This is a genomic window from Ottowia sp. (assembly GCF_046348305.1).
GTDB lineage: Bacteria > Pseudomonadota > Gammaproteobacteria > Burkholderiales > Burkholderiaceae_C > Ottowia.
In genome coordinates this window covers 1-55,268 of the sequence record NZ_JAXMEM010000007.1, presented here as the reverse complement: position 1 = coordinate 55,268, position 55,268 = coordinate 1, and the positions used below count along the sequence as shown (strand labels likewise).

Genomic DNA, 55,268 nt, shown 5'->3' with positions numbered 1-55,268 from the left:
GATATTCCATCGCCGTCAACGCATGAAAATTCTTGCGATCGAATCAGCGCGCTGCTAGATTTCACCTCCGGTCGAGCCCGGCCACCCGCAGTGCCGGGCAGGAGGCAAAGCCATGCAGCTCGATGTCAATGGACACGCGGTCACACGGGTCAATGCCAGTGCCATCCGGCGCGCGCTCGGCGACCGACCCGCGTCGAGCGACTGGTCGGTAACGCTGGAGCAACCCGGCGGCGACTTCCTGCAGGCCTTCGCGCGCTCGGGCGAACATTTCAGCCTTACCGCCCGCGTCGGGCAGCAGTTCTACGATGGCCTGGAGCCGCTGCGCGCCGACGACGCCGAGGCCGTGCTGACCGCCTACCTGCAGGAAGACGAGCGCTGGCGCGACGCCATCGCTTGGCGCGCGCCAACTTCCGGTGCCGGCAACGTGGGCGATCTGACCACGGCGGCGCTGGAACAGTGGCGGCTGGACCGGCAGGGGAAGGCACTTTCACTGGCACCGGGCGAAATCTCGCCGATGGCCCTGCTGGCGGTGATGGGCGTGCTGTTGGCGGTGGGCTACGCCCTGTTTCACCTGGATGGACTGACGCGTTCGCTGCGCTTTTTGCCTTGGCCCTTTGATACCGATTTCGGGCGCGTCGTCGCGATCGTGACCGCGGCGCTCGAATTGCTGTTCCTGCTGGGCTACTTGGGCAAGAGACGGGCCTTGCAGCGGGCGGCGGCGTGGCGCGCGGTGCCCGGCCGGATCGTGCACTCCGAGTTGGGAGCCTCGGCCTCCGCATCCGACATCGACAATCCCCTGTATGACCAGTTGCCCCGCATAAGCTATGAATTCGAATGGGAGGGCCGCATGCTGCGCGGCAGCCGTATTGGTTTTGACCCGGCCGACAGCGGCGGTGCCAATGCGACACGAACGATTGATCGCTATCCGATGGGTCGGGCCGTAACGGTATACGTCAACCCGCATAACACGGCCGACACGGTACTCGAACGCGCAGCTCCCGAAGGCGTGGCCAGCGAAGTCGGCAAGCTGGCGCTCGGTTTGCTGGTGTTGGCCACTGCCTTGGCCGCCGCCGTGCGCGGGCTGGGCGGCTGGGTCGAGACCCACCCGCACTGGCTGGCCAACGCGCGCGAGCCGCGCTTGGCAGCGCTGGCCGGCTTCATGGGGTTTGGGGCGCTGCTCATCGTGCTTGTGGCATCGATCCGCGCGCGGCGCGCGGCGGCGTGGCCGCAGGCGGCTGGCGAAATCACCTTCAGCGGCGTGCGCCAGCGTGGCGCCTTGATGCCAACGACCAACAGCGGTCGGTCGAACCAGGTCACGATGTACGAGCCGCATGTCGAATACGCTTACACGGTGGGTGGCCACCGCTACCTTGGGCAACAACTGGCCTTGGGTGGCGAGAAGTGGGCCGGCAACCGCGCATCGGCCGAAGCCAGGGCGGCCGCCTATCCCAAGGGCCGGGCCGTTGCCGTGCGTTACAACCCGGCGAACCCGGGCGAGGCTTTCATCGCGCCGGGCTCCAAACTGATCGCCGCCGGGATCACGACCTTTGGCTTGGCGGCCATCGCCTTTGCCGGCTACCAAGCCGGCCTTTGGTGATCCTGCGCGGCAGCAAACGTGGCGGTCAACTCGCTGTGCTGTCGCTGGATTGGGTCACTTGATGAACGCGTCGTAGCCGGTCTTCAGGATCAGCGCCCCCACCACCACGATGAACACCCAGCGCACGAAGCCCGCGCCGTGCCTGAGCGCCAGGCGCGTGCCGATCAGGCTGCCCACCACGTTCGCCACGGCCAGCACGGCGCCCACCTGCCACCAGATGTGGCCCTTGGCCGCAAACAGGACGATGGCGGAGACGTTGGTGGCCACGTTCAGCAGCTTGGCCGAGGCCGACGCGTTGAGAAAGTCGTAGCCCAGCAGGCGCACGAACAAAAAGATGAAGAAGCTGCCGGTGCCGGGGCCGAAAAAGCCGTCGTACCAACCGATGACCCCGCCGATGCCGCAGGCCAGCCACATCTCGCGTCGGCCATCGTGGCGCGGCGCGTGCACACGGCCCAGGTCTTTCTTGGTCAGGGTGTAGAGCAGGACGGCCAGCAAAATCACCGGCAGCAGCTTGCGCAGAAAGCCGGGGTCGATCACCGTGACCACCCAGGCGCCAAAGAACGAGCCGACGAAGGCCGCCGCCGCGGCCGGCCCCATCACCGGCCAGCGCAGTTGCACGCGCCGCGCGTATTGCACGGTGGCGATGGTGGTGCCCCAGACCGAAGCACTCTTGTTGGTGCCGAACAGCGTGGCAGGCGCGGCCGCAGGGTAGGTGGCGAACAGGGCCGGAATCAGGATCAGGCCGCCGCCGCCGACGATCGAATCCACAAGCCCGGCCAGCAAGGAAGCCGCAGCAACGATCAGCAAGTCCATGGAAATACGCCGTGGGAGAAGAGCACGCTATCAGAGCAATAGCGCGCTGCGCAAGGCGCATCGGCGCCATCCACCCAATTGTCCCTGAAAAAGAAAGGCGCCCGCTGGGGGCGCCCTGGAATGGATGCGGACCTCGGTTGTGGTGGTGCTTGGGCGGTCCGTGTGTCGCTTTGCTGTTGTTGCCGGTCGGTTTGTCTCCTCGGCCCCTCGTGACGCCGCGCACAGGGCAGCAGCGTCGATGGCCGTGAATTTATCCGCAGTTGGGCCGGATTTCCATCGGGGATTGCCCGAACGCGAAACCTCCGCACTCGACAGGGCAAGCGCAAAACCCCGCAGAACGAATATTTTTTTCTAATTTTTGGTGGTCTCGTGCCCGATCTGCGGCAGCATCGAGCCCGAGCCCAGTTCCAGCAAGCCGCTCTTGGCGTACACCGCCAGCTTGCCGCGCGTATCGGTGATGTCGAGGTTGCGCATGGTGAGCTGGCCGATGCGGTCCAGCGGCGAAAACGGCGCGTCTTCCACCTTTTCCATCGACAGGCGCTCGGGCGCGTAGGTCAGGTTGGGCGATTCGGTGTTGAGCAGGCTGTAATCGTTGCCGCGGCGCAGCTCCAGCGTGACCTCGCCCGTCACGGCACGCGCCACCCAGCGCTGGGCGGATTCGCGCAGCATGATGGCCTGCGGGTCGAACCAGCGCCCCTGATACAGCAGACGGCCGAGCTTGAGGCCGTTGATGCGGTACTGCTCGATGGTGTCCTCATTGTGAATGCCGCTGACCAGCCGCTCGTAGGCAATGTGCAGCAGCGCCATGCCCGGCGCCTCGTAGATGCCGCGGCTCTTGGCCTCGATGATGCGGTTTTCGATCTGGTCGCACATGCCCAGGCCGTGGCGCCCGCCGATGCGGTTGGCCTCCAGCAGCAGCTCGACCGGATCCTGGATCTCGCGGCCGTTCAGCGCCACCGGCTGGCCCTCGGCAAAGCGCACGCGCACTTCCTCGGGCTTGACCTCGACCTCGCTCTTCCAGAACGCCACGCCCATGATGGGGTTGACGATGCGGATGCCGCTGTTCAAGAACTCCAGGTCTTTGGCTTCATGCGTGGCACCCAGCATGTTGGAATCGGTCGAATAGGCCTTTTCTGCCGACATCTTGTAGTCAAAGCCCGACTTCTGCATGAATTCGGACATTTCCTTCCGTCCACCCAGCTCGTCGATGAAGCGCTGGTCCAGCCAGGGCTTGTAAATCTTCAGCGCCGGGTTGGCCAGCAGGCCGTAACGGTAAAAGCGCTCGATGTCATTGCCCTTGAACGTGCTGCCATCACCCCAGATGTTGACGTCATCATCCTTCATCGCGTTGACCAGCATGGTGCCGGTCACCGCCCGGCCCAGCGGCGTCGTGTTGAAGTAGGTGGCGCCGGCGGTCTGCACGTGAAAGGCGCCGCATTGCAAGGCGGCGATCCCCTCGTGCGCCAGTTGCGCGCGGCAGTCCACCAGGCGGGCCTTTTCGGCACCATAGGCCATGGCCTTGCGCGGGATGGCGTCGTAGTCGTCCTCGTCGGGCTGGCCCAGGTTGGCGGTGTAGGCGTAGGGCACGGCGCCCTTCTGGCGCATCCACAGCAGGGCGGCGCTGGTGTCCAGGCCGCCGGAAAACGCAATGCCGACCTTCTGGCCGGCGGGGAGGGATTGGAGGATGGTGTTGGACATGTCGGTAGGGCCGGCCGGGCACCGGAGCGGCAAAGGCTTGGAGATCGATAAACCTCCTATTGTCCGACGTTTTATGGCCCGCCCATTCAACCCACGCCGGCATGCCCGCACCTCGCGCGCGGCCCGTTCAGCGGCGCGCCGCCGTCAGCAGCAGCTCGTTGGGCCCGACCCAGCCGTCGGCGGTGTCAAAGCGCGCCAGCTTGACCGCCATCTCGTCCCACGCGGCCTGCGCGGCGGCCGCGTCGAGCCGGGCCAGGATTTGCTGGATCGGACTGGCCGAGGAGCGAACGAAGTCCAGGTAATGCGCGACCGATGGCAAGCAAAACGGCGCGGCGACCGCGGTGGTCGCCACGTCGCGAAAGCCGGCCTGGCGAAACAACTCGTCCAGTTGACCGGGCCGGCCAAGGCTCATCAGCGTCCCGGGCTGATACGGGTCGCGCGCGGGCAGGCCGGCGTGCGCCAGCGCCGTAGTCATCAGAATGCCCAGGCAGGGATTGTTCTCGGGCCGTGAAAAGACCACGGTGCAGGCACCGGCGCCGGGCCGCAGCACGCGATGCAACTCGCGCAGGCCGGCCAGCGGATCGGGGAAGAACATCAGGCCGAGGCGGCACACCGCGGCATCGAAAGTGGCCGCATCCAGCGGCAGGCTCTCGCCGTCGGCCACCCGGGTTTCGACGTTGTCCACGCCGGCCTGGCAGGCGTTTTGCCGTGCCAGCGCCAGGATGGCGGGCGAAAGGTCGGTGGCCAGCACGCGGCCGGCCGGACCCACGCGCCGCGCGATGTCCAGCGTCTGGTCGCCGGCGCCGGCGGCGAGATCGAGCACCGCCATGCCCGGTGCGATGCGCGCCATCTCCATCATGGCGTCCGTGGCCTGGCGCAGCCAGGCGCGGATCTGCGGCGTGTGCGCGTTCCAGCTGGCGGCGGACTGGTCCCACTGCGTGCGCTGGGCGGCCTTGAAGGCTTGGGGATCGGGGATGAGAAGCATGGCCATGACGGACTCCGTGCGACCACACCCATGCGTGGTCTGGCACCCAGTCTAGAAATGCCCAGCACGCGCCACAAGCCGAGAATTCGCATAATGGGGCCGCAAGAGCGCGCCCCCTGCGCAGCCACCCACACGCCGCAAAGCAAGCCGATCGTGTACGACTGGAACGACCTGAAGGTGCTGCTGGCCGTGGCGCGCCACGGCAGCACCACGGCGGCAGCCAAGGCGCTGGGCGTGAACCAATCCACGGTGCAGCGCCGCCTGCTCGCGCTGGAGCGCTGCTTCAAGCGCCCGCTGGTACAGCGCCATCCCACGGGCTCCCGCCTGACAACCCTGGGCGAGCAGCTGGTGCCGCTGGCCGAGGGGGTCGAGCAGGCCGCCCTGGCCTTGGCGCATGAAGTCGAGCGGCAGGCGCGCGACGTGCGAGGCGTGGTGCGCGTGACCTGCCCCGAGCCCATCGTCCACAAGCTCGCGGCCTCCAGCGTGCTCGAGCGCTTTCACGCGCGTTACCCCCATCTGAAGATTGAGTTCGTCATGAGCGACCGCTACCTCGACCTGAACCAGGGCGAGGTCGACGTGGCGCTGCGCTCGGGCGACACCGAAGACGCGGCGCTGGTGGGCCGCAAGATCGGCGATTCGCTGTGGGCGATCTACGCCAGCGCTGCGTATCTGGCACGCAGGGGCTGGCCCGAGCGCGCGGAGGACTTCAGCCAGCACGACTGGGTGGGGCTGGACGAGAGCCTGGGCCAGCACCGTGCCGCCCTGTGGCTCAAGCAGGTGGCGCCTGGCGCGCACATCGTCGCGCGCAACAACAGCGTGCTGGGCCTGGCGTATTCGGCCAAGGCGGGCTTGGGCCTGGCACCGTTGCCCACACCGCTGGGTGACGCCGAACCCGAGTTGGTGCGCGTGCTGGGCCCGATCCCCGAATTGACGCGCATCTGGCGCGTGCTGACCACGCCCGAGCTGCGTCGCACGCCGCGCGTGGCGGCGTTCTTCGACTTCATGGTGGAGGAGATGCAGGCGCTGCGGCCGATCATTACCGGCTGACGCCGCGGACAGCTGCGCCGCTTGCCAATTGCAATCAAGCCCATGGGCTGATCACGGGCACGGTGCGCCGGCCGTGGCGGCGGTAGATCTGGAAGTCGCGATCGAGCGTGAAGACCTTGCAGGGTTCGTGCAATTCGCTCATGCGCAGCAGGCACGCGTCAGCCAAGGATGCCGGCACGTTGTCATAACGTTCGAACAGGGCGCGAACGGATGCCGTGTGCTCCTGCAAATCAAAAGCCAGTCGCACCACGCCACGCTCCAGCATCTTGAGTGCGGCGACCGGATCGAAGCCATGGCGCGCCAGAAGAAAACAGGTCTCGGCAGCGACCGCCTCGCAGGTGAGTACGGGCTCGTTCAGCATGGCCCACTGCGCGCGGGCCCAGACATGGTGGTTGTCGTCTCGGCACAGCAGAGCCACCCACGGGCCCGTGTCCAGCAGCACATGCATGGCGTGCCCGGTCAGCGCGAGCCGAAATCAGCCAAGTGCGCCGGATTGCTGGACAAGTCGCGCGGCCCGCCACCAAAACACCCGACCAGGTCGGGCATGACGCCAAGCAGCGAGGCGGCCGGCACGGCCGCCTGCTGCTGCACCAGCGCGTGCAAGGCCTGACGCACCACGTCCGAGCGCGTTTGATGCGCGCGCGCGGCCAGCGCGTCGAGCGCAGCCAGCAAATCGGGAGAGAGCTTGATGGTCAGTGTGCTCATGCCGTGGATAATACGCGTTGCCGGCACGTATTACAAGCGTCAAGTGCCTTGCCCAGCCGCAATCCAGCGCGCCGCCTTCTCGGCCATCATCAACGTGGGGCTGTTGGTGTTGCCGCTGGTGATGGTGGGCATGGCCCCGGCGTCCACCACGCGCAGACCGGCGATCAAGCCGCCTGTGCCGTCGCGCAGGTTGAAGCGCGCATCCAGCACCGCCATCGGGTCGTCGGCCCGGCCCATCTTAGTCGTGCCCACGGGGTGAAAGATGGTGCTGGCGATGTCGCCGGCCAGGCGGGCCAGGTCTTCGTCGCTTTGGTATTGGGGGCCGGGCTTGAACTCCTGGGGCGCAAAGCGCGCCATGGCCGGCTGCGCCATGATGCGGCGCGTGACGCGCAGGCTGTCGGCGGCAATTTTTTGATCCGCCTCGGTGGCCAGGTAGTTGGGGGCGATGGCCGGCGCGTCCTGAAAGCGCGCGCTCTTGATCTGCACGCTGCCGCGGCTGGTGGGGTTGAGGTTGCACACGCTGGCGGTGATGGCGGGAAAGGCGTGCAGGGGTTCGCCAAAGGCGTCCAGGCTGAGCGGCTGCACGTGGTATTCGAGATTGGGCCAGGCCAGGTCGGGCGAGGAGCGGGTGAAGGCCCCCAGCTGGCTGGGCGCCATGCTCATGGGGCCGGTGCGGCGCAGCAGGTATTCGAGCCCGATGGCGACCTTGCCCCACGGGGTGGCGGCCAGGGTGTTGAGCGTCTTGGCGCCCTTGACCTTGTAGACGCTGCGAATCTGCAAATGGTCTTGCAGGTTGGCGCCCACGCCGGGCAGGTCGGCCAGCACCTGGATGCCGTGCTGGCGCAGCAAATCAGCCGGGCCGATGCCCGAGAGTTGCAGGATTTGCGGCGAGCCGATGCTGCCCGCGCAGAGGATCAGTTGCCCACCCGGCGCCAGGCGCGCGTCGGTCATCTCGCGGCCCGTCCACACCTGCGCGCCGCGGCAGCGCAGACCCGCCTCGCCGCGCTCGATGTGCAGTCGGGCCACCTGGGCGTTGGTCCACAACTCGAAATTGGGGCGCCCTAGGCAAGCGGGGCGCAGAAAGGCCTTGGCCGCATTCCAGCGCCAGCCGTTCTTCTGGTTGACCTGGAAGTAGCCCACGCCTTCGTTGTTGCCCTGGTTGAAGTCGTCCGTGGCGGGAATGCCGGCCTGCACCGCAGCCTCGGCAAAGGCGTCCAGCACGTCCCAGCGCAGGCGCTGGCGGTCCACGCGCCACTCGCCCCCGTGGCTGTGCAGGCGCGCGTATTCGGGCGAAATTGGGCTGTGGCCGGCACCGGATGGGCGCTGGGCGCTATCCAATCGATAGTTGTCCTCGTGCGCCATGAAGTCGGGCAGGCAGCGCTCCCAGCGCCATTCGTCCTCGCCCGTCAAGGCCGCCCACTGGTCATAGTCGCGCGACTGGCCGCGCAGGTACAGCATGCCGTTGATGCTGCTGCTGCCGCCCAGCACCTTGCCGCGCGGGTAGCGCAGCGTGCGACCATTGAGCCCCGCTGCCGGCTCGGTCTGGTAGAGCCAGTCGGTACGCGGGTTGCCGATGCAGTACAGATAGCCGACGGGGATGTGGATCCAGTGATAGTCGTCCTTGCCGCCGGCTTCGATCAGCAGTACGCGCTTGCCCGCGTCGCGCGAGAGGCGGTTGGCCAGCAGACTGCCGGCGGTGCCGGCGCCGATGATGATGTGGTCGAAAGTGGAGTCGCTCATGGATGGGGGTGCGATGGGGCGCCCCCAAAGCATACGCCGGCATACCGCGCCGGCGCAGTCGATTCAGCGGCGGCCGATGTTGTTCTTCATGTGGGCCAGCGCAATGGCCAACGCACCGGCGCCCAGGGTCTTGATCAGGTCGGGGTGCTCGGCATAGAAGCCGCCAATTCGGTCGAGCAGGCCCGGCTCCTGCTTTTGCGCCGAGACCACCACGTCGCGCACCTGGTCGGGCGTGACCGTGCCGGCCTTGGCCACCGAAACCTGCGGCGTGTCGGCGCCCTCGTGGCCCGCCAGCACGCCGCCGGCCACGCCGGCCAGCGCGCCGGGGCCCAGCTTTTCGGTGATGGTGTTGAGGATGGCGGCCTGCTGCTCGGGGCTGGCCTGACCAAACATCTGCGAGACGATCTGCGACAGATCGGGCGTCTGCTCCGAGCGCAGCGCGGCGCTCACGCCGCCTTGCAGGTCGGCCTTGCTGGCGTTTTGCGTGACCTGGTCGAGTTGGCTGGCGCTGGGCTGGCTGGCACCGCCGACGATTTGTTGCAACAGGTCTGCGAGGGACATGGGGCTCTCCGGAAGGGTTCAAGAGCGGGCAATATAGCCCCAAGCGGGTGTCATGGCGCCGCCTGCGGCGCGCGCGCCGCAGCGAACGCGTGGCGGGCGGGCAAATTTCACGTCGCCGTCACAACCCCAGATTGGGCGCCAGCGCCCGCTTGACGCTGCCCAGGTCCGCCCCGCTGCGCTCGGCCATGTCGGCAGCCTGGCTTTCGTCGATGGGGCCGACGTTGAAGTAGGTGCTGTCCGGGTGGCTGAAATAAAAGCCGCTGACGCTGGCGCCGGGCTGCATGGCAAAGCTGTCGGTGATGTGCATGCCGATGTCGGGCGCGCCCAGCAGCGCAAACAGCGGCTGCTTGACGCGGTGGTCGGGGCAGGCGGGGTAGCCGGGGGCGGGACGGATGCCCTGGTACTTCTCGTCGATCATCTCCTCCTTGGAGAAGTGCTCGTCGGGCACGAAGCCCCACAGGTCGGTGCGCACGCGGTGGTGCAGCCATTCGGCGCAGGCCTCGGCCAGGCGGTCGGCCAGGGCCTCGAAGGTGATGGCGCTGTAGTCGTCATGCGCGGCAATGAACTCGGCGATCTTCTCGCGCGCGCCGATGCCGGCGGTACAGGCGAAGGCGCCGAGGTAGTCCCTGCCGATGGATGCGCCGCCACCCTCACCCCGGCCCTCTCCCGCAAGCGGGAGAGGGAGCAGGGAGCGCGGGGCGATGAAGTCGGCCAGGCACCGGCTGGGGCGCATGTGGCCGTCGGCGTCTTCCTGCTTTTCGGTCTGCTGGCGCAGGCCGTACCAGGTCAGCACCACCTGGCTGCGCGACTCGTCGGCGTACAGCTCGATGTCGTCGTCGCGCACGCTGTTGGCGGGCCACAGGCCGATCACGGCGTTGGCCGTCAGCCAGCGGTGCTCGATGATGTTTTTCAGCATGGCCTGCGCGTCGTTGTAGACGCGCGTGGCCTCGGCGCCCACCACCTCGTCCGTCAGGATGGCCGGAAAGTGGCCCGCCAGATCCCAGGTTTGAAAGAACGGCGTCCAGTCCATGAAGCGCACCAGCTCGGCCAGGTCGATGTTCTTGAACTGGCGCACGCCGATGAACTTGGGCACGGGCGGCGCGTAGTGCGCCCAGTCGATGGCGGCCTTGTTGGCGCGCGCCTTGGCCAGCGGCCACATGGGCTGCTTTTTCTTGCGGGCATGCAGATCGCGCACGTGTTCGTAGTCGGCACGGGTGTCGGCAATGAATTTTTCGGCGCCGTCGCCCAGCAGGTTCTGTGCCACGCCCACGCTGCGCGAGGCGTCGGGCACATAGACCACGGGGCCGTCGTAGTGCGGCGCGATCTTGACGGCGGTGTGCACGCGGCTGGTGGTGGCGCCGCCGATCAGCAAGGGGATGTTGCGGCTGCGGAAGTACTCGTCCTTCTGCATCTCGGCGGCCACGTACTGCATCTCCTCCAGGCTGGGGGTGATCAGGCCGCTCACGCCCACCATGTCGGCGCCCACCTCCTTGGCCTTGGCCAGCAGCTCGTGGCAGGGCACCATCACGCCCATGTTGGTGACCTCGAAGTTGTTGCACTGCAGGACCACGGTGACGATGTTCTTGCCGATGTCGTGGACGTCGCCCTTGACGGTGGCCACCACCAGCTTGCCCTTGCTGCGCACGTCGCCGCCGGCGGCCTGCAGCTCGGCCTTCTCGGCCTCGATGTAGGGCAGCAGGTGGGCCACGGCCTGCTTCATCACGCGCGCACTCTTGACCACCTGGGGCAGAAACATCTTGCCGGCGCCGAACAGGTCGCCCACCACGTTCATGCCGTCCATCAGCGGGCCTTCGATGACGCCCAGCGGGCGCCCGCCGGCGGCGATGATTTTTTGATAGCACTCCTCGGTGTCCTCGACCACGAAATCGGTGATGCCGTGCACCAGCGCGTGCGACAGGCGCGCCTCCACGCTCACCGGTTGCCCGGGCGTGCCGCGCCAGGCCAGCTTCTGGCTGTCGTCCTTGGCGTTGCCCTTGGCCTGCTCGGCGATCTCCAGCAGGCGCTCGGCCGCGTCGGGCCGGCGGTTGAGCACCACGTCCTCCACGCGCTCGCGCAGCGCGGGTTCCAGCTCGTCGTACACGCCCACCATGCCGGCGTTGACGATGCCCATGTCCATGCCCGCCTGGATGGCGTGATACAGGAACACGGTGTGGATCGCCTCGCGCACCGGGTCGTTGCCGCGAAAGCTGAAACTGACGTTGCTGACCCCGCCCGACACCTTGGCGCCCGGCAGGTGCTGCTTGATCCAGCGCGTGGCCTCGATGAAGTCCACCGCGTAGTTGGCGTGCTCTTCGATGCCGGTGGCAATCGCGAAGATGTTGGGATCGAAAATGATGTCCTCGGGCGCAAAGCCCACTTCATCGACCAGGATGCGATACGCGCGCTCGCAGATCTGCGTCTTGCGCTCGAAGGTGTCGGCCTGGCCCTGCTCGTCAAAGGCCATCACCACGGCGGCGGCGCCATAGCGGCGCACCAGCCTGGCCTGGCGCTTGAACTCCTCCACGCCCTCCTTCATGCTGATGGAGTTGACGATGCCCTTGCCCTGCAGGCAGCGCAGGCCGGCCTCGATCACGCTCCACTTGCTGGAGTCCACCATCACCGGCACCTTGGCGATGTCGGGCTCGGAGCCGATCAGGTTCAGGAAGCGCACCATCGCCGCCTGGCTGTCCAGCATGGCCTCGTCCATGTTCACGTCGATGACCTGCGCGCCGTTTTCGACCTGCTGGCGCGCCACCGCCAGTGCGTCCTCGAACTGGCCCGCCAGGATCATGCGGGCAAAGGCCTTGGAGCCCGTGACGTTGGTGCGCTCCCCGATGTTGACGAACAGATGGCCCGCGCCAATGGTCACCGGCTCCAGGCCGGAGAGCTTCATCGGGGGGACGGCAACGGGGGCGGAAGTCATGGTCTCACCTGCGGCAGGGCGCGTTCAGGTGAGCGTCGTTGCATGTCAAACCGCGGGCCGCCAAGCCTGACGGGACACTCGCGGCCCGCTGCAACGCTCCTTGGCAGTCAACCCGTGATTTTAAGGCGCGCGCCGCGCGGCGCGCCGGCGCAGGGTCACTGCACCAGCCGCACTTCCAGCCCCGCGCCGCGCAGGCGCTCGACGAGCTCGCTCACGTGCTCGTGCCCGCGGGTCTGCAAGACCATCTCGATCTCGACGTTTTGCGCCGCCAGCAGGGTAAAGGCCCGCTGGTGGTGCACCTCGTCCACGTTGGCGCCGCACTCGGCCACCAGCGCGGTGATGCGCGCCAGCGACCCCGGCACGTCGCGCGTGCTGACGACGATGCGCACCAGCCGCCCGGAGCGCACCATGCCGCGCTCGATGATGGCGGCCAGCAGCAGCGGGTCGATGTTGCCGCCTGACAGCACCATGCCCACCTTCTTGCCGGCCAGGCGCTCGGGGTGGCGCAGCAGCGCGGCCAGCGCGGCGGCGCCCGCGCCTTCGACCAGGGTTTTCTCGATCTCCAGCAGCAGCACGATGGCCTGCTCGATGTCGCCTTCGTCCACCAGCAGAAAATCGTCCACGTTGCGGCGGATCGCCTCCACGCACAGCGCGCCGGGCGCGCCCACGGCAATGCCCTCGGCAATGGTGCTCACGCCCTGCTCCAGCTGCGTGCCCTGCATCAGGTTGACCATGGCCGGAAAGCGCCGCGTCTGCACACCCACCACGGTGATGTCGGGCTTGATGGCCTTGGCGGCGGTGGCCATGCCGGCGATCAGCCCGCCGCCGCCCACGGGCACCACCAGCGCATCCAGCTCGGGCTGCTGCGCCAGCATCTCCAGCGCCGCCGTGCCCTGGCCGGCCATGATGGCGGCGTCGTTGTAGGGGTGCACGAAGACCAGGTTCTTCTCGTCGGCCAGCGTCTTGGCATGCGTGTAGGCCGCCTCCAGCGTGGCGCCGTGCAGGATCACCTGCGCGCCAAAGCCGCGCGTGCGCGCCACCTTGACGCCCGGCGTGAAGCTGGGCATGACGATGGTGGCCGGAATGCCCAGGCGCTGCGCGTGGTAGGCCACGCCCTGCGCGTGGTTGCCGGCGCTCATGGCGATCACGCCGCGCGCGCGCTCGTCGGCCGTGAGTTGCACCAGCTTGTTGCAGGCGCCGCGCTCCTTGAAGCTGGCGGTGAATTGCAGGTTCTCGAACTTCAGGAACACCTGCGCGCCCGTCAGCTCGGACAGCGTGCGCGATTCGACGCAGGGGGTTTCGAGCACCTGTCCGCGCACCCGCGCGGCGGCTTGTTGGATGTCGGCCAGTTGCAGCATGGTGCAATTGTGCGCCTCGCGCCGCCCCCGGGTCGCCGATGCGGCGCGGATCAGATCGGCGGCGCCAGGGTGTCCTTGAGCACGCGCAGCACGAAGCTCGACTTGCTGTGGCGAATGCCGGGAATCTTGTAGAGCTTCTCGCGCAGCAGGCGCTCGTAGTCGGCCGTGTCGCGCACCGCGATGCGGATCAGGTAGTCGTAGTCGCCGGACACCAGATAGGCCTCCAGCACTTCCGGGATCGCCGTCAGCGTGCGGCCGAACTCGTACAGCGTCTCGTCGGTGTGGCTGTCCAGGGTGAGCTGCACCAGCACCGTGTCCTTGTAGCCGAGCCGCGCGCGATCGACCAGAACGGTGTACTGCCGGATCACGCCCTCGCTCTCCAGGCGCTTGATGCGGCCCCAGCAGGTGGTCGGCGACAGCTTGACCGCCGCGCCGATCTCCTGCAGCGTGCAGCGCGAGTCGGTCAGCAGCTCGCGCAGGATGGCCAGGTCGTGCTTGTCGAAGCGGGCCACGGGCGCGCCCGGTTCAGGCGGGTGCGCGAGCGGGGTCGGGGCGGATTTCATGGAGTGTCGATTGATTTTCGGCCAATTGCTCGATTTGTCGCATGTTATTCAATCTCGGCGGCGTTTGATGTGAAGATTTGAAAGCCATTTCGGCCCGCTTGGCTGAACAATGCGTTTGCTTATGGACACCCTTTCCACGCTCACGCCCCCGCCCCCGCCCGCAAACGCCGCCGTCCGTGCCGCCAACGGCGCCGAATGTCTGCTCGACACCCTGCTGGCCTGCGGCGTCGACACGATCTTCGGCTACCCCGGCGGCGCCGCGCTGCCGCTGTACGACGCGCTGCATGCGCGGCCGCGGCTGCGGCACATCCTGGTGCGGCACGAGCAGGCCGCGGTGCACGCGGCGCAGGGCTACGCGCGCACCACCGGCCGCGTGGGCGTGGTGCTGGTCACCTCCGGCCCGGGGGTCGGCAACACCATCACGGGCCTGCTGGACGCGATCAGCGATTCGGTGCCGATCCTGTGCATCAGCGGGCAGGTGGCGACGGCGGTGATCGGCACACAGGCGTTTCAGGAGTGCGACGCCCTCGGCCTGTCGCGCCCGGTCACCAAGTGGAACCACCAGCTGCGATCGGCCCGCGACGTGGCGCCCGCCGTGCGGCACGCGCTGCGCGTGGCCGCCGGGGGCCGGCCCGGACCGGTGCTGCTGGATGTGCCCAAGGACATCCAGCTCGAACGCACGGCGGCGGAATCGCCCAGCCCGGCCTGGCCCGCCCCCGCGCTGGCCGCCCCCGCGCTGGCCGCGGGCGCGGTCGAGCGCGCCGCCGACCTGCTGCGCACGGCGCGCCGCCCGGTGCTCTATGGCGGCGGCGGCCTGATCAACGCGGGCCCGCGGGCCTGCGCCGCTTTCACGGCGCTGGCGCGGCGCTGCCAGCTGCCCACCACCCTGACGCTGATGGGCCTGGGCGCGCTGCCGGCGTCGGACGAGCGCTTTCTGGGCATGCTGGGCATGCACGGCACGGTCGAGGCCAACCTGGCCATGCACCACGCCGACCTGATCGTCTGCGTGGGCGCGCGCTTCGACGACCGCATCACCGGCCGGCTGGCGGACTTCAGCCCCGGCGCGCGCACCATCCACATCGACATCGCGCCGGAGAACATCGGCCGGATCGTCCGCGCCGACGTCGCCCTGGTCGGCGACGCGGCGCTGGTGCTGGACGAGCTGCTGCAGGCGCTGCCCGCCCGGCCCGACGCGGCGCGCCTGCACGCCTGGTGGCAGCGCATCGAGCGCTGGCGCTCGGCCCGCTGCCTGGACTTTCGGCCCAGCGCCACGCACATCCTGCCGCAGCAGCTGATGGCCGCGCTGCAGCAGCGCCTGGCCGGCCGCGACGCCATCGTCGCCACCGACGTGGGGCAGCACCAGATGTGGGCCGCGCAGTACCTGCGCTTCGAGCAGCCACGGCGCTGGCTGACCTCGGGCGGTGCCGGCACCATGGGCTACGGCCTGCCGGCGGCCATCGGCGCGCAGATCGCGCACCCGGACAAGACCGTGGTCTGCGTCAGCGGCGATGCCTCCATCCTGATGAACGTGCAGGAGCTCGCCACCGCCGTGCAGCACCAGGCGCCCATCAAGCTGATCCTGTCCAACAACGGCTGCATGGGCATGGTGCGCCAGTGGCAGCAGCTGGTGCATGGCAACCGCATCAGCCACAGCGACAACGCCGCGGCGCCGGACTTCGTTGCGCTGGCCCGCGCCTTCGGCTGGGCGGCGGCCCGCGTGGCGCGGCCGGCCGAGCTGGGCGCGGCGCTCGATGCCTGCCTGGCCCACCCCGGCCCCTGCCTGCTCGACGTGCGGGTGGCGCCGCTGGAGAACTGCTATCCGATGATTCCGGCCGGGCGCGGCCACCAAGAAATGATGCTGTCCGACACGCAGTGGTACCGCGACGAGGGCCTGGAAAACATCAGCCAAATCAACCGCTGACGTCCGGCTGACAAGCGCAGGCAGCTATGTTTTCAATAGTATTCGGAAACCCATCTCACGCCGCCGACGCGGGCAGTCCGAACCCGCGGTCGAACCCCCAGTTGAAGACGAAGGTGTAGACCAGAAAAAACAGCATCAGGCCCAGGTCCATCACCAGCGCCTCCCACAGGCCCACGCCGAACCACCAGGCAAACAGGGGCACCAGCATCAGCCCCAGCCCGCCCTCGAAGCCAATGGCGTGCGCCACGCGCCGCGCCAGGCTGCGCCCGCGCCTGGCCTGGCGGCTCTCCCAGCGCTCGAACAGCGCATTGAACGCCACGTTCCAGACCACGGCAATGGCCGACGAGACGGCCGAGATCACGCCGGAATGACCCGCGCCCGCCCCGGTGAACAGCATGAAGCCGAGCGTCGCGGCGACGATGGCGATCAGCTCGTACAGCGTGACGAAGACCACGCGCCGCCACGGGCCCTGCAGCTGGCAGAAAAGCGGCGGCGCCGAAGATGAATGCACAGACATCCGGGGCAATGTAGCCGACGCATGGCCGACAATGCCGCGTGTCGTTGGCCGCGTGCCGTGTTTGCCCCTGATGTCCACCCCCTTGCCCATCCTGCACGGCCCCGAGCGGCCCGATCTGCTGCGGCCCGAAATCCTGGCCGATATTTTTGAAGCCACCGCCGCGCGCGTGCCCGGGCAGACCGCACTGCTCTTCGGCCTGCAGCGCCTGAGCTACGCCGAGCTGAACGCCGCCGCCGACCGCGTGGCGCACCGCCTGATCGAGGCGGGCGTGCGCCCGGGCGACATGGTGGGCCTGTGGCTGCCGCGCGGCATCGAGCTGCTGGTGTGCCAGTTGGCGATTGCCAAGACCGGCGCGGCCTGGCTGCCGTTTGATGCCGAGGTGCCGCCCGAGCGCATCGCCGTGTGCCTGGACGATGCGCAGGCCAAGGCACTATTGATTTCAGAGCTGCTTGCGCCCGCCCTGCATGGGCGAGATGGCATTTCGGCCCGGATTCTGACGGCGCAGGCGCTGCTGGCGCCCTTGCCCGAGGGCACGCCCCTGCGCCGCCGCGCGGGCGCCCTGCCGGAGCACACGGCCTACGTCATCTACACCAGCGGCTCCACCGGCAAGCCCAAGGGCATCGCCGTCACGCAGGGCAGCATCTGCCACTTCCTGCGCAGCGAGAACGCGCGCCTGGCGGTGCGCGAGGATGACCGCGTGTACCAGGGCTTCTCGGCCGCGTTCGACATGAGCTTCGAGGAGATCTGGATCAGCTATCTGGTGGGCGCCACGCTGTGGATCGCGCCCAAGGAGATCGCCGGCGACCCCGAGGCGCTGCCGCGCGCGCTGATCGAAAACGACATCACCGTGTTGCACGCCGTGCCCACGCTGCTGGCGCTGTTTGCGCAGGACGTGCCGGGCCTGCGCATCATCAATCTGGGCGGCGAGATGTGCCCGCAGGCGCTGGTGGACCAGTGGGCGCGGCCCGGGCGGCAGATGTTCAACACCTATGGGCCGACCGAGGCCACGGTGTCGGCAAGTCTCGCCGAGCTGCACGCGGGCGAGCCGGTGACCATTGGCGAGGCCCTGCCCAACTACGGCCTGCTGGTGATCGAGGTCATGGACCCCGAGGCCATCGTCGGCGGTGTGGTGCCGCCCCTGAAACTGCTGCCCTTTGGCGAGACCGGCGAGCTGTGCATCACCGGCCCCGGCGTGGCCGCCGGCTACCTGGGCCGGCCGGAGCTGACGGCCGAGAAGTTTTTGCCCAACCCCTGGGCGCGCAACGAGGGCGAGGCGCGCCTGTACCGCACGGGCGACCTGGCACGGGTGGAGCTGAAAGCCGATGGCACGCCGCAGATGCAATGCCTGGGCCGCGCGGACGACCAGGTCAAGGTGCGCGGCTTTCGGGTGGAGTTGGGCGAGATCGAGGCCGTGCTGGCGGCGCAGCCCGGCGTGGGCACCACGGCCGTGGTGCTGCGCCCGGACGAGGGCATTGACCAATTGATCGCGTTCTACGTCAGGGCGGGCAGCGCACCCCCCGAAACGAAAACCCTGCGCGCCGCGCTGGCCGACAAGCTGCCGCCCTACATGGTGCCGGCGCGCTTCGAGCCGCTGGCGGCCATGCCGCGCCTGTCCAGCGGCAAGATCGACCGCAAGGTGCTCAAGGGCCTGCCGCTGGCCGCCGCCGCGCCGGCCGAGGGCGGCGATGCGCCCGAAACGCCCGCCGAAGAAGCGCTGTTTGCCGCGCTGGGCAAACTGTTTGCGGGCCAGCCGATCCGCCGCGCGCAGGATTTCTTCAGCGACCTGGGCGGCCACTCGCTGCTGGCCGCGCGCCTCACGTCGGCGCTGCGGCAGGACCCGCGCTTTGCCCAGGCCACGGTGAGCGACATCTACACCCACCGGCGCATCGGCGCCATTGCCGAGGCCTTGCAGGCCGGCATGATCGACACCGCGGCGCCCGCGCCCGAGCGCCCCTTCCTGCTGCACAGCCGCTGGCGGCGCTGGCGCTGCGGCATCGCGCAGGGGCTGGTCATTCCGCTGCTGGTGCTGGTGAACATGGCGCAATGGCTGGCGCCGTTTTTTGCCTACCACTTCTACACGGGCGATCCGGGCGACTCGATCGCGCGCGCCGTGGGCATGTCGGTGGCGGCCTTCCTGGCCGCCACGGCGCTGGGCTTTGTGCTGGCCTGGGCGGGCCGCTGGCTGCTGGCCGGGCGTCTGCGGCCGGGCAGCTACCCGCTGTGGGGCTGGGTGTACTGGCGCTGGTGGCTGGCCGACCGGCTGGTGGAGGTGGTGCCGGTGTACATGATCACCGGCTCGCCCCTGCAGCGCGCCTGGCTGCGCGGCCTGGGCGCGCGCATCGGCCCCGAGGTGGTGATGGGCTCCACCACCATGCGCGTGCCGCACCTGGTCCGCATTGGCGCGGGCGCCAGCATCGGCAACGGCGTGAATCTGGAAAACGCCCGCGTCGAGGGCGGGCGCCTGCACCTGGGGCGCATCGACATCGGCGCCAATGCCTGCATCGGCTCCTACGTGGTGATCGAGGGCGACACCGTCATCGGCGACTGGGGCCACGTCGAGGGCCAGTCGGCCCTGGCCGCCGGCCAGCGCGTGCCCGCGCGCGAGGTGTGGCACGGCTCGCCGGCGCGCGCGCGCGGCCCGTTCGACCCTGCCAGCCTGCCGGCGCGCCCGCCCGTCAGTGCGCGGCGGCACGCGGGGGAGCTGGCCGTGTTCGTGCTGGGCGCGCTGGCGGTGGCGGTGCTCTTCTTCATGCCGGTGTTTCCCACCTTCATGGCGATCGACTGGCTGGACGTGCCGCAGATTTCGGTGCGCCCGCTGCTGGACGAAGGCGACATCAGCGCCATCCAGGCCTTCAGTCTGCGCCTGCTGAAATTCTTCGTGCTGGCGCTGCCGGCCAGCCTGGTGTTCATCCTGGCCACGGTGCTGCTGTCGGCGGCCATCCGCTGGGCCTTCCTGCCGCGCATGCGCGCGGGCCGCTGGCCCATCCACAGCAACCGGTATCTCGCCAAGTGGCTGGTCAACCAGATCCAGGAGGCCAGCCTGGCCGTGTTGCACGGCATCTACGCCACGGTGTATTCGGCCAGCTGGTACCGCCTGCTGGGCGCCCGGGTGGGCAAGGAGACCGAGCTGTCCACCGCCCTGGGCGTGGTGCCCGACATGCTGACGCTGGGCGACGGCTGCTTCATCGCCGACGCGGTGATGCTGGGCGACGAGCACATCGACGGCGGCTGGATGAGCGTGCAGCCCACGGTGATCGAGCGGCGCAGCTTTGTCGGCAACGGCGCCTACGTGCCCGACGGCACCACCGTACCCGAGAACGTGCTGATCGGCGTGTTGAGCGCCGTGCCGCGCAACGCCAGCATGCAGAGCGGCGACACCTGGCTGGGCGCGCCGCCCCTGCGCCTGCCGGCGCGCGAGGTGGTGGCGGGCTTCCCTGAGCACCTGACGTTCGCCCCCTCGCCCTGGCGCAAGGGCGCGCGCGGGCTGGTCGAGGCCTTTCGCATCGCCGTGCCGCACGCGCTGGTGATTGCCGTGGGCTACGCCATCGTGCTGGACGCCATGCCGCTGGCCGAGGACGGCCGCTGGGGCGCGGTGGCGCTGGACCTGGCCGTGGGCGGCGTGCTGTATGGCATGAGCGCCTTCGGCGTCGTGTGGCTGTTCAAGTGGCTGGTCGTGCGGCGCTACGGCCAGCGCGCCGTGCCCATGTGGACGCCCTTCGTCTGGCTGTCCGAGGCCGCCACCAACCTGTACGAAGGCGTGGCCGTGCCCTGGTTTTTGCGTTACCTGCGCGGCACGCCCTGGCTGAACGATGCGCTCAAGCTGCTGGGCGCCGACATCGCCCGCGGCGTCTATCTGGATACCACCGACATCACCGAGTTCGACTGCGTGCACATCGGCGAGCACAGCGAACTGAACGCCGGCTGCTGCCCGCAGACCCACCTGTTTGAAGACCGCGTGATGAAGATCGACCACGTGCGCATCGGCAGCCGCGTGACGCTGGGGCCGCGCTGCACCGTGCTGTACGGCGCGCAGGTGGGCGACGGCGCGCAGCTGGGCCCCCTCACGCTGGTGATGAAGGGCGAGCAGATTCCGCCCGCCACGCGCTGGCACGGCCTGCCCGCAGCGCCGTGGCGGCCCACCGCGCCCGATCGCCCGGCCTGACCCCGCGCCGGCCGGGCGCATCGGCCCCGACACATCCGGATGCAAGCGGCGCCGGCGCCGCGGGCGATCTCCCGCACAATGGCGCCTCGTTCTCTCTCATGCTTGGCCGGTGCTGCCCCTGCGGCAAGCCCGCGGCCACGACCCCAAGACCATGACCCGATCGCCCCTGAAGGGCGCTGTCCCGCTGCTGGCCCTGCTGTGCGGCCTGGCGGGCGCGCAAACGCCGGTCGCGGCGCCCGATGTCGCCGCACGGCTGGATGCGGCCACGGCCTGGCAGACCTGCCTGGGCCAGCCCGACCCCGAACGCCTGAGCTGCTTCGACGCCTGGGCGCGCGGCCAGCAGGCGCTGATCACGGCCATCGAGGAGAAGGCCCGCTCCGTCGAGGCTTCACCCACGCGCAACGAGGCGCCCAGCGCACAGGCCGCGGCGGTGCGCGGCGAGGTGGCCGCCGCGCTGGCCACCACCCAGCCCGAGCGGGCGCCCGGCGTCTCCGCCTCGGGCTCGGCCGGCATCGTCGGCGTGGGGCTGGAGCAGGGCTGCCGCGACCGCCAGTTCTCCGACCTGTCGCGCTTCTGGGAGCTGGAGTCCGGCTCGAGCTGCCCGACCTTCGGCCTGCGCTCGTTTCACCCCACCACGGTGTCGCTGGTCGCAGGCGACCGGATCAACGACCAGCCGAGCTCGCCCAACCCGGCCAACAGCGCCACCGAGCCGATCAACTACGGCAAACACGAGATGCGGCTGTCGCTGTCGGTGCGCACCAAGCTGGCCAGCGGCCTGCTGACGCCCGCAGGGGGCACGCTGCGCGACTCGCTGTGGGTGGGCTACACCCAGCAGTCGTACTGGCAGGTATTCAACAGCGCGCTGTCGCGGCCGTTTCGCAACACCGACCATGCGCCCGAAGTCATCTACGTCTATCCCACCACCCTGAAGCTGCCCGGCGGCTGGCTGTGGCGCTACTCGGGCGCCGGCCTGGTGCACCAGTCCAACGGCCAGAGCGACCCGCTGTCGCGCAGCTGGAACCGGGCCTACCTGATGGCCGGTTTCGAGCAGGACAACCGCCTGAACCTGCAGCTGCGCCTGTGGCACCGCCTGCGCGAGAGCAGCGCCAAGGACAACAACCCCGACATCGTGCGCTACATCGGCCGCGGCGACGTCACGCTGGGCTGGAACATCGACAGCAAGAACACGCTGCGCGCCACCTACACCGGATCGCTCAACAAGTACGGATCGACGCGGCTGGAATGGACGCGCTCGCTGGGCACCGGCTGGGGCAACAGCTTCTCGGGCCTGCGCCTGTACACGGCCGTGTTCCACGGCTATGGCGACAGCCTGCTGGACTACAACTTCCGCCGCACGGTGTTTTCCGTCGGGCTGAGCCTGGTCGATTTTTGAGCCGCCCGAGCAACGCCGGCCCGCCGCGCCTGACGCCGATGGCCCTGGCCTGCGACTTCGAGGGCAGCGACGCGCCCGACGCCCCACGCGCGCGCCTGCTGGCCGCGCCGGCGGGCGAGCCCAACGCCCCCGAAGCCACGCGCGCCGCCGCGCGGCAAACGGCGCGCACGGCCCTGGCCGCCGCCATGGCGCGCGAGCTGGGCTGCGCGCCGGATGCGCTCGTCATCTCCGACCGACGCGGCGCACCACCCCGTGCCACGCTGGCGGCCTCGGCGGAGGCCCAAGCGCCGCTCGCAGCGCGCCTGGCTGCCACGGGCCTGTCGATCGGCCACGCCCCGGGCCTGTCGCTGATCGCCTGGCACACCGGCGGCGCCGTGGGCGTCGATGTGCAAGCCGTGCCACGCGCTGCCCCCGTGCCCGACCTGCTGCGCACCGCCGCCCTGTATTTGGGGCCCGATACGGCCACAACTCTTGCACGACAAGCGCAAGATGCTTCGATTTTTGAAGCATTCACACGCGCCTGGACACTGCACGAAGCGCGCCTGAAATGCGCAGGCCAGCCGCTGGTCGAGTGGACGCCCGCGCTGGGCCAAGCCCTCGCCACCCTGCACGCCGTGCCATTGCACCTGCCGCCCTGGGCCGCACCCAAGTACGCCGCCGCGCTGGCCTGGCCACCCCACTGAACCCCGCTCAAGGATGTCTTTTCTGCGTCCTTTGCGATTCCTCTGCGTTCGGCTGTTCGGCTGTTCGGCTGTTCGGCCGCTTGCCCGCTCCAAACGGACCGGACAAGCCTTCGCTAAGCTCGCCGCATGTCCACCCTCACCCGCCGCCAGCTCGTCGGCCTGCTGCTGCTGACCCTGATGTGGGGCCTGAACTGGCCCATCATGAAGGTGTCGCTGCGCGAGCTGACGCCGCTGCACTTTCGCGCCGCCACCATGATGGGCGGCGCGCTGCTGCTGGCCGTGTACTTTCGCGCCCGCGACGTGCGCATGCTGCCGCAGGGCGCGCGCGAGTGGCGCGACGTGGTGGTGCTGGGCGCGCCCAACATCCTGGGCTGGCACGGGCTGTCCATCATCGGGGTGGCGCACCTGCCGGCCGGGCGCGCGGCCATCCTGGGCTTCACCATGCCGGTGTGGGCGGTGCTGCTTTCGGTGCTGTTTTATCGCGAGCGCTTTACCGCCCGGCTGGCCGTGGCCGTGGGCGCCGTGCTGGCCGGCATCACCCTGCTGCTGTGGAGCGAGCTGGGCCACCTGGCCGGCAGCCCGGCCGGCATCGCCTGGATGCAGGCCGCCGCCTTCTGCTGGGCGCTGGGCACCATCTGGATGCGCCGCGCGCACCTGACACTGCCGGCCGAGGCCCTGGTGGTGTGGATGATGGTGCTGTCGGCCGTGGCGATCCAGGCGCTGGCCCTGCTGCTGGAGCCGGCCCAGCGCTGGCAGTTCAGCGCGCCGGTATGGGCCAGCCTGGTGTGGTCGGTGCTGATCAACTACGGCGCAGCCCAGGTCATCTGGTTTGCGCTGGCGCGCGCCCTGCCCTCATCCACCAGCGCCATGAGCATCATGGCCGTGCCCATGGTGGGCGTGCTGAGCAGCCCGCTGATCGTGGGCGAATGGCCCAGCTGGCAAGACCTGGCCGCCATGGCCTGCGTGGTGGTGGCGATCGGGGCGGTGCTGCTGCGGCGCGATTGAACTGGTTCGCACAGTCAACCCTTGCAGGGGCTCACCCTTGCAGCGCGTCACAACGTACAATACGTACAGTTTGTACAAGGAAATGTCATGCGCACGGTGACCACCAGTGAAGCGAGAAGCGGGTTTGCCGACATCATCGACTCGACACGGCGCGGGCCGGTGCTCATTCAGCGGCAAAAGCGCGACGTGGCCGTCATCATGTCGGCCGACGAATATGAGCGCCTGGTGCATCTGAACGTATCGGAGTTTCAGCGCTTTTGCGATCAGGTGGGCGCGCGCGCCCAAGCCGCCGGAATGACCGAGGACGTGTTGCAGGAACTGCTGCGTGACGACTGACCGCAGGCTGGTCATCGACACCAATCTGTGGATCAGCCGTTTGCTGGCGCCGGGCGGCGTGGCGGCCCGGGCGGTGGATCACGGCCTGGCCTGGGGCGTCCCATTGGTCTCGCAGGCCACGCTGGCCGAGCTGACCGACGTGCTGTCGCGCCCGCGCTTCGACCGCTGGGTGACACGCGCGGAGCGCCAGCAGTTTCTGCGCCGCTTGGGCGGCGTGGTGCGCATGGTGGCCATCACGCAGCGAATTCACGCCTGCCGAGACCCCAAGGACGACAAATTTCTCGACGTCGCCCTCACCGGCGAGGCGCAGTTGATCGTGACCGGCGATCAGGACTTGCTGGCGCTGCACCCGTTTCACGGCATCGAGATCGTGACACCTTCGGACTTTTTGCAAAAGGCGATTCCCTGACTAGAGCATTTTTGATTTATGTGCTGACATATCCTGCTGAGGCGAAGTAATTTGCGCACTCCTGAGGCGAGAACTGCGCGAGCAACTCACCGATGTGATCCCAAAGCGCATCGACGCTGCGCTTGGCGGCCTTGCGCAGCAGCGCCTTGAGCTTGGCGAACATCTTCTCGATCGGATTGAGATCGGGCGAGTACGGCGGCAGGTACAGGATGCTGGCGCCTTTGGCGGCGATAGCTTGCGCAACGCCAGTGACCTTGTGGCTGGCCAGGTTGTCAGCAATGACGATGTCTCCAGGGCGCAGCGTTGGGCACAGGAATTGACGCACCCAGGCCAGAAACACCTGACCGTCCATGGGACCATCGATCACCAAAGGCGCTGTCACGCCGTCGCTGCGCAAGCCGGCAATGAACGTGGTGGTCTTCCAATGCCCATGTGGGGCCGCCGCCACGCAGCGCTGGCCGCGCGGGGCGCGCCCGTAGCGGCGCGTCATGTTCGTGCTGGTGGCCGTCTCATCCAGGAACACCAGCCTTTGCGGCTGCAGGCTGGCCTGCCTGGCTCGCCAATGCTGGCGCGCCTGCTGTACGTCGGGCCGATCTTGCTCGCTGGCGTGCAGCGTTTTTTTTAAAGCTCAAGCCCCACTTGTCCAGTTGGTGCCACAGCGCCGCCGCCTTGATCTGGATACCTTGCCCGGCAAGTCGCTCGCACAACTGCGCCAGCGTCAAGTCCGGCTCCAGCTTCAGCCACTGCATCAGCGTCGGCTGCATGTCCGTCACCCGCGAACGACGGTAGCCCCCGACCTGGTGGCTCGTTCGCTCACCCGTGGCTTGCAGCCGCTTGCCCACCTGGTACACCCACATGCGGCTGACCTCGTATCTTCGGGCAATCTCTGTGGGGCTCTCGCCTCGCTCGATCGCGCGCAATACCCGCTCTCGCAAGTCCTGGGAGTACGCCTGCATCTTGAGTTCCTCCTGGTCGAGGAACTCATCATACAGATCGTAAATAATTAAATCAAAAATGCTCTAGACAAGACGCCGATCATGTTGCGACGCAGCATGATAACTATTAATATAATAGCATTCAGCGCCATATCCACAAGCGTCGTTGGCCAATTCGACTCGGGACATCGACGCCTCCACGGCACCTCCTTTTAAAGCCTCGCTGCCTGCACCCCGCGGCACCAGCGGCTCCACGGCGCGCGCAACGACGCCGATGTGATCGGGCGTGGTGCCCCAACACCGAAGAGCTTTGTGCGCCGCTGATTACGCGACGGCGCCGCGATGATGGAAGCGGTTTGACTGCGCTGAAACCCCCATGCTATCGACCCGATAGGTCAGTCCAGTCTGGAGCCTCGCGCATGACCTGGTCCAGTGTTTGTGCCGGATTGACGCCGCACGCCCGGCACCAGTCGGCAAACAGCATCACATCGACGTAAGCGTCGCCACGCTCAATTTTCGAGACATAGGATTGCCCCACCTCCAAGCGTTGCGCCAATTGCATCTGCGTCAGTCCCGCCGTGTTGCGCAGCGCCACCAGCGCAGCGCGTAAGGCCTTGTAGCGCGGATGATGTACTGAAACCAACACCCGCAGATGGTTGATTCCATACTAGAATATTCCAGTTACGACTTTTTTGTAAAATATGGTTGGCAAAAGCCAAATCGGTACCAACCCAAACGAGAGAGGAACGGATGAACAAGAAACTTGCAGGCATCGGATTGATGTGCGCCTTCCTGGTCGCGTGCGGCGGCGACGACACCCCGGCACCAGCACCAGCACCAGCACCAGCACCAGCACCAGCACCAGCACCAGCACCAGCACCGGCTCCGGCTCCGGCTCCAAGCCCGGAAGGTCAGTGGGTTGGCACGGCATCAAACGGCTTCGATGTCGCCTTGACCGTGTTGGAAAACGGAGAAACCTGGGGTTTCTACGTCAACAGCAAAACCAACAGCGTAGGCGCGGTATTCGGAAATACAGCGCCAAATGGACTCCAGATATCTGGCTCGTTGACGGACTTCAACTTCCTCTCGAGGGCGCCGATCAGGGGCGCCTTCACCGGCTCATTTCAACCCAAGAACAACCTCAACATACAGATCACCAATGGTCCTACGTGGCCCATGGGCTACGTAGCCACCTATGATCAACCGGCGTCGCTGGCCTCCATTGCGGGCACTTATTCCGGGACCGGAGTGACGTACACATCGATTCAGACGGCTGCCATCACAATCTCACCGTCTGGCACAGTCACGATGCCGGCGATCGGTGGTTGCTCAGCCTCGGGCAGCGCGCTTCCACGGCCAACAGGCAAAAATGTCTTTGATGTGGCCGTAACGTTCAGCGGCAGCAGTTGCGCCGTTGGAAACGGCACGATGGTGCGTGGTATCGCCATTTACAGCAACGGCACGTTCGTTGCAGAAGCGCTGAACGGATCCAAGACCGATGGGTTCTTCTACATCGCGACGAAGAAGTAGTCCGCAAGGCTAAGGCGTTTTGATGGTTCCTTCTCCACGGGACGATCAGGCCGCCTCGCGATAGAACCCCGCCGCCTGTACCCCGCGCGGCGCCAGCGGGCCCACGGCGCGCGCGATGGCGCCGATGTGCTCGGGCGTGGTGCCGCAGCAGCCGCCGACGATGTTGACCAGGCCCTCGGCGGCAAACTCGTGCAGCAGGCGGCTGGTGACATCGGGGGTTTCGTCGAAGCCGGTGTCGCTCATCGGGTTGGGCAGGCCGGCGTTGGGGTAGCAGCTGATGAAGGTGTCGGGCGCGGCCTTGGCCAGCTCCTGGATGTAGGGGCGCATCAGCGCCGCGCCCAGGGCGCAGTTCAGGCCCACGGCCAGCGGCTGGGCGTGGCGCACGCTGTACCAGAAGGCGGTCACGGTCTGGCCCGACAGCACGCGGCCCGAGGCGTCGGTCACCGTGCCGCTGATGATGAGGGGCAGGCGCTCGCCGCTCTTGTCGAAAAACTCGTCGATCGCAAACAGCGCCGCCTTGGCGTTGAGGGTGTCGAAGATGGTCTCCACCAGCAGCACATCGGCGCCGCCTTCCACCAGGCCGCCCACCTGCTCCAGGTACGCCGCGCGCAGGGTCTCGAAATCGATGTTGCGCGCGCCGGGGTCGTTCACGTCGGGGCTGATGCTGGCGGTCTTGGGCGTGGGGCCCAGGGCGCCGGCGACGAAGCGCGGCTTGTCCGGCGTGCTGTATTTGTCGCAGGCCGCGCGCGCCAGTTTGGCCGAGGCGACGTTCATCTCGCGCGCCAGCTCGGCCATGTCGTAGTCGGCCTGCGCCACACTCGTCGCGCCGAAGGTGTTGGTCTCGATCAGGTCGGCGCCCGCGGCCAGATATTTCTCGTGGATGGCGCGGATCACGTCGGGGCGCGTCAGGCTCAGCAGCTCGTTGTTGCCCTTGACGTCCCTGTGAAAGTCCTTGAAGCGCTCGCCCCGGTACTGCGCCTCGCCCAGCTTGAGCTGCTGGATCATGGTGCCCATGGCGCCGTCGAGGATGACCAGACGCTGCTTGAGGATCTCGGGCAGCTGCTGCGCGCGGGTGTAGGGCAAGGCGTTCATGGCTGAAATTTTAGGCGTCGCGGGGGGTGCGCCCGGTTTTTGGGGACAATCGAGGGCTTGTCTTCCGTCGCCTCGCCTCCCACCGCCCAATCCCCGCCCGCCATCCTGCGCGAAGTCTTCGGCTACGAGCACTTTCGCGGCCAGCAGGGCGCCATCGTCGACCATGTGTGCGCCGGCGGCGACGCCCTGGTGCTGATGCCCACCGGCGGCGGCAAGAGCCTGTGCTATCAAATTCCGGCGATCGCGCGCCAGCGGGCCGGGCGTGGCGTCACGCTGGTGATCTCGCCGCTGATCGCGCTGATGCACGACCAGGTGGGCGCGCTGGACGAGGTGGGCGTGCCCGCCGCGTTTCTCAACTCCACGCTGGACTGGGAGCAGGCCGAGGACATCGAGCGCCGCCTGCTGGCCGGCCAGCTGACGCTGCTGTACGCCGCGCCCGAGCGCGTGGCCACGCCGCGCTTTCTGGGCCTGCTGGACACGCTGCACGCGCATGGCCAGCTCAGCCTGTTCGCCATCGACGAGGCGCATTGCGTCAGCCAGTGGGGCCACGACTTCCGGCCCGAATACCGGCAGCTGACGGTGCTGCACCAGCGCTGGCCCAGCGTGCCGCGCATTGCGCTCACGGCCACGGCCGACGCCACCACGCGCGCCGACATCGTCGAGCGCCTGCAGCTGCAGGACGCCCGGCAATTCGTCAGCAGCTTCGACCGCCCCAACATCGCCTACACCATCGTCGACAAGAAAGACCCGGCGCGGCAGTTGCTGCAATTCATCGAGGACGAGCACCCGGGCGAGGCCGGCATCGTCTATTGCCAGTCGCGTCGGCGCGTGGAGGAGCTGGCCACGCTGCTGTGCACCAAGGGACTGGACGCGCTGCCCTACCACGCCGGCCTGCCCGCCGACGAGCGCCGGCAAAACCAGGACCGCTTTCTGCGCGAGGACGGCGTGGTGATGGTGGCCACCATTGCCTTCGGCATGGGCATCGACAAGCCCGACGTGCGCTTTGTCGCCCACGTGGACCTGCCCAAGAACATCGAGGGCTACTACCAGGAGACGGGCCGCGCCGGGCGCGACGGTCTGCCGGCCGACGCCTGGATGGCCTATGGCCTGCAAGACGTCGTCAACCAGCGCCGCATGATCGACGAGAGCCCCGCCGGCGACGACTTCAAGCAGGTGATGCGCGGCAAGCTGGACGCGCTGCTGGCCCTGGCCGAATCGACCGGCTGCCGGCGCGAGCGCCTGCTGGCCTACTTTGGCGAGGCCATGGTCGGCGATATCAATTCGATAGCTGCCAGCGCACATCTGGAAAGCGCTGGCGGCCCATTGGATGCAGAACCAGCGCGCCTGCGCTACCGCCCGGGCTACTGCGGCGCCTGCGACAACTGCCTGCATCCGCCGGCCGTGTGGGACGCCACCGACTGCGCGCGCAAGCTGCTGTCCACCATCTACCGCGTGCACCAGATGAGCGGCATCGGCTTTGGCGCCGGCCACCTGATGGACATCCTGCGCGGCAAGGCCACCGACAAGGTGCGGCAGTTCGGCCACGAGCAGATCAGCACCTTCGGGCTGGGGGTCGAGTTCAGCGAGACCGAACTGCGCGGCGTGCTGCGCCAGCTGATCGCCATCGGCGCGCTGCGCGTGGACGCCGAGCGCTTCAACACCGTGCACTTGCTGCCCGCCGCCCGCCCCATCCTGCGCGGCGAGCAGGCGGTGGCCTTGCGCGCGCACCAGGCCGCCCCCGCGCGCGAGCGCCGCCGCACGCCGCGCGGCGCCCCGGCCCGTGCACCCGCCGCCGCGGCGGGGCTGGACGCACCGGCCCAGCAGCGCTTTGCCGCGCTCAAGGCCTGGCGCGCCGAAGTGGCGCGCGAGCACAACGTGCCCGCCTACGTGATCTTTCCCGACGCCACCCTGGCGGCCATCGCGGCGCGCGCGCCCCAGGCGCTGGACGATCTGACCGGCATCAGCGGCATGGGCGCCACCCGGCTGGAGCGCCATGGCGCCGAGGTGCTGCGCGTGTGCCAGTCGGCGCCCTGAGCGCCCGGATGGCCCCGAGCCGCTTGCGGCACACCGGCCGCGGCGCGCAGAAAGTCACGCCGGCGCGCACTGACAAGAAGCGCGGCGCCGCGTTGTGCAGCGCAGTGTGAACCACTGCACAGACAGCGCGCCGGACTTTCACCACAATCGGCCCCGCATGGCAAGCCCGTGCAAACCAGAAAGCGCACCATGACCACCGCCCCATCGACGCCCACGCGCAGCCTCCTGACCCGGGTGCTGACGGCCATTGCCGCCCTGATGCCCGCGCGGCGCGGGCCAGCCGGCGCCGCGCCCGCGGCCGCCGCGTCCGCGTCCCCCGCGCAATGGGCCCGGCTGGCGCAGGCGGCAACGCGCTTTTTCGACGCGCGCGGCCTGGCGCCCGAGCATCCGGGCGCGCCCTGGCCCGAGGCCGGCGCCCGCCTGCTGCACAAGGGCCAGCGCCGCTACCTGGTGCATGCCGCCCATTGGCAGGCGCCGCGCGTCGACGCCGCCACCGTGCAGGCCGTCATCCGCGCCGTGGCCAGGCACCAGGCCACGGCCGGCATCCTGCTGTGCGCCGGCGACGTGTTTACGCCCGCCGCCCGCGCACTGGCGCGCGAAAACGCCATCCTGCTGCTCGACCCGCGCCAACTGCAGCCGCCGCAGCGCGCCGGCGATGGCGCCGCCGCCCCCGCCGCAAAGCCCGCGCCGAGCGCCTCGCGCGCCGGTCCCGCGTCGACGCTGGCCGCCCCGTTGACTCCGCCGCCCGCGCCCGCTGCACCGCGGCGCCCCGTCCTGCGCCCCGTCCTGCGCCCCGACCACCAGGTGCGCGGCCGGCGCGACTTCATGCCCACCGTGCCCATCGCACCCAGCGAGCTGGCCGCGCCGCGCTGCGCCAGTTGAGGCGCTGACAAGCCATCCCATCCCTGCCCACGAGCGCGAGCCCGCGGGCGTGCGCCGGCGCAGGCCCGGCGCCATGCCCAGGAAAACCGCCGGCCCATTGGCCAAAATGGACCAATGGGGTATATTGGCCCCATCGGTTCACATGGAGCTCGTCATGACCGCCGCCCTGGTCCTGTCCCCCGCCGCCGTTCAAAGCCTGCCGCGCACCCCCGCTTCCGACGTCAAGAAGCTGGGCTGGCGCGGCGTGATGCGCACCGTCGGGCGCGAAGGCCGCGTGCTGGTCACCAACCACGACCAGCCCGAGGCCGTCATCCTGTCCACCGACGAATACCAGCGCCTGGTGCAGGCCGCCGCCGCCAACCAGGGCCGCCAGGACGACGCGCTGGCCACCCTGCGCCGCCAGTTCGACGAGCGCCTGGCCGCGCTGGCCGCCCCCGCTGCCGACGCCGCCCTGCGCGCCGCGTTCGGCCAAGCCCCGGCCCTGCACGGGCAGGTGCGCGCCGGCCAGACGCATTGAGCAGCGCCCCTCCTTTAACTATCAATTCAATAGCTGCTTGCGCTTGATTGGCAGGCGCAATCACCCCATTTCGCCCATGCCGCGCCCCGTCCTTTACGTGCTGGCCGGCGTCAACGGCGCGGGCAAAAGCTCCATCGGCGGCCATCTGCTCACGCGCGCCGGGCTGGCCTGGTTCAACCCCGACGCGTTTGCGCGCGAACTGGCCGCAGCCACCGGGTGCGATCAGACCAGCGCCAACGCCGCCGCCTGGACCGAAGGCATGCGCCGGCTGGACGCCGCCGTCGCCGGGGGCCAGAGCTTTGCCTTTGAAACCACCCTGGGCGGGCGCAGCGTGCCCGCCCGCATCCGGCACGCCAGCCGCACGCACGACGTGCTGGTGTGGTTCTGCGGCCTCGACTCGCCCGAGTTGCACCTGGCGCGCGTGCGCCAGCGCGTGACCGCCGGCGGCCACGACATCCCCCAGGCCAAGGTCCGCGAGCGCTGGCACAGCGCCATCGCCAACCTGATCGCCCTGCTGCCCCACTTGGCCGAGGTGCGCGTGTTCGACAACAGCACCAGCGTGGCGCCCGGCCAGCCGGTGCCCGACCCGACACCCGTGGCCGTGATCCAACAGGGCCGGCTGGCCTGGCCGGCGGCCGACGACGCCGCGCAACTGGCCCGCACGCCCGACTGGGCCAAGCCGGTGCTGGAGACCGCGCTGACGCCGTGACGGATGCGGCCTCGACAGGCCGTCATCGCGCAGAAAAAAGCCCGCCATGATCGGGCGGGCTTGAGAAACGGAGTCGGGCCGCCTCAGCGCAAGCGAGCGGGCCGCGCGCGAGCGCCCTGGCGCATGGCCGCCATCAACCCGAGTGCCAGGCTCAGGCCGATCAGCGCCCAGTTGCCCAGGCTTGGGACGGGTGCAACGGTCGTCGGCGGCACCACAGCCGCGGGTGCGGCCCAAAGGCTGGCGGGCGCAACCCGTGTGCCGCCGTCATCCCACGTGGCCGAGTTGTCCGCGGCCCAGCTGCCCGACCCGGCGAGGGTGTAGTTGAACCGGTAGAAGCCGTTGTATTGGACGTCATTGCCCTGGTCGTTCTGGAAGATGCCGCTGACCGTTCCGGCAACGCTGCTCGGCATGGCCGTGGTTTCGTACCAGCCGGTGGCGCCGTTCAAGGTGGCCGGGCTTGCGAAGTTGGCGGTCAGATTGAGGTTGAATTCGACATAGGTCCCGCCCGAAATGTTGGCTGGCCCGCTGGGGTTTGGTACCGGCCAGAAACGGGCTGCGTTCAAGCTGTCTCCATTGCCGCCGGCGACTGTCAGCTGAAACTGGGTGTAGCCGGGTTGCCAACCACCGGTGATGGTGGGGGCGGCACTTTCCAAGTAGTACTGGATGAAGCCGTTGTTGGTGTTGTTGGGGTTGCCCCAACCGTCGCCATTGGCGGGGAACGTGGTGAAGTACCAGGCAGTGCTCAACAGGGTCAAGTCACTGCCATAGGCTGCCGGAGCGGAACTGGTCACAGTGAGGCTGCCGTCCCGCGCGTTGGCGCGCGTCGTGCGAACGGGGGCAGGGGAACTGTTGGAGGCGGTCTGAATGGTGTACGGCCCCCCGGTGGCATTGACCTGATTTTGCGCGTCGGCCAGGGTGGCGTAGCGGGTGACGGTGCCGCTGTAGGTGAAGTTGTCGTAGCCGACGTTCAGCGGCACGGCCTGGGCCAGGCCGGCGCAAGTCAGCGCGGCGACGGCCAGACCGGTACGAAATGCGGATTGATGCAACATGGCGCTTTTTGAATGAAGGTTGACAACGGTTGGGACGACAACCGGCGTGTGCCATGTCAACACTCCTGCGATGTGTGATGGCTTGGATGCCGATTTTCAGCATGCCACAGGATACGTCATATGTATCCAATTGCATTGTTTTCACCGCCTTTCATCCATGATCCGTGACTTACGACACGCAATTCGGGGGGTCAAGGCGGACTTTCGACCACACTTCCAGTCGCAACATTTCCCCCAATGAGGGTCTCCTCCGGAGCGCTCGCCGTCAGGGGAAACTGGGGGGGAAACTGGGGTCAGATGAACATTTCCACACAGGGAAACTGGGGTCAGATGAACATTTCCGCACTGAATGACACGCTTCGATCAGCCGCGCGATCCCGCCCATTGCCTGCCAGTGTTTGAAACCGGCCTCGCATTGCGCGCGCACGCAAGTACCAAAGCGGTGTCAATTTCAGCCAGGTATTGATGCAGCGCGACGCAGCCCAGGCTGCCTTGCCCAATGGCCAGCTCCCGCTTGCCGCCTGCAATCGGGCGGCCGATCCAGGGCCTGCGCGCCAGCACCTGGATGGCCTCAAAGATTTCTTGCAATCGCCCGCAAACGGCGGCGACTTCAAAACCCGTCAGGTGTTCGAAAAAGCGATCGAAGTCGTCCAGCACCTCGGGCGCCCCTTCGATCCGCGTCATGGTCAAGGCGCCGGTACGCGGGCCTTGGGTTGGCATGGCGCCTTGCCGGCGGCGCGGGCTTGCAGATAGGCCTTGGCCTCATCCCATGGCACCGAGCGACCGGACTGCTTCAACGCAGCCCAGCGCTCGTCGGCCAGGCGATGCAGCGCCGCATCCGCCTGGGCGCGCTCGACCGCGTCGGCCAGGGTCTCAAGACTGAGCGCGTGCGCTGTCTTGCCCGCCTGCTCGGCCACGGCCGCGATGCGGGCTTTCAACCGCTCGTCGGTGCGGATGGTGGTGGTGGGCATGATCTCGGCTGGCTTGGGGCCGAGAGTCAGTCAGGCAGCAGCGCATTTGTGCTGCACGCCCAGTTACTGCACAAACCCCATCCCCCGCTGCTCGCGCACCTCGGGCTTGATGCGGTGCTCGGCCTCCAATTGGTCGAGAAACTCGTCGGGCGAGAACTCGGTGGCCAGGATGTCGGTCTGGCGCTTGACGGCGGCGAAGTCGCCGGGGCACAGCTGCTCCAGTTTCGATAGTCGTCGGCGCGCGTCGGGCGTGAGCAGATCGGCCTTTCCGCTCAAGGCTTCGGTGACGAACATGCGCTCGCGCTGCTCGGCGCTGAGCGGCTTGAACTTGATCTTGAAGGTGAAGCGCCGCAGCGCCGCCTGGTCGATGCGGTCGAGCAGGTTGGTGGTGCAGATGAAGACGCCGTCGTGGCGCTCCATTTGTTGCAGCATCTCGTTGACTTCGGTCACTTCGTAGCTGCGCTGCGCGCCACGGCGGTCGAGCAGAAAGCTGTCGGCCTCGTCCAGCAGCAGCACGGCTTTTTCTTCGGACGCCTCCCTGAACATGGCGGCCATGTTCTGCTCGGTCTCGCCGACGAACTTGCTGACCAGGTCGCTGGCCTGCTTGACGATGAGGGGCTTGCCCATCTGCTCGGCGATGTATTCGCCCAGCGCGGTCTTGCCGGTGCCGGGCGCGCCGTAAAAGCACAGCGCGCCGTGGCCGCGCGCCTTGAGCGCTTCGACAATGCGCGGGATCTCGAAGCGGCTTTCGACGTTGAGCATGCCCAGGTCGTAGGTGGTCACGGTCTTGCGCTTGCGCGCGGCGCCGCTGTCATCCACGCGGCCGAGCGCCGTGTCGGCGTTTTTCAGCTGCCGCTCGATCAGCGCCTCGAAGGCCGGGCCGCCGCGCTCGTCGCCCACGTGGGCCAGCTCGGCAAAGCGCACCGCCGTGCCGATCTGTGCGGGCGTCAGGCCCTTGCGCTCGGTCAGCTTGGCGATGAGTTCGTCGCCCACGCGGGCGTCGCCCAGGGCGCGGCGCACCAGTTGCTCGCGTGCGCCGGGCGGGGGCGACTTGAGCTCCAGGTGATAGGCAAAGCGGCGGCGAAAGGCCGGGTCGATCTGCTCGATGCGGTTGGTGACCCAGATGGTGGGCACGGGGTTGGACTCGAGCACCTGGTTGACCCAGGCCTTGCCGTTGACGCTGTGCCCCACGCTGCTGGCAAAGGCCTGCTGCTCGGCGCGCGCCATCAGGCCGGCGGCGTCCACGCCGATGGTGGGGAACACGTCTTCCACCTCGTCGAACAGCAGCGCCGCCTCCTGCGAGCCCTTGAGGAACACCTGCGCGATCTGCATGGAGCGGTAGCGGTCGCGGCCGGACAGGCTGTTGCCGTCGCGGTCGGCGTATTCGACCTCGAACAGCGCCAGCCCGGCCTCGCGCGCCAGCACCTTGGCCAGCTCGGTCTTGCCGGTGCCGGGCGGGCCGTACAGCAGCACGTTGACGCCCTCGGCCTTGCTGGCCTGCGCCTTGCGCAGCAGGTTGACCAGCACCGGCACGTCGTCGCCGACAAAGTCGAAGTCGCCCAGCTTCAGGCCGCTCTTGGCGGCCGGGCGGGTGAACACCGCCATCAGCTCGGCGCGGTCGCGGTATTCGCGCATCAGCACCGGCGGCAGCTTTTCGCTCACCTTCATCAAATCGGCCAGGTCGGTGATGCTGTGCTCGGAAATCAGGTTCTCGACCAGGCCGATGCGCTCCAGCCGGCTGCCGGCGCGCAGCGCCTCGCCCACCTCGGTGGCGGTCACGCCGGCCAGGTCGGCAATGGCGGCATAGGCCTCGGGCGCGTTGTTGACCTTGAACTCCACCAGCAGGCTGCGCAGGTCGCGCTGGTAGCGCGCCAGCGTGCCGTACAGCAGCAGCGCGCGCTCGGCCTTGTTGAGTTGCAACAGATTCGATAGCGAATCGATGTTTTTCTCGACCAGGGTCGAATGCTTTTTCAGCGCGTGGCTCAGCCACTGGCCGGTGGCCGCCAGCAGGGCCAGCAGGTCCTTGGGCGAGTCCTTGGCGTATTCGTCCAGATAAAAAAACAGCGTGCCCTCTTCGTACGGGCCGCGCCACAGGCCGTGGCGCTCCAGGAACTCGGCGTCGCTCAGGCGCTCGTGGCCGCGCCACAGCTCGTTGTCCTTGCAGCGGCGCAGCAAAAACTCGCGCACGCGCGCCAGCACCGCGGGCGGCCACATCAGGTGCCGGCCGGCCAGCGACATGAGGCTGTTGATGTCGCGCCGCACGTTGAACTTGCCGCCCTGCTGCGCCGCCAGCATCAGCACGAAATGCGAGCACATCAGATCGAGCACCGGCGCCGTGGCGAGCCCGGGCGATGCGAGCATCCCCGTCTTGTCCTGCAACTGAAGCAAACGCTTGGCCATGCCAATCTCCCGCCAAAAGTCGGCCGCCCCGCGGGCAGCCCACGCGCCCCACGATAACGCAAGCCGCGCCGCGATGGAATACCGCGCCCCACCGGGCCATCGGCCGCCTGTGGTTTGCAGCGCACACCCGCCCGATGCGGGCGGACGCACACAATGCGCGATGGCGCCCGGCGGTTGACGCAGCGGGGCGCTGCCGTCATCATGGGCCGTGACCCTACACTCGGATACACGCCGGAGATTTGCCGAATGGATCGTTTGAATACCTTGTGGGATGCGCTGCAGGGCGCCCTGGGCGCCAACCTGGCGCAGTTGCTGGGGGCGCTGGCGATCTTCATCGTCGGCTGGTTCGTCGCCGCGCTGGTCAAGGCCGGCGCGCGCAAGGCGCTGGGGGCGTTGCGCATCAACGCGCGCTTTGCCGGCACCACCGGGCAAAAGGCCGACATCGAGGGCGTGGTGGGGCTGGCGCTGTTCTGGGTGGTGATCCTGCTCACGCTGGCGGCGATGTTCAACGCGCTCAATCTGCCGGCGGTGTCGGGCTCGTTCGCGGCGCTGACGACGCAGCTGTTCGAATACGCCCCGCGCGTGCTGGGCGCCTGCCTGCTGGCGCTGCTGGCCTGGCTGGTGGCCACGCTGGTGCGCGGCATCACGCAGAAGGTGCTGGACCGCACCACGCTGGACGAACAGCTGTCCGAGCACGCCAACATCTCGCCCATCAGCGAAAGCCTGTCCAACGCGCTGTTCTGGCTGGTGGTGCTGCTGTTCGTGCCGGCCATTCTGGGGGCGTTGCAGATGGAGGGGCTGCTCGACCCGCTGCGCGCCATGACCACCAAGGCGCTGGACATCCTGCCCAACGTGGTGGCCGCGCTGGTCATCGGCGGCGTGGGCTGGATCGTGGCCATGGTGCTGCGCAACCTGGCCACCAACCTGCTGCGCTCGGCCGGCGCCGACCAGGTGGGGCAAAAGGCCGGCCTGGCCGAGACGGTGCAGATCTCCAACCTGGTGGGCCTGCTGGTGTTCATCGTCGTCTTCGTGCCGGCGCTGATCGCGGCGCTGGACGCGCTCAGGATCGACGCCATCTCGCAGCCGGCCACCGACATGCTGGCCATGCTGATGGAGGCGGTGCCGCGCATCGTCGGCGCCGGGCTGATCCTGGTGGTGACCTGGATGGTGGCCTCGTTTGCCTCGCGCCTGCTGGCCAACCTGCTGGCCACGGTGGGGCTCGATACCCTGCCCGCGCGGCTGGACCTGCAGCACGCCTTTCGCGGCATGGCGCCGTCCTCCCTGGTGGGGCGCATCGCGCTCATCTTTGCCATGCTGTTTGCCACCGTCGAGGCGGGCAACCAACTGGGCTTTGCGCGCTTTTCGGACGTCATCACCACCTTCATCGAGTTTGCCGGCGACGTGCTGCTGGGCTCGGTGATCCTGATCGTCGGCTTCATGCTGGCCAACCTGGCGTCTGCCGCCATCATCCGCGCCAACAGCGCCAACGGGGTGCTGGCGCGCGTGGCGCGGCTGGCCATTTTGGGCATCGTGCTGGCCATGGGCCTGCGCGCCATGGGCATTGCCGATGACATCGTCAATCTGGCCTTCGGCCTGACGCTGGGCGCCGTCGCCGTGGCGCTGGCGCTGGCCTTCGGGCTGGGCGGGCGCGAGGCGGCCGCTCGCCTGGCCTCGCGCTGGGTCGATCACCTGTGCCGCGAGCAGGACGCGCCGGATTTCCCCCAAACCCAGCCCGCCGACGAGCGCAAGCCGCCCCAGCCGTGAGCAGCCCGGCCATCATCACCCCCGCGGCCTTGCAACAGGCGCTGGCCGAGCTGTTCGCGCCCTGGGTGCAAGCGCTGGACTTGCGCGTGGAGGCCGCGGACGCCGAGGGCGTGCGCCTGCGCCTGCCGCTCACCCCCGCGCTGGTGCGCCAGGGCGACACGCTGTGCGGCCAGGCCATGATGGCGGCCGCCGACACCGCCATGGTGCTGGCGCTGATGCAGCACTTCGGCGGCTTTCGCCCCTGCACCACGGTGCAGATGAACAGCAGTTTCCTGCGCCCGCTGTCGGCGCAGGACGCCCGGGTGCACGCGCGCGTGCTGCGCGCCGGCAAGGCGCTGGCCTTTGGCGAGATCGAGATCGCCGGCAGCAAAGACGGCAAGAGCGCCTGCCGCGCCAGCACCACCTACGCCCTGCTGTAAAAACATCCAGCCGCCCCCGACGCTGCATCCGCCGGTAAAATCAGGCATTCAACGCAACACCGAAAACCCAAGAGGCAAAGCCATGTCCGCCCCCGCACACGACGACGCGCACCCGGTCGATCCGATCGAAGAAGTCACCCACAAGATCCCGCTGGCCCTGCCGATCTACGGCGCGATCGTGATTTTTCTGCTGGCCTTCATCGCCGTGCACATGGGTTGACCCAAATATAGGTCAATCACGCCGCAGCCCACGTCCACGCTGCGCAACCAGCTCTTGAATCAATAGCAAGGCCCGTCCACGACGGGCCTTGCCGCAAGTCCTCTTTCCCAAGGCAGCACCGCTTTCGGAAAGACGATTTTTCATATCAGGAGCCCTCTCATGAACGCCCCCGTGCAGCCCGGCCAGATGCAGGATCTGAACACCCCGGACTACGTCAAGAACGCCGCGCTGATCGACTGGGTCGCGCGCATGGCCGCGCTGTGCAAGCCCGACCGCATCCACTGGTGCGACGGCAGCCAGGCGGAATATGAGCAGCTGTGTCAGCAACTGGTCGACGCCGGCACCTTCAAGCGCCTGAACCCGGCCAAGCGCCCGGGCTCGTACCTGGCCTGGTCCGACCCCTCCGACGTGGCGCGGGTCGAGGACCGCACCTTCATCTGCTCCGAAAGGCAGGAGGACGCCGGCCCCACCAACAACTGGACGCCGCCGGCCGAGATGCGCGCCAGGCTCGAACCCCTGTTCGACGGCTGCATGCGCGGGCGCACCATGTACGTGGTGCCCTTCAGCATGGGCCCGCTGGGCAGCCCGATCGCGCACATCGGGGTGGAGCTGTCGGACAGCGCCTACGTGGCCGTCAACATGAAGCTGATGACGCGCATGGGCCGCGGCGCCGTCGAGGTGCTGGGCGAAAACGGCGCCTTCGTGCCCTGCATGCACACCGTCGGCGCGCCGCTGGCCGCGGGCCAGAAGGACGCCACGAGCTGGCCCTGCAACCCCGAGCTGAAGTACATCGTGCACTACCCCGAGACGCGCGAGATCTGGTCCTACGGCTCGGGCTACGGCGGCAATGCGCTGCTGGGCAAAAAATGCCTGGCGCTGCGCATCGCCTCGCGCATGGGGCAGGACCAGGGCTGGCTGGCCGAGCACATGCTGGTGCTGGGCGTGACCAACCCCCAGGGCAAGAAATACCACGTGGCCGCGGCCTTTCCCAGCGCCTGCGGCAAGACCAATTTCTCGATGCTGGTGCCGCCCAAAGGCTTCGAAGGCTGGAAGGTCACCACCATCGGCGACGACATCGCCTGGATCAAGCCGGGCGCGGACGGGCGCCTGTACGCCATCAACCCCGAGGCGGGCTACTTCGGCGTGGCGCCGGGCACCAACCTGCACACCAACCCCAACTGCATGCACAGCCTGGATCGGGACGTGATCTTCACCAATGTCGCGCTGACGGATGACGGCGACGTGTGGTGGGAGGGCATGGAAAAGGACCACGGCGGCCAACTGCCCGCGCACCTGATCGACTGGAAGGGCCAGGACTGGACGCCCGAGGACGCCAAGGCTGGCCGCAAGGCGGCGCACCCCAACGCGCGCTTCACGGTGGCGGCCACCAACAACCCGGTGCTCGATGCGGCCTGGGACGACCCGGCCGGCGTGCCGATCGACGCCTTCATCTTTGGCGGCCGGCGCTCCAGCACCGTGCCGCTGGTGACCGAGGCGCGCGACTGGACCGAAGGCGTGTACATGGCCGCCACCATGGGCAGCGAAACCACGGCGGCCGCCTTTGGCGCGCAGGGCGTGGTGCGGCGCGACCCCTTCGCCATGCTGCCGTTTTGCGGCTACAACATGGCCGACTACTTCGGCCACTGGTTGCAGATGGGCGCCAAGCTCCATGCGCAGGGCGCCCGGCTGCCGGCCATCTACTGCGTCAACTGGTTCCGCAAGGACGAGGGCGGCCGCTTCGTGTGGCCCGGATACGGCGAGAACATGCGCGTGCTGGGCTGGATGATCGACCGCATCGAGGGCCGCGCCGCAGGCCAAGCGACGCCCTTCGGCATCGCGCCGGCCTACGGCGAGATCAACTGGAACGGACTGGCCTTCGACGCCGCGCAGTTCGCCACCGTCACCGGGCTGGATACCGCCGCCTGGCGCGAGGAGTTCAAGCTGCACGACGAGCTGTTCACGCGCCTGGCCCAGGGACTGCCCGCGGCACTGACCCAGACCCGCCGCACGCTCGAGGAGCGCTTCGAGTCGGCCCACTGATCCCCATCGGTTTCACAAAGCCGCCCGCGGGGCGGCTTTTTTCATGGCGGATCGTGCGATCCCCGCTTCCGCCAAACAAACAGCCGCCTCAAGGGCGGCTGCTGCAAGCACGAGCATGGCGACGGGTCAAGCCGCCACGGTGGCGCTGGGACTCAGCGCTGCGCCGGGTTCCACTCGGCCAGGTCGCTCATCACCTGCAAGTCGCGCATCACGCGCGGATCCTGCTCGGCCACGCGACGCAGCTCGGCGTCGGCACGGGCGCGGGCCCAGCGACTGCGCAAGGCGGCCCAACGGGCGCGCAGGCCGGTGGAGGCCGTGTCCGTGGACCAGTGGTCCATCCACGCCATGCCCGCCGTGCCTTGCGCGGCCGGCTGGCGCCGCGCCGGACTCTGGAACCAATGGTCGACGCGGGGCGTGCCCAGCGCGCCCAGCTCCAGGGCCTCCTGCTCGCGGGTTTGCTGGCGCAGCGCGGCCTTGGCCTGCGCGGCCTGATGCCGGCGCTCGGCCTGCTCGGCGTGCCACTGGTTGAGACGGGCGCTGCTCACGTACGTGTAGGTGTCGCCAAAAACATTGGGATTCAGGGACAAGGTGCTGTTTGTCATGGTGCTCTCACATTCGTCAAAAAAGGGGGCGGCGGCGCTTCAGCGCACGACGCCCAGATAAGCCATGGCCGCGTTGCGCAGCTCGGCGGCGCGCTGCGGGTCACGGCCGGCGCAGACTTCGGCGCGCTCCAGCAGGTTGCTGGCCAGCCCGATACGGCGCTGCGCCAGGCCCGGGCGTTCAACGAACAAAGATTTCAGATACTGAATTAATGCTTTCCGCATACATTTACGCCTTCCCGGGTTTCGGTTGGCATCCTCGCTAAGTGGCTCGTAGCCGATGGACAGGATTTTACGGAGACCCTAGGGTTAACCCTTAGAGTCTTTGCTCCAATCCCGATTGCTCTCAGGGTTTTCATTTGCCATGGCTATGGATTGCCCCCGCGTCCCATGAAGATTCAACTGCTGTCCGACCTCCATCTGGAGCAAAATCCGGGTTTTTCCCCGCAGCCCGTCCCCGATGCCGACCTGCTGGTGCTGGCCGGCGACATCGGCTCGTACCAGCGCGGCTCGCAACTGCCCGCGCTGGGCGACACGGATTTCGGCCTGGCGCGGTTTTCGCCGCTCGCGGGCTGGCCCACGCCCGTGCTCTACGTGCCCGGCAACCACGAATACGACGGCCTGGACTTCGACACCACGCACGCGCGCCTGCGCGCCACGTGCGAGCGCCTGGGCATTCGCTGGCTGGAGCGCGAACAGTGGGTGTTTCAGGGCGTGCGCCTGCTGGGCACCACCTTGTGGAGCGACTTCGACGCGCTGATCCCGCACGGGTCCGCCACCACGGCCGCGCAACAGGCGCAGGCCCGCGACAAGGCCTTTCGCGCCGCCAACCACTACCTGCGCCAGGCCGGCGCGCTGCGCCACGGCAAGCCCTGGCTGGCCGAATCCATTCGCGAGCTGGCGCTGGAATGCCAGGCCTGGCTGCGCGCGGCGCTGGAGCAACCCTTCGACGGCCCCACGGTCGTCATCACGCACTTTGCCCCCAGCCTGCGCAGCAACGACGCGCGCTATGGCCTGACGCCGGCCACGGCGGGCTTTTGCAACGCCCTGGACGCGTGGTTTGCCCATGCCGACCTGTGGCTGCACGGCCACCTGCACTGCGCGCACGACTACCAGGCGGGGCGCTGCCGCGTGCTGGCCAACCCGCTGGGCTACGCCGCCAAGGGCGAGCAGGCCGGCTTTGTGCCCACGCTGACGGCCGAGGTGCTGGCCACCAATTGACACGCATCAATCTCGCAGCGCCGGGCAGGCGCTACAGTGGGCGCTGCTTCCCCAACCCCACCCGAGGTTTCGCATGAAGATCCTGTTGGCCGTCGACGGCAGCCCGTTCACCAAGAAGATGCTGGCCTACCTGGCCGCGCACCCCGAGTTCCTGGCCGACGTGAGCTCGATCACGGCCCTGACGGTGCAGCCGGCGCTGCCGCCGCGTGCCCGCGCCGCGCTGGGCAAGGAGACGGTGGACAGCTACCACGCCGACGAAGCGGCCAAGGTGCTCGACCCGGTGGTCAAGTACCTGACGCGCCAGAGCCTCAAGCCCAAGACCGCCTGGAAGGTGGGCCCCGCCGGCGAGACCATCGCCCGGTTTGCCGAGGCCGGCAAGTTCGACCTGGTCATCATGGGCTCGCACGGCCAGAGCGCCCTGGGCAACCTGGTGATGGGCTCAGTCGCCACCCAGGTGCTGGCGCGCTGCAAGGTGCCGGTGCTGCTGGTGCGCTGACGTCGGGGAAGCGCCCGTCGGGTTTTCGTTCCTCAGCCCGACCTGCGGGATCGGCGACGCACTTGGCCTGGCGGTAGGTCGGGTCCGCGCAGCGAACCCGACGGACGACGGCGCCTGCCCGCGTTCAATGCACGCGCGCCGGCTGCGCCCCCCGCAAAAAGTCCAGCAGCGCCCGATCGAACGCATCGGGCGCCTCCAGATGCGGCAGATGGCCCACGCCGGGCAGTTCGACCAGCGCGCTGCCCTTGATGGCCACGGCCATCGCGCGCAGCACCGCCGGCGGCGTGACCGCATCGTGCGCGCCGGCCAGCAGCAGGGTCGGCACGGCGATGTGGGCCAGCGCCGCGCGCCGGTCGAACCCCAGCATGGCCGCCAGCGCGCGCCGCCAGGTGGCCGCGCGCACCTGGGCCTGGCAAAAGCGCGCCAGTTGCAGGCCTTCGGGCAGCGCCTGCGGGCCGCTCAGGCGCGCCACCACGCCGGCGGCGATACGCTCCATGTCCGCGTCCGTGTCCAGCTCGTCCAGACATCGGGTGATGCAGGCGGCGTAGGCGTCGCACGGCTCGACGGCGGCGGCTGTGGCCGCCAGCACCAGCCGGCCCACCCGGTCGGGCCGGCGCAGGGTCACCTCCTGCGCCACCATGCCGCCCATGCCCTGGCCCACCAGTGTGACCGCACCGCCGCCCGGCACCAGCGCCTCGATCAAGGCCATGCAGCGCTCGGCCAGGCCCTTGAAGGTGTAGGGCTCGATCGGCGCGCTGTAGCCGTAGCCCGGCATGTCCCAGGCCACCGCGCGCCAGCCCAGGCTGGCCAGGGTCTCGACCTGCGGCGCGAACGAACGAAAGCCCCCGCCCGAGCCGTGCAGCAGGAGCACCAGGGGGCCCGCGCCCAGCGTGCTGAAGGTCGGCAGCGGCATGGGCGCATGGTACGTCAGCGCGGGCGCGGCGCGCTTGCTATCATGGCCGCAAGCCATGCCTCCGCCTGCCGCCGCCACCACGGCCCCGTTTTTGCCGACCGACTTTCGCGCCGCGCTGGGCATGTTCGCCACGGGCGTGACGGTGGTCACCGCGCGCGGCGGCAACGGCCAGCTGGTGGGGCTGACGGCCAATTCGTTCAATTCCGTCTCGCTCGATCCGCCGCTGGTGCTGTGGAGCCTGAGCCGGCGCTCGGCCGCGCTGGCGGTGTTTCGCGCCGGCACGCATTACGCCATCAACGTGCTGGCGGCCGACCAGCTGGCGCTGGCCGAGCGTTTTGCCGCACGCATGCCCGAGCGCTGGGCCGGCGTGGCCTGGCAGCCGGGGCCGGGCGGCGCGCCCCTGATCGTGGGCGCGGCGGCGCAGTTCGAATGCTCCAACCGCAGCCGCTACGTCGAGGGCGACCACGTGATCTTCGTCGGCCAGGTCGAGCACTGCGCGCACCGCGCCGGCGCCGCCCCGCTGCTGTTTCATGGCGGGCGCTACTACACCGAGCATCCGCTGCACACGCGGCCCAAGCCATGAGACACCCTGTGTCAACCCCCGGTTGTTTGAAGCATGAGCCGAGCGCCGCGGTGGCGAGCCGGCTCGTCGGGTTGGCGGTCGATCCAGGCACACCGGGCCGCTCCCAAGCGCGAGCCCCGCAGCGCGCTGCGCGGAGGGTCGTCCAGTGACCGCGATCGTCCGCCACGAGCACCTGGACAGCCGCGCCACGTCCGTGCTGCTGGCCTGCTGCCTGTTCTGGGGCTTTCAGCAGGTGCTGGTCAAGGCCACGCTGCCCGAGTTGCCGCCGGTGTTTCAGGCCGGCGTGCGCTTTGTCGGCGCCACGGTCGTCTTGTGGGGCTGGTGCCGCTGGCGCGGGGTGGCCTTGTTCCGGCGCGACGGCTCGCTGTGGCCCGGCCTGCTGGTGGGACTGCTGTTTGCCGGCGAATTTGCCGCCATGTACCTGGGGCTGAAGTACACCACGGCCTCGCGCCTGACGACCTTCCTGTACACCTCGCCGTTCTGGGTGGCCTTGCTGCTGCCGCTGTTCGTGCCGGCCGAACGCCTGCGCGGCACGCAGTGGCTGGGGCTGGCCTGCGCCTTTGCGGCCGTGGCGTTTGCGCTGCGCGAGGGCTTTTTGCACCCCGAGCCGGGCGTGAGCGCGCACGGCGACCTGCTGGGGCTGCTGGCGGGCGTCATGTGGGGCCTGACCACGGTGACCATCCGGTCGACGGCCGTCGCGCGGGTGAGCGCCGAGAAGGCGCTGTTCTACCAAGTGAGCGTGAGCGCCGTCACGCTGCCGCTGCTGTCGCTGGCGCTGGGCGAACCCTGGACGTGGCACTGGAGCGCCTTTGCCACCGGCTCGCTGCTGCTGCAAACGGCGGTGGGCGCCTTTGCCAGCTATCTGGCCTGGATGTGGCTGCTGGTGCATTACCCGGCCACCAAGATCTCGGCCTTCGTGTTTCTCACCCCCATCTTCGCGCTGGTGGCCGGCGCCCTGTGGCTGCGCGAGCCCGTCACGCCCAGCCTGGTGCTGGCGCTCGCGCTGGTGGCCGCCGGCATCATGCTGGTCAACCGGCGCGCGCTTGCAAAGGCCGGCACATGACCCCATTTTTTGCTTCATGGAGCGCCGGGCCCGCGTGAGGGCGCCACGGCGCGAAAGGCAATCGGCAAATGGAATTCAAGGACTACTACCAGATCCTCGGCGTGGACAAGGCGGCCGGCGCCGACGCGGTCAAGAAGGCCTATCGCAAGCTGGCGCGCAAGTACCACCCGGACGTCAGCAAGGCGGCCGACGCGCCGCAGCGCATGGCCGAGGTCAACGAGGCCTATGCCGTGCTGGGCGACGCCGAAAAGCGCGCGGCCTACGACACCGTGGGTGCGCAGGCCTGGGCGCAGGGGGCGCGTTCGGGCGACGACGTGCGTCCACCGCCGGGCTGGAACGCGGGCTACGAATTCACCCAGGGCGGGCCGGCCGGCGCGGGCGCGTCCTTTGGCGGCGACGGCGCGGACTTCAGCGAATTCTTCGAGCAGATGTTCGGCCGCGCACAGGCCGGCCGCCATCCGCGCGGCGGCGGCGCGCAGGCCAGCATGCGCGGCGAAGACCAGCACGCGCGCATCGAGCTGGCGCTGATCGACGCCTACCTGGGCGCCACGCGCCAGATCAGCCTGCGCGGCGCGCGGCTGGACGAGCACGGCCACGTGGTGCCCGAGGAGCGCACGCTGCAGGTCAGCATCCCCAAGGGCGTCAAGGAGGGCCAGCTGATCCGCCTGGCCGGCCAGGGCAGCCCGGGGTTCAACGGTGGCGCGGCGGGCGACCTGCTGCTGGAGCTGCATTTCACGCCCGACGCGCGCTGGCAGATCGACGGCCGCGACGTGACCCAGCGCCTGCGCGTGACGCCCTGGGAGGCCGCGTTGGGCGCGCAGGTGCCCGTCACCACGCCCGAGGGCACGGCGGTGGAGGTGACGGTGCCGGCAGGCTCGGGCACTGGCCGCAAGCTGCGCCTGAAGGGCCGCGGCATCCCGGCGCCCAAGGCCGACGCCACGCCGGGCGATCTGTACCTGCTGCTGGAAACCGCCGTGCCCGGCGCCATCACGCCCGAGCAAAAAGCGGCCTGGCAGGCGCTGGCCAAGGCCTATCCGGGTTTCGACCCGCGCACGGCCGGATGAGCCGAGCGACGCTTTTGGAGACGACCCCCATGACCGCTTCGCCCATCACCGTCCCCGCCGAGCTGATCGAGCTGCTGGACGACGCGCTGAGCCTGCACGAGCTGGCGCAGTGCTGCCGCGTCACGCCCGAGTGGGTGCTCACGCACGTGCAGGCCGGCGTGCTCCAGCCCCAGCATGGCCACGCCGCCGCCGACTGGCGCTTTGCCAGCACCACCCTGGTGCGGGCGCGCCGCATCGTGCAGCTGGAGCAGACCTACGACGCCGACCCGCAACTGGCCGCGCTGGCCGCCGACCTGATGGAAGAAGTGGCGCGGCTGCGGCGCCAGTTGGGCGATCTTTAGAGACCGCCATGACCACGACGGCACGCGCCGATCCGATGGGCAAGGCCGCCGGCCACAGCGCCGACCCGGCCTTGTCCAGGCTGGTAGATTGCCTTGCATGCCAGTGTCCTGAATTGGAAATCCGATGAACAAGTCACCCGGCGATCGGCGCCATGCGGCGGTGCAAATCCTCGCCATCGCCACGGCCAGGGCTGCGGTTTGCGCCTTGCCCGACACCGATCCCGATCGATTTGCCGTTCAACGAACCTCCAACTCAGGATACCCGGCAACGACCGCCCCATGACCGAGAAGCGCGCCGCCGCGCCGCGGCTGCCGGGCGTGATGATCGTGCCGCGCCCGCTGCGCCGCCTCTTGCAGCGGCAGGTGGTGGCGCTGCTCAGCCGCAGCGCGCCGGCCGCCGACTACGACGCGCCCGTGGGCGACGCGGGCCTGTTCGGGCCGGACAGCGTCACCTGGAAGATCCACGCGGACTTCCCCAGCATGATGGCCGGCGGCCTGGCGGCGCTGATGCTGCAGTCGCTGCACCCGCTGGCGCTGGCCGGGGTGTGGGACCACTCGGCCTTTCGCACCGACATCCTGGGCCGGCTGCGCAACACCACCGCATTCGTCAGCCGCACCACCTACGCTCCGCGCGCTGCCGCCGAGGCGGCCATCGCGCGCGTGCTCGAGATCCATCACGGCGTGCGCGGCGTCGCGGCCGACGGGCGCGCCTACAGTGCCGACGACCCGCACCTGCTCACCTGGGTCCACTGCGCCGAATGCTGGTGCTTTCTGCAGGCCTACCAGACCTATTGCCGCGCCGGCATGCCGCTCGCGCAGCAGGACCGCTACCTGGACGAGATGGCCCGCATCGCCGAGGCACTGGGCGCGCGCCAGGTGCCCAGGTCGCGCGCCGCGCTCGACGCCTTCTTCGCCGCCGCGCGCGCCGAGCTGGTGTTTGACGAGCGCACGCGCGAGGTGCTGCGCGTGCTGCGCACCATGCGCCTGCCGATCCCGATGGCCGGCCTCAGCCGCAACGTCTTCATCGGCGCCGCCGCCGTGCTGCTGCCCGACTGGGCGCTGGCGCTGATGGGCCGCACGCCGCTGCAGCGCCTGCGCGAGCGCGCCGCCGCGCGCGCCCTGCAGCTGCTCGCCCCCAGCATCCGCGGCGCCATGGCCGAAGGCGGCCTGGCCTGGCGCGCCTGCCGGCGCACCGGCGCCGACTACGCGGGCTTGTTCCGGTGGGAGTGAGCGCGTGATGAGAACACCGCGCCCTTGCACAGGCCTGCATCGATCGGCCGCGGCGCATCGCCCCACAGGAGGCACGCGCTGCTGACCCGCGCCAAGCCTTGGCCCGCCCAAGGCACGCCCCCCAGGCGCAACGGGCAGAATACGGGCGTCTGCTCTGTCCAAACCGCCTTCGACCCATGCTCGCCAACCTCACCCCCTTCCTGCTGCACTGGGCCATCACGGCATTCGGCCTGTGGGTGGCCAGCCATGTGTTCAAGGGCCTGCGCTTTGACGGCGGCAGCGCGCTGGTGGTGGCGGCCCTGTTGCTGGGACTGGCCAATGCGGTGGTGCGGCCGCTGCTGGTGCTGCTGACGCTGCCGCTCACGCTGCTCACCTTCGGGCTGTTTTTGCTGGTGATCAACGCGCTGGTGCTGATGCTGGTGGCGAAGCTGGTGCGGGGCTTTCACCTGGACGGCTTCTGGACGGCGTTCTGGGCCAGCATCTTCATGGCCCTGTTGAGCCTGGTGCTGGGCACCTTCGTGCTGGGCGGAACACCCGAGTTCACGATCCGGACCAGCCCCGGACCGGAGGGCTGGATCTGACCCGAATACTATTTATTTGATAGCTTGTTGCGCTTGATGGGCAAGCGTCAGCACCCATTTTTGCCAACCAAGGCGACGCGCCGATGCATCCGGCGCGATCGGCGATCGACTTGATGGCGCCCCGGGTTTCGGCTCACCAGCCGTTGCCCACGCTCACGCCCCAGCCGCCGCGGCCGTGGTGACCGAAGGCGCCGCCCACCGACAGGTTGACGCCCACCGGCGCGATGAACATCGGCGCCGGCCGCACATAGACCGGCGTGCCGACGGGCTGCGTGTAGGGTTGGACGTAGGGCTGCGCGTACGGCTGCACATAGGGCTGCGGCTCAAGCGACGCATAGGCCGGCGGGGCCGTGACCACCGGCGCGGGCTGCGGATAGCTGGCCACGGGCGGCGCCGGGTAGGTCTGCACCGGTCCGGCGTCCGGCGCACCGGCCGCCACGGGCACTGCAATCCAGGCGCCGGGGGCCTGCGCCGTGTGCGTGTGCCAGGTCTGGCCGTCCAGCTCGTAGCTGACGTCATAGCCCGTCAGGCGTTGCTGATAGACCGTGCGGCAACGCCCGTAGGCGGCCTGTTGCGCCTCGGCCGCGTTGCCCAGCAGCGCGCCGCCCAGCGCGCCCACGGCGGCCCCGGCAAAGTGGCCGCCGCCGCTGCCGAACTGGCTGCCCACCACGGCGCCCAGCAGGGAGCCGACGGCGGCGCCCGCGCCACTGGTTTGCCCGTAGGCGGGCGCGCACTGGGTCACCGGCACGCTCTGGTACACCGGCGCGGCCGCCAGCACGCGCGCATTGACCAGCGACTGCGCCCAGGCGCCGGGCGCGGCCAGCATCCAGGCGCCCGCGCCCAGCGCGGCCAAGGTGACAGCAGATCGTGTTTTCATGATTTCTGTCCTTTCGTGCGCCCGCTCGCGTGCCGCGGCGGCGCATGTCCTTTCAACGATGTCGCCCGCCCGCGCGCAGACAGGCTTTACCCAAACGAAACACGGCAGGCATGACAAATTGCAAGCGCACGGCGTCAGGCCCGATACGAGGTCAGCACCACGTCGGCCGCCTGCGCGCGCAGCGGCAGCAGGGCCTGATAGGCGCCGGAGTGAAACCAGTTCTCGGCCGCCTGCGCGTCGGCAAAACGGATCACCACGATGTCGGTGTGGGGCATGGCACCGGCAAACACCGCTGCCTTCTGTCCGCGAAACACCAGCTCAGCGCCCCACGGCGCCAGCGTGGCGGGCACGCGGGCTTGGTATTGTTGCCACTTGTCGGCATCCTTGACGGTGATGTGACCCACCACATAGGCCATGCTCATGCGGACTCCTTTGATCGGTCGTTCTCCCGCGAACAACGCGGGCTCCCTCACTGTGTCACGAAAGCGAGTTGAATGTGAAACACGAGATTTTCGGCCCCACCGGGCGCCGCGTGCCGGTCATAGGCCAGGGCAGCTGGTTCATCGAGTCGGGTGATCGCCGCCAGGCCGTCGCGGCATTGCAGCGCGGCATCGAGCGCGGCATGACGCACATCGACACCGCCGAGATGTATGGTGACGGCGCCGCCGAGCAATTGGTGGGCGAGGCCATCGCCGGGCGACGCGACGCGGTGTTCCTGGTCTCCAAGGTGCTGCCACACCACGCCTCGCGCCAGGGCGCGGTGGCCGCCTGCGAGCGCAGCCTGCGCGCGCTGGGCACCGACCATCTGGACGTCTATCTGCTGCACTGGCGCGGCCCCCACCCGCTGGCCGAAACCTTTGCCGCTTTCGAGCGCCTGCGTCAGGACGGCAAGATCGGCGCCTGGGGCGTGAGCAACTTCGACGTGGACGATCTGGACGAGGCGCTGGCCGTGGCCGGCCCCGGCCGCATCGCCTGCAATCAGGTGCTCTGCCACTTGGGCGAGCGCGCCATCGAGCACGCCGTCACGCCCTGGTGCCGGCGGCACGGCGTGGCCGTGGTGGCCTACAGCCCCTTCGGCCATGGCGAATTTCCGCGCGCCACATCACCCGGTGGGCGCGTGCTGGCCGACATTGCCGTCGCCCACCACGCCACGCCGCGCCAGGTCGCGCTGACCTTTCTGGTGCGCCAGCCGGGCGTGTTCACCATCCCCAAGGCCGCCAGCGCCGTGCACGCCGAGGACAACGCCGGCGCCGGCGCGCTGGTGCTGAGCGAGGACGAGACCGCCCGCATCGACGCCGCCTTCCCGCGCGGGCCCCAGCCTGATTGTTTGCCGATGATTTGACCCGGCGCGGTTCACGAATCCCACGCCGGGTTCCACACCACTTCCCACAGGTGCCCGTCCGGGTCCTGGAAGTAGCCGCCATAGCCACCCCAGAAGGTGTCGTGCGCAGGCTTGACGATGAGCGCCCCCGCCGCAGCCCCGCGCGCCACCACCGCATCCACCCGGCGCGCGAGCCGACGTTGTGGCCCAGGGTGATGACGGTGACGCGCGGTTTCATTTTGGCGGGTCTCCCCAACGCCAGCGCGGCGGCTCGCCCTTGACCCAGCACACCGCCAGCAGTGCGGCCCAAAGCACGGCCGTGTAGATCAGGAAGGCCAGCAACTCGCGCGGGGCGGCAGCCAAATCGCCCCCATCACCAGCAAGGCGATGAAGACCAGCATGACCACCCACCCTTGCCACGCCGTCGGCAAGCCCCAACCCCAGCCGTAACGCTTGGCCGGGAACCAGTAGCGCGGTGAATCATTCATGCCCGTCGTTCCCAAAGTCTCAGCATCCCGTGACGCGACGCATCATTCGCCGCGCAAAAAACTCAAAGAACCGAAGGGCCGCGGAGCAGGCCGTGCCAGCGATCACCGTGGCCGGGGTTTCCCGGCCACTGGCGATGCCCCCTTCAGGGTGGGCGCAACATCGCGCAGCGAGTGGAGACTGAGGGTGTTTCATCTCACCCGCGCAGCGGCAGCGCCGCGCCGATGGCGATGAACACGCCGCCGCACACCCGATTGAAGCGCCGGCCCACGCGCACCAGCCAAGGCCGGATGCGATGCGCGGCGCTGGCCAGCACGTATTCAGTGATGATTTCGGTGGCCATGAAGGTGCCCGCCAGCAGCGCAAACTGCAGCCACAGGCTGCCGTGCGGGTCGATGAATTGCGGCAGGAAGGCGGCAAAGAACAGCAAGGCCTTGGGGTTGCTCACCGCCGACAGCAAGCCCTGGCGAAACATCGCGCCGCCGCTGGCTTGCACCGGCGCTGCGCCATCGGCCGCTGCCACCGGCGGTGCGCGCCACACCTGAATGCCCAGCCACATCAGATACGCGCCGCCCACCCATTTGAGCACCGCCAGCCAGGTCAGCGAGGACTGGAGCAGCGCGCCGATGCCGAACATGGACAGCGCGATGAGGGCCACAAAACCCAGCGCCCCGCCGGCGATGGTGAACAGCGTCTTGCGCCGCCCGTGCAGCGCGCCGTGCGTGAGCGCCAGCAGGCCGTTGGGCCCGGGCGAGAGCGACAGGCCGATGGAGGCCAGCAGATACAGGAGCCAAGTGTCGAATGCCATGTGCAAGCGCCGCGCGGTGTGCCAACTGCCCCATTGTGCGGCGTGCCGGCGGCGTGCGCAGCAGGCCGCGCGCCGGGTGTAGACGAAGACTGTGCGAAGACCTACCATTCGACTCCCGACTTGCCCGAGCCTTGGACTGCGCCGCCCAGCGCCTGACTGGCGGCACCGCCCGACGCAGCCTCCGGATCCCCGCGACAAGTGGAACCCCCTCCAGGAGCCCAGGCCATGCTGAAACCCATCCGTCTGCTCGCCGCTGCTGCGCTTGCCGCGTGCGCCCTGTTCGCCAACGCCCAGGAGGGCGCGCCCAAGCAGCAAGAATTCGCGCCCGCGTCCGGCTCGGGGCGCGTGGTGGTGCTGATCTCGGGGCAAACGGGCATGCCCAACTACGTCGCCACCGCGCAGCAGTTGGCCGACGCGGGCTTTTACACCGTGCTGGTGGACGGCAACGACTTCTGGATCAAGGACACGCACCGCGCGTTGGCCATGCTCAAGGACGTCATCGCACGCGCCCAGGCCAGCGCCCACGCGCTGCCCGGCAAGGTGGGCGTGGTGGGCTACTCGCTGGGCGGCGGCGTCGCCATCGCCTATGCGGCCAGGATGCCCGAGACCGTGGCCACCGTGGTCGCCGGCTACCCGCTGACCTCCTTCATCAAGGACCCGGCCGAATACGTCACCCGCATCAAGGTACCGATCCAGATGTTTGCCGGCACGGCCGACACCTACAAGGACTGCTGCCTGATCGAGACCGCGCGCAAGCTGGCCGACGCAGCAGGCAGCGCATCGCCCCCCATGTTGACGCTGAAGGAGTACGAGGGCGTGGGCCACGGCTTCAACCTGCCCAACGCGTCGCGCAAGGACGTGCCCGCCGCGCAGGACGCGATGAAGCGGACGATTGCGCAGCTCAGGCAAGACCTGTCGGCCGAGGCGGCCAAGTAGCGTGCGGGCCGGCGCGCGCCCACGTCACGGGGCACTATCATCGTGCGGCCAACATCCACCCAGGAGATGCTCATGCATGCAACCCTCCGCGCCGCGGCCCTCGCCGCGCTGGCCCTTGGCCTGGCCGCCAGCGCCCATGCCGACGTGTTCACCAAGGAGCAGCTGATCCATCTGAACAAGGACAAGCCCGCCGGCGGCCACGGCGTGCTGGTGGGCGAGTACGCCTTCACGCGCGACAAGGCCACCAAGGACCAGGCGATCAAGGAGATCAGCTGGCTCACGCTGGCGCCGGGCGACTCGATCGGCTATCACCCGCACGTCACCAACGAGGACACCTACATCATCGTCTCGGGCCAGGGCACGTTCAAGGACAAGGACGGGCGCGATGTGCCGGTGAAAGCCGGCGACGTGACGATCGTGCGCAAGGGCGAGAGCCACGGCCTGGCCAACACCGGCAGCGTGCCGCTGGTGTTCATCGACGTCATTGCCGAGCAGTAGCCGGCGCCTCGGATCGACCGTGCGGTGGCGAATCACCGCCAGAAACGGTGTCGGACCGATCTTCCGAGCGCGCCCAAGGCCAAACCATGAACCGCCGATCACCGCTGCTGCGGTGGCTGGGCATTGCCCCCAGCCTGTTGGCCGCATCCGCCGGCGCGCTGGCCATGCCGGGCGGCTTTGAGTGGGCACCCGGCAACGCCAACGCACTGCCCCTGCAAGCGCTGGCCGTGGAGCGCATCCCGGGCCGAATGCCACCGTGGCCCAGCTCGGCGCTGCTGCACGACGAGGCGCAGCCACCCACCTACTGGGTGGCCGCAGGCCTGGGCGTGCCGCGCCATGGCATTGCCGACCACCCGCTGGCAGCCGCCTGGCGCGTGGAGGCCACGCCCGCCTGCGCACGCTTGGTCAGCGTGCCCATGGCCGACGTCAAGGCCCCCGGCGTGCGCGTGGTGCAACACAACGAGCTGCTGCCCATGACCTGCGCGAGCGGCTTTGCCGACGACTGCACCAGCACGGACGGCCTGTTGCGAATAAACATCACTTTTGCGGGAAAGCAACGCGTGCGCACCGTGCGCGGTGGCTTCTTCGGCAGCGAAGGGCCGATTCAGCAAGCGCTGTACACCGGCACCCGCATGCTCGCCATCACCGACCGGCCCTCCGGCCGCAGCGTGCAGTTGACCGAGCGGCTGCGCGACACGCCGGCCTACACCGCGCCGCAAACCGACATCCGCTACCTGCCCGGCCTGCGCCGCGTGCTGCTGCTGGGCGTGGTACTGGAGGGCGGTGTGCCCGGCGCGCACTGCGTGGCCTTGCCGGAGGCTGCTGCCGCCACTGCCCGATGAATCGGCCCGGGAGCCTGTGACTCGACCGTTGCTTGACCGTTGCGATCGCGCGACACCATGAAAAAAGCCAGCCTGGTGGCTGGCTTTCTTGTCGGCGCAAGCCGCTCCGTCCGAGTCGGGCCGGGCGGTGGGCCGCCGGCAACTCACTTCTTGTTGGCGTCTTTTGCCATGTCGGCATTGGTTTCCGGCGGGGTGCTCGGGCCGGCCAGGCGCTTCTTGCGGGCGGCCTGACGTTCGGCCTTGGTGGCCTTGCCGCCCTTGCCTTCAGCGTTTTTTGCCATCGCGGCGTTGGTTTCAGGGGTGCCGGTTCCAGCCAGGCGCTTCTTGCGGGCGGCCTGCCGCTCTGCCTTGGTGGCGTGCCCAGCTTGGGCCTGGTTGCCGCGCGCCATGTCCGCATTGGTTTCAGGGGCGGCCGCGGGGGCCTGGGCCAA

Annotated in this window: 55 protein-coding genes, 2 pseudogenes and 1 riboswitch; of the genes and pseudogenes, 30 read left to right on the top strand and 27 right to left on the bottom strand. The window is 68.9% G+C overall.

Annotated features, from left to right (window positions below):
* The first annotated feature begins 112 nt into the window (after window positions 1-112).
* Complete coding sequence (locus U1F38_RS09550) at window positions 113-1,597, top strand: DUF3592 domain-containing protein (RefSeq protein ID WP_409986827.1); 1,485 nt, start codon at window positions 113-115, stop codon at window positions 1,595-1,597.
* 54 nt (window positions 1,598-1,651) lie between these two features.
* Here U1F38_RS09550 and U1F38_RS09545 read toward each other — a convergent pair whose 3' ends face one another.
* The 3 genes from U1F38_RS09545 to U1F38_RS09535 all read right to left on the bottom strand — a co-directional run bounded on the left by U1F38_RS09545 (window position 1,652) and on the right by U1F38_RS09535 (window position 5,099).
* On the bottom strand, window positions 1,652-2,410 hold the full coding sequence (locus U1F38_RS09545) for a sulfite exporter TauE/SafE family protein (protein WP_409986826.1): 759 nt from the start codon (window positions 2,408-2,410) through the stop codon (window positions 1,652-1,654).
* 351 nt (window positions 2,411-2,761) lie between these two features.
* Window positions 2,762-4,108: an argininosuccinate synthase gene (gene argG, locus U1F38_RS09540; RefSeq protein WP_409986825.1), complete on the bottom strand. Its 1,347-nt coding sequence runs from the start codon at window positions 4,106-4,108 to the stop codon at window positions 2,762-2,764.
* 127 nt (window positions 4,109-4,235) lie between these two features.
* A complete protein-coding gene (locus U1F38_RS09535; RefSeq protein ID WP_409986824.1) occupies window positions 4,236-5,099 on the bottom strand; it encodes a class I SAM-dependent methyltransferase in 864 nt (287 codons plus the stop codon).
* A gap of 87 nt (window positions 5,100-5,186) precedes the next feature.
* Here U1F38_RS09535 and U1F38_RS09530 point away from each other — a divergent pair, with 87 nt between their 5' ends.
* Entirely contained in the window at window positions 5,187-6,140 is a 954-nt protein-coding gene (locus tag U1F38_RS09530; protein ID WP_409986823.1) for a LysR family transcriptional regulator, read from the top strand.
* Window positions 6,141-6,174: 34 nt separating this feature from the next.
* Here U1F38_RS09530 and U1F38_RS09525 read toward each other — a convergent pair whose 3' ends face one another.
* From U1F38_RS09525 to U1F38_RS09495, 7 genes are all read right to left on the bottom strand, one after another.
* Window positions 6,175-6,588, bottom strand: a complete 414-nt coding sequence (locus U1F38_RS09525; RefSeq protein ID WP_409986822.1) for a type II toxin-antitoxin system VapC family toxin — start codon at window positions 6,586-6,588, stop codon at window positions 6,175-6,177.
* 11 nt (window positions 6,589-6,599) lie between these two features.
* On the bottom strand, window positions 6,600-6,845 hold the full coding sequence (locus tag U1F38_RS09520; RefSeq protein WP_409986821.1) for a ribbon-helix-helix protein, CopG family: 246 nt from the start codon (window positions 6,843-6,845) through the stop codon (window positions 6,600-6,602).
* A 39-nt stretch (window positions 6,846-6,884) separates the two neighbouring features.
* The gene (locus U1F38_RS09515) at window positions 6,885-8,585 is read right to left on the bottom strand and encodes a GMC family oxidoreductase (RefSeq protein ID WP_409986820.1); all 1,701 of its coding nucleotides are present in this window, start codon (window positions 8,583-8,585) and stop codon (window positions 6,885-6,887) included.
* A 63-nt stretch (window positions 8,586-8,648) separates the two neighbouring features.
* The gene (locus tag U1F38_RS09510; protein ID WP_409986819.1) at window positions 8,649-9,146 is read right to left on the bottom strand and encodes a hypothetical protein; all 498 of its coding nucleotides are present in this window, start codon (window positions 9,144-9,146) and stop codon (window positions 8,649-8,651) included.
* Between the two features lie 118 nt (window positions 9,147-9,264).
* The gene (metH, locus tag U1F38_RS09505) at window positions 9,265-12,069 is read right to left on the bottom strand and encodes a methionine synthase (RefSeq protein ID WP_409986818.1); all 2,805 of its coding nucleotides are present in this window, start codon (window positions 12,067-12,069) and stop codon (window positions 9,265-9,267) included.
* A 23-nt stretch (window positions 12,070-12,092) separates the two neighbouring features.
* Window positions 12,093-12,177, bottom strand: a riboswitch (S-adenosyl-L-homocysteine riboswitch).
* A gap of 47 nt (window positions 12,178-12,224) precedes the next feature.
* A complete protein-coding gene (locus tag U1F38_RS09500; RefSeq protein ID WP_409987020.1) occupies window positions 12,225-13,478 on the bottom strand; it encodes a threonine ammonia-lyase in 1,254 nt (417 codons plus the stop codon).
* Window positions 13,478-13,990, bottom strand: a complete 513-nt coding sequence (locus U1F38_RS09495; RefSeq protein WP_409986817.1) for an Lrp/AsnC family transcriptional regulator — start codon at window positions 13,988-13,990, stop codon at window positions 13,478-13,480. Before U1F38_RS09495 ends, U1F38_RS09500 begins: the two co-directional genes overlap by 1 nt.
* A gap of 109 nt (window positions 13,991-14,099) precedes the next feature.
* Between U1F38_RS09495 and ilvB the strand changes: the two genes are divergently transcribed.
* Complete coding sequence (gene ilvB / locus U1F38_RS09490) at window positions 14,100-15,911, top strand: biosynthetic-type acetolactate synthase large subunit (protein WP_409986816.1); 1,812 nt, start codon at window positions 14,100-14,102, stop codon at window positions 15,909-15,911.
* Window positions 15,912-15,966: 55 nt separating this feature from the next.
* Here ilvB and U1F38_RS09485 read toward each other — a convergent pair whose 3' ends face one another.
* Complete coding sequence (locus U1F38_RS09485; RefSeq protein WP_409986815.1) at window positions 15,967-16,428, bottom strand: PACE efflux transporter; 462 nt, start codon at window positions 16,426-16,428, stop codon at window positions 15,967-15,969.
* A 70-nt stretch (window positions 16,429-16,498) separates the two neighbouring features.
* Between U1F38_RS09485 and U1F38_RS09480 the strand changes: the two genes are divergently transcribed.
* From U1F38_RS09480 to U1F38_RS09455, 6 genes are all read left to right on the top strand, one after another.
* Window positions 16,499-20,590 (top strand): Pls/PosA family non-ribosomal peptide synthetase, encoded by a 4,092-nt coding sequence (locus tag U1F38_RS09480; protein ID WP_409986814.1) that lies wholly within the window; start codon window positions 16,499-16,501, stop codon window positions 20,588-20,590.
* 151 nt (window positions 20,591-20,741) lie between these two features.
* Window positions 20,742-21,983: a phospholipase A gene (locus tag U1F38_RS09475; RefSeq protein WP_409986813.1), complete on the top strand. Its 1,242-nt coding sequence runs from the start codon at window positions 20,742-20,744 to the stop codon at window positions 21,981-21,983.
* Window positions 21,980-22,666, top strand: coding sequence for a 4'-phosphopantetheinyl transferase family protein (locus U1F38_RS09470; RefSeq protein WP_409986812.1), 687 nt, complete (start codon window positions 21,980-21,982; stop codon window positions 22,664-22,666). The genes U1F38_RS09475 and U1F38_RS09470 overlap by 4 nt, the downstream gene beginning before the upstream one ends.
* Window positions 22,667-22,792: 126 nt before the next feature.
* Entirely contained in the window at window positions 22,793-23,671 is an 879-nt protein-coding gene (locus U1F38_RS09465; protein ID WP_409986811.1) for a DMT family transporter, read from the top strand.
* Between the two features lie 87 nt (window positions 23,672-23,758).
* Window positions 23,759-24,007 (top strand): type II toxin-antitoxin system Phd/YefM family antitoxin, encoded by a 249-nt coding sequence (locus U1F38_RS09460; protein ID WP_409986810.1) that lies wholly within the window; start codon window positions 23,759-23,761, stop codon window positions 24,005-24,007.
* Window positions 23,997-24,416: a putative toxin-antitoxin system toxin component, PIN family gene (locus U1F38_RS09455; protein WP_409986809.1), complete on the top strand. Its 420-nt coding sequence runs from the start codon at window positions 23,997-23,999 to the stop codon at window positions 24,414-24,416. The genes U1F38_RS09460 and U1F38_RS09455 overlap by 11 nt, the downstream gene beginning before the upstream one ends.
* Before the next feature lie 16 nt (window positions 24,417-24,432).
* Here the strand turns inward: U1F38_RS09455 and U1F38_RS09450 are convergent.
* Window positions 24,433-25,372, bottom strand: a protein-coding gene (locus U1F38_RS09450) for an IS630 family transposase (protein WP_409986808.1) whose coding sequence is annotated in 2 segments (ribosomal slippage) — window positions 24,433-25,027 and window positions 25,026-25,372 — 942 coding nt in all. Because the reading frame shifts where the segments join, the coding sequence is not laid out codon by codon here.
* Window positions 25,373-25,730: 358 nt separating this feature from the next.
* Window positions 25,731-25,997: a helix-turn-helix domain-containing protein gene (locus U1F38_RS09445; protein ID WP_409986807.1), complete on the bottom strand. Its 267-nt coding sequence runs from the start codon at window positions 25,995-25,997 to the stop codon at window positions 25,731-25,733.
* A 104-nt stretch (window positions 25,998-26,101) separates the two neighbouring features.
* On the opposite strand from U1F38_RS09445, the gene U1F38_RS09440 reads away from it, so the two are divergent.
* Entirely contained in the window at window positions 26,102-26,881 is a 780-nt protein-coding gene (locus U1F38_RS09440; RefSeq protein ID WP_409986806.1) for a hypothetical protein, read from the top strand.
* Between the two features lie 45 nt (window positions 26,882-26,926).
* Here U1F38_RS09440 and U1F38_RS09435 read toward each other — a convergent pair whose 3' ends face one another.
* The gene (locus tag U1F38_RS09435; RefSeq protein ID WP_409986805.1) at window positions 26,927-27,973 is read right to left on the bottom strand and encodes a homocysteine S-methyltransferase family protein; all 1,047 of its coding nucleotides are present in this window, start codon (window positions 27,971-27,973) and stop codon (window positions 26,927-26,929) included.
* 57 nt (window positions 27,974-28,030) lie between these two features.
* Between U1F38_RS09435 and U1F38_RS09430 the strand changes: the two genes are divergently transcribed.
* From U1F38_RS09430 to U1F38_RS09415, 4 genes are all read left to right on the top strand, one after another.
* A complete protein-coding gene (locus U1F38_RS09430) occupies window positions 28,031-30,007 on the top strand; it encodes a RecQ family ATP-dependent DNA helicase (RefSeq protein ID WP_409986804.1) in 1,977 nt (658 codons plus the stop codon).
* 189 nt (window positions 30,008-30,196) lie between these two features.
* Window positions 30,197-30,889 (top strand): restriction endonuclease, encoded by a 693-nt coding sequence (locus U1F38_RS09425; protein ID WP_409986803.1) that lies wholly within the window; start codon window positions 30,197-30,199, stop codon window positions 30,887-30,889.
* Between the two features lie 154 nt (window positions 30,890-31,043).
* A complete protein-coding gene (locus tag U1F38_RS09420) occupies window positions 31,044-31,406 on the top strand; it encodes a hypothetical protein (RefSeq protein WP_409986802.1) in 363 nt (120 codons plus the stop codon).
* Window positions 31,407-31,482: 76 nt separating this feature from the next.
* Window positions 31,483-32,115: an AAA family ATPase gene (locus tag U1F38_RS09415; RefSeq protein ID WP_409986801.1), complete on the top strand. Its 633-nt coding sequence runs from the start codon at window positions 31,483-31,485 to the stop codon at window positions 32,113-32,115.
* Between the two features lie 83 nt (window positions 32,116-32,198).
* Here U1F38_RS09415 and U1F38_RS09410 read toward each other — a convergent pair whose 3' ends face one another.
* From U1F38_RS09410 to U1F38_RS09395, 4 genes are all read right to left on the bottom strand, one after another.
* Complete coding sequence (locus tag U1F38_RS09410; protein ID WP_409986800.1) at window positions 32,199-33,164, bottom strand: IPTL-CTERM sorting domain-containing protein; 966 nt, start codon at window positions 33,162-33,164, stop codon at window positions 32,199-32,201.
* 363 nt (window positions 33,165-33,527) lie between these two features.
* A complete protein-coding gene (locus U1F38_RS09405) occupies window positions 33,528-33,848 on the bottom strand; it encodes a type II toxin-antitoxin system RelE/ParE family toxin (protein WP_409986799.1) in 321 nt (106 codons plus the stop codon).
* Between the two features lie 2 nt (window positions 33,849-33,850).
* Window positions 33,851-34,135 (bottom strand): CopG family transcriptional regulator, encoded by a 285-nt coding sequence (locus U1F38_RS09400; protein ID WP_409986798.1) that lies wholly within the window; start codon window positions 34,133-34,135, stop codon window positions 33,851-33,853.
* 63 nt (window positions 34,136-34,198) lie between these two features.
* Window positions 34,199-36,535, bottom strand: a complete 2,337-nt coding sequence (locus tag U1F38_RS09395) for an ATP-binding protein (RefSeq protein WP_409986797.1) — start codon at window positions 36,533-36,535, stop codon at window positions 34,199-34,201.
* 246 nt (window positions 36,536-36,781) lie between these two features.
* Between U1F38_RS09395 and U1F38_RS09390 the strand changes: the two genes are divergently transcribed.
* From U1F38_RS09390 to U1F38_RS09375, 4 genes are all read left to right on the top strand, one after another.
* Window positions 36,782-38,299, top strand: coding sequence for a mechanosensitive ion channel (locus U1F38_RS09390; protein WP_409986796.1), 1,518 nt, complete (start codon window positions 36,782-36,784; stop codon window positions 38,297-38,299).
* On the top strand, window positions 38,296-38,718 hold the full coding sequence (locus U1F38_RS09385) for a PaaI family thioesterase (RefSeq protein ID WP_409986795.1): 423 nt from the start codon (window positions 38,296-38,298) through the stop codon (window positions 38,716-38,718). The genes U1F38_RS09390 and U1F38_RS09385 overlap by 4 nt, the downstream gene beginning before the upstream one ends.
* A gap of 82 nt (window positions 38,719-38,800) precedes the next feature.
* Window positions 38,801-38,938: a hypothetical protein gene (locus U1F38_RS09380; RefSeq protein WP_409986794.1), complete on the top strand. Its 138-nt coding sequence runs from the start codon at window positions 38,801-38,803 to the stop codon at window positions 38,936-38,938.
* 159 nt (window positions 38,939-39,097) lie between these two features.
* Complete coding sequence (locus U1F38_RS09375; protein ID WP_409986793.1) at window positions 39,098-40,978, top strand: phosphoenolpyruvate carboxykinase (GTP); 1,881 nt, start codon at window positions 39,098-39,100, stop codon at window positions 40,976-40,978.
* A gap of 152 nt (window positions 40,979-41,130) precedes the next feature.
* Here the strand turns inward: U1F38_RS09375 and U1F38_RS09370 are convergent, their stop codons facing one another.
* Both U1F38_RS09370 and U1F38_RS09365 read right to left on the bottom strand, forming a co-directional pair.
* Entirely contained in the window at window positions 41,131-41,580 is a 450-nt protein-coding gene (locus U1F38_RS09370; protein WP_409986792.1) for a hypothetical protein, read from the bottom strand.
* Between the two features lie 39 nt (window positions 41,581-41,619).
* Window positions 41,620-41,769: a hypothetical protein gene (locus U1F38_RS09365; RefSeq protein ID WP_409986791.1), complete on the bottom strand. Its 150-nt coding sequence runs from the start codon at window positions 41,767-41,769 to the stop codon at window positions 41,620-41,622.
* Window positions 41,770-41,967: 198 nt separating this feature from the next.
* Here U1F38_RS09365 and U1F38_RS09360 point away from each other — a divergent pair, with 198 nt between their 5' ends.
* Together U1F38_RS09360 and U1F38_RS09355 are read left to right on the top strand one after the other, a co-directional pair.
* Entirely contained in the window at window positions 41,968-42,798 is an 831-nt protein-coding gene (locus U1F38_RS09360) for a metallophosphoesterase (RefSeq protein ID WP_409986790.1), read from the top strand.
* A 73-nt stretch (window positions 42,799-42,871) separates the two neighbouring features.
* Complete coding sequence (locus tag U1F38_RS09355) at window positions 42,872-43,294, top strand: universal stress protein (RefSeq protein WP_409986789.1); 423 nt, start codon at window positions 42,872-42,874, stop codon at window positions 43,292-43,294.
* A gap of 124 nt (window positions 43,295-43,418) precedes the next feature.
* On the opposite strand, the gene U1F38_RS09350 is transcribed toward U1F38_RS09355, so the two are convergent.
* Window positions 43,419-44,207: an alpha/beta fold hydrolase gene (locus U1F38_RS09350; RefSeq protein WP_409986788.1), complete on the bottom strand. Its 789-nt coding sequence runs from the start codon at window positions 44,205-44,207 to the stop codon at window positions 43,419-43,421.
* A gap of 55 nt (window positions 44,208-44,262) precedes the next feature.
* Between U1F38_RS09350 and U1F38_RS09345 the strand changes: the two genes are divergently transcribed.
* The 6 genes from U1F38_RS09345 to U1F38_RS09320 all read left to right on the top strand — a co-directional run bounded on the left by U1F38_RS09345 (window position 44,263) and on the right by U1F38_RS09320 (window position 49,069).
* Complete coding sequence (locus U1F38_RS09345) at window positions 44,263-44,790, top strand: flavin reductase family protein (protein ID WP_409986787.1); 528 nt, start codon at window positions 44,263-44,265, stop codon at window positions 44,788-44,790.
* A gap of 154 nt (window positions 44,791-44,944) precedes the next feature.
* The gene (locus U1F38_RS09340; RefSeq protein ID WP_409987019.1) at window positions 44,945-45,853 is read left to right on the top strand and encodes a DMT family transporter; all 909 of its coding nucleotides are present in this window, start codon (window positions 44,945-44,947) and stop codon (window positions 45,851-45,853) included.
* 68 nt (window positions 45,854-45,921) lie between these two features.
* Window positions 45,922-46,917: a DnaJ C-terminal domain-containing protein gene (locus U1F38_RS09335; RefSeq protein ID WP_409986786.1), complete on the top strand. Its 996-nt coding sequence runs from the start codon at window positions 45,922-45,924 to the stop codon at window positions 46,915-46,917.
* A gap of 29 nt (window positions 46,918-46,946) precedes the next feature.
* Entirely contained in the window at window positions 46,947-47,258 is a 312-nt protein-coding gene (locus tag U1F38_RS09330) for a chaperone modulator CbpM (RefSeq protein ID WP_409986785.1), read from the top strand.
* Between the two features lie 279 nt (window positions 47,259-47,537).
* Complete coding sequence (locus U1F38_RS09325; RefSeq protein WP_409986784.1) at window positions 47,538-48,488, top strand: oxygenase MpaB family protein; 951 nt, start codon at window positions 47,538-47,540, stop codon at window positions 48,486-48,488.
* A 176-nt stretch (window positions 48,489-48,664) separates the two neighbouring features.
* Complete coding sequence (locus U1F38_RS09320; RefSeq protein WP_409986783.1) at window positions 48,665-49,069, top strand: phage holin family protein; 405 nt, start codon at window positions 48,665-48,667, stop codon at window positions 49,067-49,069.
* A gap of 133 nt (window positions 49,070-49,202) precedes the next feature.
* Here U1F38_RS09320 and U1F38_RS09315 read toward each other — a convergent pair whose 3' ends face one another.
* Both U1F38_RS09315 and U1F38_RS09310 read right to left on the bottom strand, forming a co-directional pair.
* Entirely contained in the window at window positions 49,203-49,946 is a 744-nt protein-coding gene (locus U1F38_RS09315) for a glycine zipper domain-containing protein (RefSeq protein WP_409986782.1), read from the bottom strand.
* 134 nt (window positions 49,947-50,080) lie between these two features.
* The gene (locus tag U1F38_RS09310; RefSeq protein WP_409986781.1) at window positions 50,081-50,368 is read right to left on the bottom strand and encodes a DUF1330 domain-containing protein; all 288 of its coding nucleotides are present in this window, start codon (window positions 50,366-50,368) and stop codon (window positions 50,081-50,083) included.
* 74 nt (window positions 50,369-50,442) lie between these two features.
* Between U1F38_RS09310 and U1F38_RS09305 the strand changes: the two genes are divergently transcribed.
* Window positions 50,443-51,288, top strand: coding sequence for an aldo/keto reductase (locus tag U1F38_RS09305; RefSeq protein ID WP_409986780.1), 846 nt, complete (start codon window positions 50,443-50,445; stop codon window positions 51,286-51,288).
* Between the two features lie 11 nt (window positions 51,289-51,299).
* Here U1F38_RS09305 and U1F38_RS09300 read toward each other — a convergent pair.
* The 3 genes and pseudogenes from U1F38_RS09300 to U1F38_RS09290 form a co-directional block, all read right to left on the bottom strand.
* A pseudogene (locus U1F38_RS09300) lies at window positions 51,300-51,484 on the bottom strand (VOC family protein); the annotation flags it as partial.
* A gap of 17 nt (window positions 51,485-51,501) precedes the next feature.
* Window positions 51,502-51,755 (bottom strand): annotated as a pseudogene (locus U1F38_RS09295) (hypothetical protein).
* A gap of 194 nt (window positions 51,756-51,949) precedes the next feature.
* Window positions 51,950-52,561, bottom strand: coding sequence for a LysE family translocator (locus U1F38_RS09290; RefSeq protein ID WP_409986779.1), 612 nt, complete (start codon window positions 52,559-52,561; stop codon window positions 51,950-51,952).
* Between the two features lie 225 nt (window positions 52,562-52,786).
* Between U1F38_RS09290 and U1F38_RS09285 the strand changes: the two genes are divergently transcribed.
* From U1F38_RS09285 to U1F38_RS09275, 3 genes are all read left to right on the top strand, one after another.
* Complete coding sequence (locus tag U1F38_RS09285; RefSeq protein WP_409986778.1) at window positions 52,787-53,497, top strand: dienelactone hydrolase family protein; 711 nt, start codon at window positions 52,787-52,789, stop codon at window positions 53,495-53,497.
* Window positions 53,498-53,569: 72 nt separating this feature from the next.
* Window positions 53,570-53,995, top strand: coding sequence for a cupin domain-containing protein (locus tag U1F38_RS09280; RefSeq protein WP_409986777.1), 426 nt, complete (start codon window positions 53,570-53,572; stop codon window positions 53,993-53,995).
* 86 nt (window positions 53,996-54,081) lie between these two features.
* Window positions 54,082-54,837 (top strand): hypothetical protein, encoded by a 756-nt coding sequence (locus U1F38_RS09275; RefSeq protein WP_409986776.1) that lies wholly within the window; start codon window positions 54,082-54,084, stop codon window positions 54,835-54,837.
* A gap of 143 nt (window positions 54,838-54,980) precedes the next feature.
* On the opposite strand, the gene U1F38_RS09270 is transcribed toward U1F38_RS09275, so the two are convergent.
* On the bottom strand, window positions 54,981-55,268 hold a 288-nt coding region (locus U1F38_RS09270), incomplete at its 5' end, for a hypothetical protein (RefSeq protein WP_409986775.1).

Excerpts from the sequence above, each read along its gene's own strand:
- U1F38_RS09550 (WP_409986827.1), top strand. The coding sequence starts at position 113 with ATGCAGCTCGATGTCAATGGACACGCGGTCACACGGGTCAATGCCAGT.
- U1F38_RS09545 (WP_409986826.1), bottom strand. The coding sequence starts at position 2,410 with ATGGACTTGCTGATCGTTGCTGCGGCTTCCTTGCTGGCCGGGCTTGTG.
- argG (WP_409986825.1), bottom strand. The coding sequence starts at position 4,108 with ATGTCCAACACCATCCTCCAATCCCTCCCCGCCGGCCAGAAGGTCGGC.
- U1F38_RS09535 (WP_409986824.1), bottom strand. The coding sequence starts at position 5,099 with ATGGCCATGCTTCTCATCCCCGATCCCCAAGCCTTCAAGGCCGCCCAG.
- U1F38_RS09530 (WP_409986823.1), top strand. The coding sequence starts at position 5,187 with ATGGGGCCGCAAGAGCGCGCCCCCTGCGCAGCCACCCACACGCCGCAA.
- U1F38_RS09525 (WP_409986822.1), bottom strand. The coding sequence starts at position 6,588 with ATGCATGTGCTGCTGGACACGGGCCCGTGGGTGGCTCTGCTGTGCCGA.
- U1F38_RS09520 (WP_409986821.1), bottom strand. The coding sequence starts at position 6,845 with ATGAGCACACTGACCATCAAGCTCTCTCCCGATTTGCTGGCTGCGCTC.
- U1F38_RS09515 (WP_409986820.1), bottom strand. The coding sequence starts at position 8,585 with ATGAGCGACTCCACTTTCGACCACATCATCATCGGCGCCGGCACCGCC.
- U1F38_RS09510 (WP_409986819.1), bottom strand. The coding sequence starts at position 9,146 with ATGTCCCTCGCAGACCTGTTGCAACAAATCGTCGGCGGTGCCAGCCAG.
- metH (WP_409986818.1), bottom strand. The coding sequence starts at position 12,069 with ATGACTTCCGCCCCCGTTGCCGTCCCCCCGATGAAGCTCTCCGGCCTG.
- U1F38_RS09495 (WP_409986817.1), bottom strand. The coding sequence starts at position 13,990 with ATGAAATCCGCCCCGACCCCGCTCGCGCACCCGCCTGAACCGGGCGCG.
- ilvB (WP_409986816.1), top strand. The coding sequence starts at position 14,100 with ATGCGTTTGCTTATGGACACCCTTTCCACGCTCACGCCCCCGCCCCCG.
- U1F38_RS09485 (WP_409986815.1), bottom strand. The coding sequence starts at position 16,428 with ATGTCTGTGCATTCATCTTCGGCGCCGCCGCTTTTCTGCCAGCTGCAG.
- U1F38_RS09480 (WP_409986814.1), top strand. The coding sequence starts at position 16,499 with ATGTCCACCCCCTTGCCCATCCTGCACGGCCCCGAGCGGCCCGATCTG.
- U1F38_RS09475 (WP_409986813.1), top strand. The coding sequence starts at position 20,742 with ATGACCCGATCGCCCCTGAAGGGCGCTGTCCCGCTGCTGGCCCTGCTG.
- U1F38_RS09465 (WP_409986811.1), top strand. The coding sequence starts at position 22,793 with ATGTCCACCCTCACCCGCCGCCAGCTCGTCGGCCTGCTGCTGCTGACC.
- U1F38_RS09460 (WP_409986810.1), top strand. The coding sequence starts at position 23,759 with ATGCGCACGGTGACCACCAGTGAAGCGAGAAGCGGGTTTGCCGACATC.
- U1F38_RS09440 (WP_409986806.1), top strand. The coding sequence starts at position 26,102 with ATGAACAAGAAACTTGCAGGCATCGGATTGATGTGCGCCTTCCTGGTC.
- U1F38_RS09435 (WP_409986805.1), bottom strand. The coding sequence starts at position 27,973 with ATGAACGCCTTGCCCTACACCCGCGCGCAGCAGCTGCCCGAGATCCTC.
- U1F38_RS09425 (WP_409986803.1), top strand. The coding sequence starts at position 30,197 with ATGACCACCGCCCCATCGACGCCCACGCGCAGCCTCCTGACCCGGGTG.
- U1F38_RS09420 (WP_409986802.1), top strand. The coding sequence starts at position 31,044 with ATGACCGCCGCCCTGGTCCTGTCCCCCGCCGCCGTTCAAAGCCTGCCG.
- U1F38_RS09415 (WP_409986801.1), top strand. The coding sequence starts at position 31,483 with ATGCCGCGCCCCGTCCTTTACGTGCTGGCCGGCGTCAACGGCGCGGGC.
- U1F38_RS09410 (WP_409986800.1), bottom strand. The coding sequence starts at position 33,164 with ATGTTGCATCAATCCGCATTTCGTACCGGTCTGGCCGTCGCCGCGCTG.
- U1F38_RS09405 (WP_409986799.1), bottom strand. The coding sequence starts at position 33,848 with ATGACGCGGATCGAAGGGGCGCCCGAGGTGCTGGACGACTTCGATCGC.
- U1F38_RS09400 (WP_409986798.1), bottom strand. The coding sequence starts at position 34,135 with ATGCCCACCACCACCATCCGCACCGACGAGCGGTTGAAAGCCCGCATC.
- U1F38_RS09395 (WP_409986797.1), bottom strand. The coding sequence starts at position 36,535 with ATGGCCAAGCGTTTGCTTCAGTTGCAGGACAAGACGGGGATGCTCGCA.
- U1F38_RS09390 (WP_409986796.1), top strand. The coding sequence starts at position 36,782 with ATGGATCGTTTGAATACCTTGTGGGATGCGCTGCAGGGCGCCCTGGGC.
- U1F38_RS09380 (WP_409986794.1), top strand. The coding sequence starts at position 38,801 with ATGTCCGCCCCCGCACACGACGACGCGCACCCGGTCGATCCGATCGAA.
- U1F38_RS09375 (WP_409986793.1), top strand. The coding sequence starts at position 39,098 with ATGAACGCCCCCGTGCAGCCCGGCCAGATGCAGGATCTGAACACCCCG.
- U1F38_RS09370 (WP_409986792.1), bottom strand. The coding sequence starts at position 41,580 with ATGACAAACAGCACCTTGTCCCTGAATCCCAATGTTTTTGGCGACACC.
- U1F38_RS09360 (WP_409986790.1), top strand. The coding sequence starts at position 41,968 with ATGAAGATTCAACTGCTGTCCGACCTCCATCTGGAGCAAAATCCGGGT.
- U1F38_RS09355 (WP_409986789.1), top strand. The coding sequence starts at position 42,872 with ATGAAGATCCTGTTGGCCGTCGACGGCAGCCCGTTCACCAAGAAGATG.
- U1F38_RS09350 (WP_409986788.1), bottom strand. The coding sequence starts at position 44,207 with ATGCCGCTGCCGACCTTCAGCACGCTGGGCGCGGGCCCCCTGGTGCTC.
- U1F38_RS09345 (WP_409986787.1), top strand. The coding sequence starts at position 44,263 with ATGCCTCCGCCTGCCGCCGCCACCACGGCCCCGTTTTTGCCGACCGAC.
- U1F38_RS09335 (WP_409986786.1), top strand. The coding sequence starts at position 45,922 with ATGGAATTCAAGGACTACTACCAGATCCTCGGCGTGGACAAGGCGGCC.
- U1F38_RS09330 (WP_409986785.1), top strand. The coding sequence starts at position 46,947 with ATGACCGCTTCGCCCATCACCGTCCCCGCCGAGCTGATCGAGCTGCTG.
- U1F38_RS09325 (WP_409986784.1), top strand. The coding sequence starts at position 47,538 with ATGACCGAGAAGCGCGCCGCCGCGCCGCGGCTGCCGGGCGTGATGATC.
- U1F38_RS09320 (WP_409986783.1), top strand. The coding sequence starts at position 48,665 with ATGCTCGCCAACCTCACCCCCTTCCTGCTGCACTGGGCCATCACGGCA.
- U1F38_RS09315 (WP_409986782.1), bottom strand. The coding sequence starts at position 49,946 with ATGAAAACACGATCTGCTGTCACCTTGGCCGCGCTGGGCGCGGGCGCC.
- U1F38_RS09310 (WP_409986781.1), bottom strand. The coding sequence starts at position 50,368 with ATGAGCATGGCCTATGTGGTGGGTCACATCACCGTCAAGGATGCCGAC.
- U1F38_RS09290 (WP_409986779.1), bottom strand. The coding sequence starts at position 52,561 with ATGGCATTCGACACTTGGCTCCTGTATCTGCTGGCCTCCATCGGCCTG.
- U1F38_RS09285 (WP_409986778.1), top strand. The coding sequence starts at position 52,787 with ATGCTGAAACCCATCCGTCTGCTCGCCGCTGCTGCGCTTGCCGCGTGC.
- U1F38_RS09280 (WP_409986777.1), top strand. The coding sequence starts at position 53,570 with ATGCATGCAACCCTCCGCGCCGCGGCCCTCGCCGCGCTGGCCCTTGGC.
- U1F38_RS09275 (WP_409986776.1), top strand. The coding sequence starts at position 54,082 with ATGAACCGCCGATCACCGCTGCTGCGGTGGCTGGGCATTGCCCCCAGC.